At 61.3% G+C, this 56,573-nt stretch carries 53 protein-coding genes and 1 tRNA gene (2 of these 54 running past the window's edge); 28 read left to right on the top strand and 26 right to left on the bottom strand.

Annotated elements, in window-relative coordinates; genetic code table 11:
• The 4 genes in view from ACXYMO_RS16560 to paaI are tightly spaced (each overlapping or abutting the next) and all read right to left on the bottom strand, a layout consistent with a single transcriptional unit that may run on beyond the window.
• Nucleotides 1-482, bottom strand: the 5' portion of a protein-coding gene (locus ACXYMO_RS16560) for a TetR/AcrR family transcriptional regulator (RefSeq protein ID WP_458879837.1). Its footprint begins 94 nt before the window's first position; the window shows 482 of its 576 coding nt (coding positions 1-482); its start codon is at nucleotides 480-482; the stop codon falls past the left edge of the window.
• Nucleotides 482-1,792, bottom strand: coding sequence for a phenylacetate--CoA ligase PaaK (gene paaK / locus ACXYMO_RS16555; protein WP_458879836.1), 1,311 nt, complete (start codon nucleotides 1,790-1,792; stop codon nucleotides 482-484). Before paaK ends, ACXYMO_RS16560 begins: the two co-directional genes overlap by 1 nt.
• Nucleotides 1,792-2,985 (bottom strand): 3-oxoadipyl-CoA thiolase, encoded by a 1,194-nt coding sequence (pcaF, locus tag ACXYMO_RS16550; protein WP_458879835.1) that lies wholly within the window; start codon nucleotides 2,983-2,985, stop codon nucleotides 1,792-1,794. The genes paaK and pcaF overlap by 1 nt, the downstream gene beginning before the upstream one ends.
• On the bottom strand, nucleotides 2,982-3,413 hold the full coding sequence (paaI, locus tag ACXYMO_RS16545) for a hydroxyphenylacetyl-CoA thioesterase PaaI (RefSeq protein ID WP_458879834.1): 432 nt from the start codon (nucleotides 3,411-3,413) through the stop codon (nucleotides 2,982-2,984). Before paaI ends, pcaF begins: the two co-directional genes overlap by 4 nt.
• 116 nt (nucleotides 3,414-3,529) lie before the next feature.
• Between paaI and paaZ the strand changes: the two genes are divergently transcribed.
• The 3 genes from paaZ to ACXYMO_RS16530 are packed head-to-tail and all read left to right on the top strand — an operon-like array spanning nucleotide 3,530 to nucleotide 6,749.
• The gene (gene paaZ / locus ACXYMO_RS16540; RefSeq protein ID WP_458879833.1) at nucleotides 3,530-5,557 is read left to right on the top strand and encodes a phenylacetic acid degradation bifunctional protein PaaZ; all 2,028 of its coding nucleotides are present in this window, start codon (nucleotides 3,530-3,532) and stop codon (nucleotides 5,555-5,557) included.
• Nucleotides 5,558-5,566: 9 nt separating this feature from the next.
• Nucleotides 5,567-6,379 carry a hypothetical protein gene (locus ACXYMO_RS16535; RefSeq protein WP_458879832.1) on the top strand — a complete coding sequence of 271 codons (813 nt, stop codon included), beginning with the start codon at nucleotides 5,567-5,569 and terminating at the stop codon, nucleotides 6,377-6,379.
• A gap of 31 nt (nucleotides 6,380-6,410) precedes the next feature.
• On the top strand, nucleotides 6,411-6,749 hold the full coding sequence (locus tag ACXYMO_RS16530; RefSeq protein ID WP_458879831.1) for a DUF2794 domain-containing protein: 339 nt from the start codon (nucleotides 6,411-6,413) through the stop codon (nucleotides 6,747-6,749).
• Nucleotides 6,750-6,824: 75 nt separating this feature from the next.
• On the opposite strand, the gene ACXYMO_RS16525 is transcribed toward ACXYMO_RS16530, so the two are convergent.
• The 3 genes from ACXYMO_RS16525 to ACXYMO_RS16515 form a co-directional block, all read right to left on the bottom strand.
• Nucleotides 6,825-7,667 carry a C40 family peptidase gene (locus tag ACXYMO_RS16525; protein ID WP_458879830.1) on the bottom strand — a complete coding sequence of 281 codons (843 nt, stop codon included), beginning with the start codon at nucleotides 7,665-7,667 and terminating at the stop codon, nucleotides 6,825-6,827.
• A complete protein-coding gene (locus tag ACXYMO_RS16520; protein WP_458879829.1) occupies nucleotides 7,664-9,046 on the bottom strand; it encodes a leucyl aminopeptidase family protein in 1,383 nt (460 codons plus the stop codon). Before ACXYMO_RS16520 ends, ACXYMO_RS16525 begins: the two co-directional genes overlap by 4 nt.
• Nucleotides 9,047-9,113: 67 nt before the next feature.
• On the bottom strand, nucleotides 9,114-9,503 hold the full coding sequence (locus ACXYMO_RS16515; protein WP_458879846.1) for a hypothetical protein: 390 nt from the start codon (nucleotides 9,501-9,503) through the stop codon (nucleotides 9,114-9,116).
• Between the two features lie 147 nt (nucleotides 9,504-9,650).
• Here ACXYMO_RS16515 and ACXYMO_RS16510 point away from each other — a divergent pair, with 147 nt between their 5' ends.
• Nucleotides 9,651-10,301: a carbonic anhydrase gene (locus ACXYMO_RS16510; protein ID WP_458879828.1), complete on the top strand. Its 651-nt coding sequence runs from the start codon at nucleotides 9,651-9,653 to the stop codon at nucleotides 10,299-10,301.
• A 2-nt stretch (nucleotides 10,302-10,303) separates the two neighbouring features.
• On the opposite strand, the gene ACXYMO_RS16505 is transcribed toward ACXYMO_RS16510, so the two are convergent.
• From ACXYMO_RS16505 to ACXYMO_RS16495, 3 genes are all read right to left on the bottom strand, one after another.
• Entirely contained in the window at nucleotides 10,304-11,875 is a 1,572-nt protein-coding gene (locus ACXYMO_RS16505; protein WP_458879827.1) for a DUF4139 domain-containing protein, read from the bottom strand.
• A 447-nt stretch (nucleotides 11,876-12,322) separates the two neighbouring features.
• Nucleotides 12,323-13,345 (bottom strand): aspartate-semialdehyde dehydrogenase, encoded by a 1,023-nt coding sequence (locus ACXYMO_RS16500; RefSeq protein WP_458879826.1) that lies wholly within the window; start codon nucleotides 13,343-13,345, stop codon nucleotides 12,323-12,325.
• An 81-nt stretch (nucleotides 13,346-13,426) separates the two neighbouring features.
• Complete coding sequence (locus tag ACXYMO_RS16495) at nucleotides 13,427-14,608, bottom strand: MFS transporter (protein ID WP_458879825.1); 1,182 nt, start codon at nucleotides 14,606-14,608, stop codon at nucleotides 13,427-13,429.
• Between the two features lie 108 nt (nucleotides 14,609-14,716).
• Here ACXYMO_RS16495 and ACXYMO_RS16490 point away from each other — a divergent pair, with 108 nt between their 5' ends.
• Nucleotides 14,717-15,865: a DUF3095 domain-containing protein gene (locus ACXYMO_RS16490; RefSeq protein ID WP_458879824.1), complete on the top strand. Its 1,149-nt coding sequence runs from the start codon at nucleotides 14,717-14,719 to the stop codon at nucleotides 15,863-15,865.
• Here the strand turns inward: ACXYMO_RS16490 and ACXYMO_RS16485 are convergent.
• The 7 genes from ACXYMO_RS16485 to ACXYMO_RS16455 form a co-directional block, all read right to left on the bottom strand.
• On the bottom strand, nucleotides 15,862-16,629 hold the full coding sequence (locus tag ACXYMO_RS16485; protein ID WP_458879823.1) for an HpcH/HpaI aldolase family protein: 768 nt from the start codon (nucleotides 16,627-16,629) through the stop codon (nucleotides 15,862-15,864). The two genes, ACXYMO_RS16490 and ACXYMO_RS16485, sit on opposite strands and share 4 nt — an antisense overlap.
• 10 nt (nucleotides 16,630-16,639) lie before the next feature.
• Complete coding sequence (gene hpaH, locus ACXYMO_RS16480; RefSeq protein WP_458879822.1) at nucleotides 16,640-17,440, bottom strand: 2-oxo-hept-4-ene-1,7-dioate hydratase; 801 nt, start codon at nucleotides 17,438-17,440, stop codon at nucleotides 16,640-16,642.
• Entirely contained in the window at nucleotides 17,437-18,297 is an 861-nt protein-coding gene (locus ACXYMO_RS16475; RefSeq protein ID WP_458879821.1) for a fumarylacetoacetate hydrolase family protein, read from the bottom strand. Before ACXYMO_RS16475 ends, hpaH begins: the two co-directional genes overlap by 4 nt.
• Complete coding sequence (locus tag ACXYMO_RS16470) at nucleotides 18,294-19,706, bottom strand: pyridoxal phosphate-dependent decarboxylase family protein (protein WP_458879820.1); 1,413 nt, start codon at nucleotides 19,704-19,706, stop codon at nucleotides 18,294-18,296. The genes ACXYMO_RS16475 and ACXYMO_RS16470 overlap by 4 nt, the downstream gene beginning before the upstream one ends.
• A gap of 10 nt (nucleotides 19,707-19,716) precedes the next feature.
• Nucleotides 19,717-20,697, bottom strand: coding sequence for a 3,4-dihydroxyphenylacetate 2,3-dioxygenase (hpaD, locus tag ACXYMO_RS16465; RefSeq protein WP_458879819.1), 981 nt, complete (start codon nucleotides 20,695-20,697; stop codon nucleotides 19,717-19,719).
• A gap of 121 nt (nucleotides 20,698-20,818) precedes the next feature.
• Nucleotides 20,819-22,330, bottom strand: coding sequence for a 5-carboxymethyl-2-hydroxymuconate semialdehyde dehydrogenase (gene hpaE / locus ACXYMO_RS16460; protein ID WP_458879818.1), 1,512 nt, complete (start codon nucleotides 22,328-22,330; stop codon nucleotides 20,819-20,821).
• On the bottom strand, nucleotides 22,323-22,718 hold the full coding sequence (locus ACXYMO_RS16455) for a 5-carboxymethyl-2-hydroxymuconate Delta-isomerase (RefSeq protein WP_458879817.1): 396 nt from the start codon (nucleotides 22,716-22,718) through the stop codon (nucleotides 22,323-22,325). The genes hpaE and ACXYMO_RS16455 overlap by 8 nt, the downstream gene beginning before the upstream one ends.
• A gap of 127 nt (nucleotides 22,719-22,845) precedes the next feature.
• On the opposite strand from ACXYMO_RS16455, the gene hpaR reads away from it, so the two are divergent.
• The 4 genes from hpaR (at nucleotide 22,846) to leuB (ending at nucleotide 27,404) form a co-directional block, all read left to right on the top strand.
• Nucleotides 22,846-23,307 (top strand): homoprotocatechuate degradation operon regulator HpaR, encoded by a 462-nt coding sequence (gene hpaR, locus ACXYMO_RS16450; protein ID WP_458879816.1) that lies wholly within the window; start codon nucleotides 22,846-22,848, stop codon nucleotides 23,305-23,307.
• Between the two features lie 110 nt (nucleotides 23,308-23,417).
• Nucleotides 23,418-24,650 carry a lytic murein transglycosylase gene (locus ACXYMO_RS16445; protein WP_458879845.1) on the top strand — a complete coding sequence of 411 codons (1,233 nt, stop codon included), beginning with the start codon at nucleotides 23,418-23,420 and terminating at the stop codon, nucleotides 24,648-24,650.
• A gap of 70 nt (nucleotides 24,651-24,720) precedes the next feature.
• Nucleotides 24,721-26,178, top strand: coding sequence for an amidase (locus ACXYMO_RS16440; RefSeq protein ID WP_458879815.1), 1,458 nt, complete (start codon nucleotides 24,721-24,723; stop codon nucleotides 26,176-26,178).
• A gap of 119 nt (nucleotides 26,179-26,297) precedes the next feature.
• Nucleotides 26,298-27,404, top strand: coding sequence for a 3-isopropylmalate dehydrogenase (gene leuB, locus ACXYMO_RS16435; protein ID WP_458879814.1), 1,107 nt, complete (start codon nucleotides 26,298-26,300; stop codon nucleotides 27,402-27,404).
• Between the two features lie 223 nt (nucleotides 27,405-27,627).
• Here the strand turns inward: leuB and ACXYMO_RS16430 are convergent, their stop codons facing one another.
• A complete protein-coding gene (locus tag ACXYMO_RS16430; RefSeq protein ID WP_458879813.1) occupies nucleotides 27,628-29,301 on the bottom strand; it encodes an ATP-dependent nuclease in 1,674 nt (557 codons plus the stop codon).
• 288 nt (nucleotides 29,302-29,589) lie between these two features.
• On the opposite strand from ACXYMO_RS16430, the gene ACXYMO_RS16425 reads away from it, so the two are divergent.
• Nucleotides 29,590-30,543 (top strand): DMT family transporter, encoded by a 954-nt coding sequence (locus ACXYMO_RS16425; protein WP_458879812.1) that lies wholly within the window; start codon nucleotides 29,590-29,592, stop codon nucleotides 30,541-30,543.
• Nucleotides 30,544-30,598: 55 nt separating this feature from the next.
• Nucleotides 30,599-30,675, top strand: a tRNA-Pro gene (locus tag ACXYMO_RS16420).
• Between the two features lie 157 nt (nucleotides 30,676-30,832).
• On the opposite strand, the gene ACXYMO_RS16415 is transcribed toward ACXYMO_RS16420, so the two are convergent.
• On the bottom strand, nucleotides 30,833-31,468 hold the full coding sequence (locus tag ACXYMO_RS16415) for a tyrosine-type recombinase/integrase (protein WP_458879811.1): 636 nt from the start codon (nucleotides 31,466-31,468) through the stop codon (nucleotides 30,833-30,835).
• A 304-nt stretch (nucleotides 31,469-31,772) separates the two neighbouring features.
• Here ACXYMO_RS16415 and ACXYMO_RS16410 point away from each other — a divergent pair, with 304 nt between their 5' ends.
• The 8 genes from ACXYMO_RS16410 to ACXYMO_RS16375 all read left to right on the top strand — a co-directional run bounded on the left by ACXYMO_RS16410 (nucleotide 31,773) and on the right by ACXYMO_RS16375 (nucleotide 41,099).
• Nucleotides 31,773-32,867, top strand: coding sequence for a TRAP transporter substrate-binding protein (locus tag ACXYMO_RS16410; protein WP_458879810.1), 1,095 nt, complete (start codon nucleotides 31,773-31,775; stop codon nucleotides 32,865-32,867).
• An 86-nt stretch (nucleotides 32,868-32,953) separates the two neighbouring features.
• Nucleotides 32,954-33,541: a TRAP transporter small permease subunit gene (locus ACXYMO_RS16405; RefSeq protein ID WP_458879809.1), complete on the top strand. Its 588-nt coding sequence runs from the start codon at nucleotides 32,954-32,956 to the stop codon at nucleotides 33,539-33,541.
• A gap of 12 nt (nucleotides 33,542-33,553) precedes the next feature.
• On the top strand, nucleotides 33,554-34,918 hold the full coding sequence (locus tag ACXYMO_RS16400) for a TRAP transporter large permease (protein WP_458879808.1): 1,365 nt from the start codon (nucleotides 33,554-33,556) through the stop codon (nucleotides 34,916-34,918).
• On the top strand, nucleotides 34,919-36,271 hold the full coding sequence (locus ACXYMO_RS16395; protein ID WP_458879807.1) for an amidase: 1,353 nt from the start codon (nucleotides 34,919-34,921) through the stop codon (nucleotides 36,269-36,271).
• A gap of 4 nt (nucleotides 36,272-36,275) precedes the next feature.
• Nucleotides 36,276-36,470, top strand: coding sequence for a hypothetical protein (locus ACXYMO_RS16390; RefSeq protein WP_458879806.1), 195 nt, complete (start codon nucleotides 36,276-36,278; stop codon nucleotides 36,468-36,470).
• Nucleotides 36,471-36,474: 4 nt separating this feature from the next.
• A complete protein-coding gene (locus ACXYMO_RS16385; RefSeq protein WP_458879805.1) occupies nucleotides 36,475-37,437 on the top strand; it encodes a 2-hydroxyacid dehydrogenase in 963 nt (320 codons plus the stop codon).
• 16 nt (nucleotides 37,438-37,453) lie between these two features.
• Nucleotides 37,454-38,317: an NAD(P)-dependent oxidoreductase gene (locus tag ACXYMO_RS16380; protein ID WP_458879844.1), complete on the top strand. Its 864-nt coding sequence runs from the start codon at nucleotides 37,454-37,456 to the stop codon at nucleotides 38,315-38,317.
• Nucleotides 38,318-38,645: 328 nt separating this feature from the next.
• Nucleotides 38,646-41,099 carry a Hint domain-containing protein gene (locus ACXYMO_RS16375; RefSeq protein WP_458879804.1) on the top strand — a complete coding sequence of 818 codons (2,454 nt, stop codon included), beginning with the start codon at nucleotides 38,646-38,648 and terminating at the stop codon, nucleotides 41,097-41,099.
• Between the two features lie 7 nt (nucleotides 41,100-41,106).
• Here the strand turns inward: ACXYMO_RS16375 and ACXYMO_RS16370 are convergent, their stop codons facing one another.
• Nucleotides 41,107-42,003 (bottom strand): LysR family transcriptional regulator, encoded by an 897-nt coding sequence (locus ACXYMO_RS16370; RefSeq protein WP_458879803.1) that lies wholly within the window; start codon nucleotides 42,001-42,003, stop codon nucleotides 41,107-41,109.
• 98 nt (nucleotides 42,004-42,101) lie between these two features.
• Between ACXYMO_RS16370 and ACXYMO_RS16365 the strand changes: the two genes are divergently transcribed.
• Nucleotides 42,102-43,010 carry a Rossmann-fold NAD(P)-binding domain-containing protein gene (locus tag ACXYMO_RS16365; protein WP_458879802.1) on the top strand — a complete coding sequence of 303 codons (909 nt, stop codon included), beginning with the start codon at nucleotides 42,102-42,104 and terminating at the stop codon, nucleotides 43,008-43,010.
• Here the strand turns inward: ACXYMO_RS16365 and ACXYMO_RS16360 are convergent.
• From ACXYMO_RS16360 to leuC, 4 genes are all read right to left on the bottom strand, one after another.
• A complete protein-coding gene (locus ACXYMO_RS16360; protein WP_458879801.1) occupies nucleotides 42,960-44,051 on the bottom strand; it encodes an endonuclease/exonuclease/phosphatase family protein in 1,092 nt (363 codons plus the stop codon). The genes ACXYMO_RS16365 and ACXYMO_RS16360 overlap by 51 nt on opposite strands.
• A complete protein-coding gene (locus ACXYMO_RS16355; RefSeq protein WP_458879800.1) occupies nucleotides 44,048-44,881 on the bottom strand; it encodes a hypothetical protein in 834 nt (277 codons plus the stop codon). The genes ACXYMO_RS16360 and ACXYMO_RS16355 overlap by 4 nt, the downstream gene beginning before the upstream one ends.
• Nucleotides 44,882-45,217: 336 nt before the next feature.
• A complete protein-coding gene (leuD, locus tag ACXYMO_RS16350; protein ID WP_458879799.1) occupies nucleotides 45,218-45,823 on the bottom strand; it encodes a 3-isopropylmalate dehydratase small subunit in 606 nt (201 codons plus the stop codon).
• Complete coding sequence (gene leuC / locus ACXYMO_RS16345; RefSeq protein WP_458879798.1) at nucleotides 45,823-47,229, bottom strand: 3-isopropylmalate dehydratase large subunit; 1,407 nt, start codon at nucleotides 47,227-47,229, stop codon at nucleotides 45,823-45,825. Before leuC ends, leuD begins: the two co-directional genes overlap by 1 nt.
• Nucleotides 47,230-47,653: 424 nt before the next feature.
• Between leuC and ACXYMO_RS16340 the strand changes: the two genes are divergently transcribed.
• The 3 genes from ACXYMO_RS16340 to rlmH all read left to right on the top strand — a co-directional run bounded on the left by ACXYMO_RS16340 (nucleotide 47,654) and on the right by rlmH (nucleotide 50,029).
• Complete coding sequence (locus ACXYMO_RS16340) at nucleotides 47,654-48,994, top strand: mechanosensitive ion channel family protein (protein ID WP_458879797.1); 1,341 nt, start codon at nucleotides 47,654-47,656, stop codon at nucleotides 48,992-48,994.
• A gap of 165 nt (nucleotides 48,995-49,159) precedes the next feature.
• Nucleotides 49,160-49,513 (top strand): ribosome silencing factor, encoded by a 354-nt coding sequence (gene rsfS / locus ACXYMO_RS16335; RefSeq protein ID WP_458879796.1) that lies wholly within the window; start codon nucleotides 49,160-49,162, stop codon nucleotides 49,511-49,513.
• Between the two features lie 45 nt (nucleotides 49,514-49,558).
• Nucleotides 49,559-50,029, top strand: a complete 471-nt coding sequence (gene rlmH, locus ACXYMO_RS16330) for a 23S rRNA (pseudouridine(1915)-N(3))-methyltransferase RlmH (protein WP_458879795.1) — start codon at nucleotides 49,559-49,561, stop codon at nucleotides 50,027-50,029.
• Nucleotides 50,030-50,125: 96 nt separating this feature from the next.
• Here rlmH and ACXYMO_RS16325 read toward each other — a convergent pair whose 3' ends face one another.
• Both ACXYMO_RS16325 and ACXYMO_RS16320 read right to left on the bottom strand, forming a co-directional pair.
• Nucleotides 50,126-50,479 (bottom strand): hypothetical protein, encoded by a 354-nt coding sequence (locus ACXYMO_RS16325; RefSeq protein ID WP_458879794.1) that lies wholly within the window; start codon nucleotides 50,477-50,479, stop codon nucleotides 50,126-50,128.
• Nucleotides 50,480-50,514: 35 nt separating this feature from the next.
• Nucleotides 50,515-51,225 carry a DUF599 domain-containing protein gene (locus tag ACXYMO_RS16320; RefSeq protein ID WP_458879793.1) on the bottom strand — a complete coding sequence of 237 codons (711 nt, stop codon included), beginning with the start codon at nucleotides 51,223-51,225 and terminating at the stop codon, nucleotides 50,515-50,517.
• Nucleotides 51,226-51,317: 92 nt separating this feature from the next.
• Here ACXYMO_RS16320 and ACXYMO_RS16315 point away from each other — a divergent pair, with 92 nt between their 5' ends.
• From ACXYMO_RS16315 to ACXYMO_RS16295, 5 genes are all read left to right on the top strand, one after another.
• Complete coding sequence (locus tag ACXYMO_RS16315) at nucleotides 51,318-52,766, top strand: FAD-linked oxidase C-terminal domain-containing protein (RefSeq protein ID WP_458879792.1); 1,449 nt, start codon at nucleotides 51,318-51,320, stop codon at nucleotides 52,764-52,766.
• Between the two features lie 50 nt (nucleotides 52,767-52,816).
• Nucleotides 52,817-53,941, top strand: coding sequence for an FAD-binding protein (locus tag ACXYMO_RS16310; protein ID WP_458879843.1), 1,125 nt, complete (start codon nucleotides 52,817-52,819; stop codon nucleotides 53,939-53,941).
• Nucleotides 53,942-54,055: 114 nt separating this feature from the next.
• Nucleotides 54,056-55,378 carry a glycolate oxidase subunit GlcF gene (gene glcF, locus ACXYMO_RS16305; RefSeq protein WP_458879791.1) on the top strand — a complete coding sequence of 441 codons (1,323 nt, stop codon included), beginning with the start codon at nucleotides 54,056-54,058 and terminating at the stop codon, nucleotides 55,376-55,378.
• A 50-nt stretch (nucleotides 55,379-55,428) separates the two neighbouring features.
• On the top strand, nucleotides 55,429-56,262 hold the full coding sequence (locus ACXYMO_RS16300) for a trypsin-like serine peptidase (protein WP_458879790.1): 834 nt from the start codon (nucleotides 55,429-55,431) through the stop codon (nucleotides 56,260-56,262).
• Nucleotides 56,259-56,573 carry the 5' end (the start) of a trypsin-like serine peptidase gene (locus ACXYMO_RS16295; RefSeq protein WP_458879789.1) on the top strand. Its footprint extends 519 nt past the window's final position, so only the first 315 of its 834 coding nucleotides appear in the window; its start codon is at nucleotides 56,259-56,261; its stop codon lies beyond the right edge, outside the window. The genes ACXYMO_RS16300 and ACXYMO_RS16295 overlap by 4 nt, the downstream gene beginning before the upstream one ends.

Genomic DNA, 56,573 nt, shown 5'->3' with positions numbered 1-56,573 from the left:
ATGTAAAACCAGTTGAGAATGCTGAACACCGTCATGGTCATCGCCCGCAACCGGTCTGCATCCAGATCCGGGCGTTCGCTCCGCACGGCTTCGAACATCGATGCGACCAGGCGGCGTTGCTGCGCAATCAGCGGTTCCCGCATCTCATCCGGGAGCGTGCCCAACGCATCCAGCTGCAATTTGTGCTCCGCATCCGCGTCGGCATAGGTTTCAAGGATTGCGGCAATCAGGCCTGGAATGCCCTGATCGCGCGCCGCGTCGACCGTTTCGACCAGATCGGAAAAATGCGCATGCAGGATGTCGAACAGCAGGGCCTCCTTGCTGGGATAATAGTGATAGATCAGCGCCTTTGACACGCCGCATTCCCGCGCCGCGCCGACCATCGAGGCCCGGTCATAGCTGTGGCGCGCGAAATACCGCGCCGCGCCCTTGCGCAGGGCGGTGCGTTTTTCGTCGTGATCCCGGGCAATCCCGCGGGGCATCAGGTTTTGGGGCGGTTGTCGATGATGCGAACGGCTTTGCCTTGGCTGCGGGCGACACCGCCAGGGTCGGCCACCTGCACCACCACGGTCACGCCGATTGCGGCCTTGATCTTGTGACGCAGTTCACCCGCCGCTTGGCCGCGTGCGTCCCCGGCGGCGAAGTCTTCGACGGCTTCGGCGAGAACGGTTAGCTGATCCATGCGGTCCGGACGGCTGAGTTCGATCTGGAAATGCGGCGCCAGCCCCTGCACCGTCATCAGTTGTTCCTCGATCTGCGTCGGGAACACGTTCACTCCGCGCAGGATGATCATGTCGTCACTGCGTCCGGTCACTTTTTCCATCCGCCGCATGCTGCGCGCCGTGCCCGGCAGCAACCGGGTCAGATCGCGGGTGCGATAGCGGATGATGGGAAAGGCCTCTTTGCTGAGCGAGGTAAAGACCAGTTCCCCCTGTTCGCCGTCGGCGACGACTTCGCCTGTCTCCGGGTTGATCACCTCGGGATAGAAATGGTCCTCCCAGATATGCAGGCCATCCTTGGTTTCCACGCATTCATTGGCCACGCCCGGCCCCATCACTTCGGAAAGGCCATAGATATCCACCGCATGCATATCAAAGGCCTGTTCGATCTCGACCCGCATGGCGTTGGTCCAGGGTTCGGCGCCAAAGATTCCCACGTCGAGCGAACTTTGACGCGGGTCCAAGCCCTGTGCCGCGTATTCATCCAGGATCGACAACGCGTAAGACGGCGTCACCGTTATCCCCTTTGGGCGGAAATCCTCGATCAGGCGCACCTGCCGCTGGGTCATTCCGCCGGAAATCGGAACCGTGCTCAGCCCCAGCGCGTCCGCCCCCAGATGGATGCCCAACCCGCCGGTGAACAGCCCATAGCCGTAGGCGTTATGCAGCATGTCGCCCGGTCGCAGGCCCGAGGCCCGCAAGGACCGCGCCACCACCGATCCCCAGACCTTGAGATCGTTCTCGGAATAGCCGACAACCGTTGGCTGGCCCGTGGTCCCTGACGAGGCATGGATACGCCTGACATCGCCCTGCGGAATGGCGAACATGCCAAAGGGGTAATTGTCGCGCAGGTCCTGTTTCACCGTGAAAGGGAACCGGGCCAAATCCGACAGTGTCTTCAGATCGTCGGGATGCACCCCCACCCCATCAAACGAAGCCTTGTAAAACGGCACGTTGTCATAGGCATGGCGCAGAGACCATTTCAGCCGGTCCAGTTGCAGCGCGCTGATTTCATCGCGGCTGGCAATTTCAATTGGATCAAGGTCTTCCCGGCGGGGTGTCAGGTCTTTCATCAGGCCCTCTCAAGTAGCAATGCAATGCCCTGACCGACGCCGATACACATGGTGCAGATCGCGCGGTCCAGTCCTTCGTTCATCATCGTGTGCGATGCGGTCAGCGCCAGACGCGTGCCCGACATGCCCAAGGGGTGGCCAAGCGCGATGGCGCCGCCATTCGGATTCACGTGATCGGCGTCATCCGGCAGGCCCAGTTGGCGGGTCACGGCCAGCCCCTGTGCGGCAAAGGCTTCGTTCAGTTCGATGGTGCCGATGTCGCCAATGCTCAGACCGTGCTGCGCCATCAGCTTTTCGGTGGCTGGCGCCGGGCCGATGCCCATCACGCGAGGCGCAACGCCCACGGTGGCCATGCCCGTGATGCGCGCGCGCGGCGTCAGGCCGTATTTTTCAACTGCAGCGGCCGAGGCGACAATCACCGCCGCAGCCCCGTCATTCACGCCCGATGCGTTGCCAGCCGTCACTGACCCGCCCTGCCTGAAGGGGGTCGGCAAACTGGCCAGCTTTTCCAGCGTCGTGGCGCGCGGGTGTTCGTCGCGGTCAAAGATGATCGGATCGCCCCGGCGCTGCGGAATGGTCACCGGGGTGATTTCCTGCGCCAGCCGCCCGTTTTCGATGGCGCGTGCGGCCCGTTCCTGCGAGCGCAGGGCGAATGCGTCCTGTGCGGCGCGTTCGATCTGGTAATCCTCGGCCACGTTCTCGGCGGTTTCGGGCATGGAATCGGTCCCATAGGCCTTGTGCATGGCGCGATTGATGAACCGCCAGCCAATGGTGGTGTCATAAATCTCGGCCTTACGGGAAAAGGCGCTGTCGGCCTTGGGCATCACCAGCGGCGCGCGGCTCATGCTCTCGACGCCGCAGGCCAGAACCACCTCGGCCTCGCCGGTGCGCACGGCGCGGGCGGCCGACCCCATCGCATCCAGACCGGACCCGCACAGCCGGTTGATCGTGGCACCGGGCACCGTTTCCGGCATCCCCGCCAAAAGCGAGGACATGCGCGCGACATTCCGGTTGTCTTCGCCCGCCTGATTGGCGCATCCGGCCAGAACCTCGTCCACCTCCAGACCGGGGTGGCGCGCCATCAGCGCCTTGATGACACCGGCCAGCATGTCGTCGGGCCGGACCAAGGACAAGGCGCCGCCATAGCGGCCGATGGGCGTACGCAGTCCGTCGCAAAGATAAGCGTGGGTCATGATGTCTCCTGAAATAACTGGCCTTGGATCGTTCGCGAGAGGCCGCGAAACACGGCCACCTTGCGACCATCTTCGCCCGATACCGTCACATCGTAAACGCCTGAACGGCCGGTGCGCGCGGTTTCCGAGGCCTGGGCGGTCAGGCGTTCGCCCGGCTGTCCGGGGCTGAGGTAGGTGATGGTGTTTTCCTGCGCCACGGTCACCTGGTTATAGGTGTTGCAGGCGAAGGCGAACGCACTGTCGGCCAGTGTGAAGATGTATCCGCCGTGGCAAATCTTGTGTCCGTTCAGGTGGTGATCCTGAACCGCGAACGACAGGGTCGCCATGCCCGGCGCGACTGCGTCCAGCGACATTCCCAGCCATTTGGATGCCGCATCGTCCGCCCACATGGCGGCCGCACTGCGTTCGGCGCGTTCCTGCGGTGTCATGGCCAAGTCCTCCCCTGCCGTGCAACCTGCACAAAACCGACCGAACGGTCAATAGTGTTGATTTCGCCGCCCACCCGGGTCATGCTGCCCGTGATCAATTCGGGAAGGGAACCCACATGTTGCGACCAGCAAGCTATGCCCAAGGGCAATGGATTTCACCGGGGGCCGATGCGCGTGCCATCCTTGGTCCGGTCACCGGTACGGCGATCGCACAGGCCGGGGGCGCACCGCTGGACGTAAAGGGCATGCTGACCTTTGCGCGCGATACCGGCGGGCCCGCCCTACGTGCAATGACCTTCCACGACCGCGCCCGTATGATCAAGGCCGTTGCGACCTATCTGACCGAGCGCAAGGACCAGCTTTATGCGCTGAACCCGCTTACCGGGGCGACCCGCCGCGACGGCGCGGTCGATATCGAGGGCGGCATCGGCACCATGATGGTGATCGCCGGCAAGGGCCGCCGCGAAATGCCCGACGGGCATGTCTATGTCGATGGTGAGATCGAACACCTGTCCCGTGGCGGCAGTTTTCTGGGCCAGCATATCGCCGTGCCGATGCAGGGCGTTGCGGTTCATATCAACGCGTTCAACTTCCCGGTCTGGGGGATGCTGGAAAAACTGGCGCCCACCCTGCTGGCCGGGATGCCCGCCATCGTCAAACCCGCCACGCAGACCTGTTACCTGACCGAGGCCTGTTTCCGCATGATCATCGAAAGCGGTCTGTTGCCAGAGGGCGCGGTGCAACTGGTTGTCGGCGGGGTCGGCGATATGCTTGACCACCTTGGCCCGCAGGATGTGGTCAGCTTCACAGGTTCGGCCGACACCGCACTGAAACTGCGCGCGACCCCGGCATTGATGCGCAACTCGGTCCGGTTCCATTCCGAACAGGACAGCCTGAACGCCACCATCCTTGGCCCCGATGCCGTCGCGGGAACTCCCGAATTTGATGCCTTCATCAAGGAGGTGGCCAACGAGATCACCACCAAGGCGGGGCAGAAATGCACCGCGATCCGCCGGATCATCGTGCCGCAATCGGCCATGGGCGATGTCGCCGATGCGCTGATGGCACGCCTGTCCGGCACCACGATCGGTGACCCGGCGGACGATTCGGTGCGCATGGGCGCCCTGGCCTCGGGCGATCAGAAATCCGACGTTCTGGCGAAACTCGCCGCACTGGCGGGCGAAACCACCCGGCTGACCGGCGACCCCGAAGCGCCCGACCTGATCGGCGCGGATCAAAACGGCGCGTTCCTGTGCCCCACCCTGCTGCGCTGTGACGATCCCGACGCGGCCACGGCGGTGCACGAACTCGAAGCGTTTGGCCCAATCTCAACCCTGATGCCCTATCGCGATCTGTCCCACGCCACGGCCCTTGCCAATCGCGGCGGCGGTTCGCTGGTTGCATCGCTTGTCACCCATGACCCGGACATTGCCCGGCAGGTCACGCTTGACTGTGCCGCGTGGCACGGGCGGCTTTACATCACCGACCGCAACAGCGCGAAAGAGGCCACCGGCCACGGCGCGCCCATGCCGCACATGGTGCACGGCGGCCCCGGCCGCGCCGGCGGCGGCGAGGAACTGGGCGGTGTGCGTGGCGTGCTGCATTACATGCAGCGCACCGCCATTCAGGGCGGCCCGGATGTGATCGCGGCCATCACCGGCCAATGGGTGCCCGGCGCGCCCGAGATCAAAGGCCCGGATCACCCGTTCCAGCGCACCTTCGAGGAAATCTGCATCGGGGAAACCCTGCATACCGATCCGCGTACCGTGACGCTGGAGGATATCGAACATTTCGCCCATTTCACCGGCGATACCTTCTATGCGCATATGGACGAAGACGCCGCCAAGGCGAACCCGTTCTTCCCGGGGCGCGTCGCGCATGGATACCTTCTGCTGTCCTTTGCCGCTGGTCTGTTCGTACAGCCCGATCCCGGCCCGGTGCTGGCCAATACCGGTCTCAACGGGCTCAGCTTTCAGAAACCGGTCAGCCCGGGCGACGCAATCCGTGTCCGCCTGACCTGTGCGCGCAAGACACGCCGCACCGCCACCTATGGCGAGGTCGCCTGGAACGTGACGCTTACCAATCAGGACAACGATCAGGTCGCCCAATATGAGCTTTTGACGATGGTCTCATATACGCGCTAAACGCGGGGGATGAGCGATCCATTAGCCCCTCTGATCACAGCCCTGCACGGTCAGGGCCGCCTGCGTGTCTGGTCGCTGGTCATCACCGTGTTCGGCGATCTGATCCAGCATCGCGGGGGCAGGGTTTCGACCGCGCGTCTGGGCCAGCTTCTCGGCCGCGTCGGGGTCGAGCAGGGAACGCTGCGCACCGCGCTGTCCCGGCTGGGTCGGGATGGGTGGGTCACCAGCGAACGGCAGGGCCGGACCAGCCTGTACCGGCTGAGCAAACAGGGCATCGAACGGTTCGCCCCGGCCACGACGCTGATCTACGCCCCGCCTCGGACCGCGCCGGTGACCGAATGGGCGATGTCGGTGCACCTGGGCGCCAACGGCGCGCAAACCGTTGACCTGCGTCCGGCCGGGGACACAGCGCAGGTAAGCGATGCCTGTGTGACCGGTACGCTGTCGACCCTGTCGGACGCGTTCCGCGATGCGCAGTTTGCCCCCGCCCACCGCGATGCGCTGTCCGCGCTGCGCGATGATCTGGCCATTCTGAACGGGCTGAACCTGGACGCCGACATGCCGCCGCTCGATATCGCGGCGGCGCGGTTATTGCTGATCCACCGGTGGCGGCGGATCGTGTTGCGGTTTCCCGATGTGCTGCCGGACCTGATGCCCGCCACGTCCCCGCTGACCAATCCGCGTCTTGCGGTGGCGCGGTGCTATGCCCGTCTGATCGACGGAACCGAGGCCTGGCTTGACAGTGACGCGGGCGACCTTGGCGCGCTGCCGCGCAACGACGCCGTGATCGCGCGGCGCTTTGCCCCTGACCATCAGACTTGATTTGCATGCCGTTTGGCGCGAACCTGAAGATATGACAATCCAACCGCCCAACCCTTTTGCGTCAATCCCGGCCCAGGTCGCGTTTGACCGGCGCGAGTTGCAGACGATCCTGTCACTTTATGGCCGTATGGTCGCCGCAGGCGAATGGCGCGACTATGGCATTTCCTGCCTGCGCGATATGGCCGTGTTTTCCGTGTTTCGCCGCACGGCCGAAAACCCGCTCTACCGGATTGAAAAGCGCCCCAAACTGCGCAGCCGTCAGGGGATGTATTCGGTTGTGGGCATGGATGGTCAGATACTCAAACGCGGTGGCGATTTGAAAAACGTGCTGCGCGTGTTGGAGCGCAAATTGATCCGTTCGGTAGATTAAGCTATTACTATCAATATCTTATAGAAAATGCGGAATGTTTCGCGCGCGAAACAATTTTGCGGTAAGCCATTGATTTTACGTACCTGCCAACGGGCGCAGATGTGCGGTCACCGGCCCGTCCCCTTGCTCTCGGATCCGGTCGATGGCCGCGCCAAGCGGCTCGAACGCAACCGCCATGTGAAACGCATTTGCATGCAACAGCGTCTCTGCCTCCGCCACCCAGGCCACGTGCCCTTTCCAGAACAGCAAATCCCCCCGCTGCGGCACCATGTTCTCGGGCAGTGGCGCCCCCAGCATCTGTTGCTGCTGATCGCTGTCGCCGGGGCAGGGGACGCCACAGGCCAGCAAACCGGCCTGCACCAGCCCGGAACAATCGACCCCAAAGGCAGAATTGCCGCCCCACAGGTAGGGCGTGCCCAGCAACCGCTCGGCCACCGCAACCGGGTCGTTTTCGGGGCTCTCCAGCGGCTGCAGGTGGTTGGCCGGGATGTAGTACCCGTCCGCACTGCGCAGGAACCGCCCGTCGGATCCGGCGACACGGACCCGGCTGCCGAGGCCGAGCGTTACCGGATCGGGCGTCTTGATGTCGGGCGCGGAAAACCCAAGCGTCGCGCGCACGGCGATGCGATGGGTCGGATCGGTCCAGAGCCCCAGATCGGCGGCAGCGACATACCCGACATACCCGCTCAGCCCGGCCCGGCCAAAGCAATGCGCATCGACGGTTTCCAGAACGTGAAACGGCTCTCCGAATACCAATTGCCGCTCCAGCGCGGTCTGCCCCGGCGCGCGGTGCAGGTCGGCCACGGGGCGGGTGATCCGCATCAACGTGCCCTCGACGAAGCGGGGCGCCTCAACCTGCCCGCGCAGGGACAGATGCGCCACGTTCGCGTTGGCGAATGTGCTGCGCGGATCGCTCACAGTTTCAGCAGATCGGGCATGGCCTCGAGCAGCGCGCGGATGCCCTGACCGCAGCCGCCCTTGGGGCGGGCCGGGCCGGGAACCGACGTCCAGCCATAAATGTCGAAATGCATATAGCGCGATTGCCCGGCAAAACGGCGGAGGAACATCGCCGCCGTGATCGCACCGGCGAACCCGCCCGAGGGCGCATTGTCCAGATCGGCGATTTTCGGGTCGAGCTTGGATTCATAGGGCGCATGGAAAGGTAGGCGCCAGACCGGGTCGTCAATCCGGCCACCTGCGGCCGACAGGGCGGTGGCGGCGCCATCGTCATCGGTAAAGAACGGCGCGATGTCCGACCCGACTGCAACACGGGCCGCGCCGGTCAGCGTTGCCATCGAGATCAGCAGATCGGGCTTGCTCTCATCCGCCAGCGCCAGCGCATCGGCCAGCACCAACCGCCCCTCGGCATCGGTGTTGTTCACCTCGACCGTCAGCCCCTTGCGTGAGGTCAGGATGTCGCCGGGGCGAAACGCATTGCCCGCGACCGAGTTTTCGACCGCCGGCACCAAGACCCTGAGCTGCAACGGCAGTTTCAGCGCCATGATCATATGCGCCAGACCCAGAACATTGGCCGCGCCGCCCATATCCTTTTTCATCAGCGCCATGCCCGCACGTGGTTTCAGGTCCAGACCGCCGGTGTCGAAACACACGCCCTTGCCCACCAGGGTCAGGCGCGGGCCCTCCGACCCCCAGTTCATTTCGATCAGGCGCGGCGGCGTGGCCGAGGCGCGCCCGACCGCGTGGATCATCGGGAAATTCTGTTTCAACAGCTCCTCACCCACAACGGAGGAAAATTTTGCGCCATGCAGCTTGGCCAGTTCCGCGGCAGCCGACTCCAGATCGTCCGGCCCCATGTCGGCAGTGGGCGTGTTGATCAGGTCGCGCAAGAGAACCTCGCCCGCGGCGATGGTCTCGACCTTGCCCGCATCAATGCCATCAGGCGCGACCAGGCGCACCTTTTTCGCCGTTTTCCTACGATAGCGGTCAAACCGGTATTCCGACAGCAACCATCCCAGGCATTCGGTTTCCAGCAAGCTGTCCGGCAGGCCTGAGTCGATGCGATAGACCCCTTCGGGCAGTTTCGCTGCCGCCGCCGCCAGCGCATACCGCCCGCGCGCCCGCGCCTCGGCGGTTTCGTATCCGACCAGTGCCATGCGCACCTGCCCGTCCGGCCCCGGCACCAGAAGCGCCTGCCCCAGCTTGCCTGAGAACCCGTTGGCCGTGACCCAGGTCGACACCGCATCGTCCTGACCGGAAAGCCAGTCCTCCAATGCGACGGATTCGATGATGTGAATCGGGGTTGCGGTCTTGGACGGCGCGGCAAATTTCAGGGTCATGGACTGGCTCTTGTGTGAAAATATCTGGTCCACAGCCTAGCCGCGCAATCCGGGGCCGCAAGGGGGATCAGACCGAAAGGTCCTGCAGATCCCACACGGCCGTCAGCGACCGTTCGCCGATCCGCACCAGCCGGAACAGGGTCGCCCCCAGCGCAACAGGGTCCCCCGCATCGATGGTCCGGGTCACATCGCCCGCAACCTGGGCCAGCGCGGTCATCCCGATCTGTTCGGAAATGGCGATCAGGGACCGCGCGCTTTTTCGCAGTTCGTCCAGATTGCGATCGCGCCACAAGCGTTCGCAATGGGCCAGTCGCACGGCCAGTTCCTCGATCGCGCGACACACGACATCCTCGGCCCCCGCATCGCCCAACTGGCGGTACAGACCGCCCACCCGGTCAGGATCCAACCGTACGGTTTCGAGTTGAATCAAGTCGTAAATTTCAGCCACCACAGTCACCCCTGTTGATATCATGCCCCCAACGCGGGGACACCATGATGTCACTCCGGTTTGCAAAAGGTTGAGCCGGGGTACTTTAATCACTTAAATTTTGTGAGAATCCGGGTTATCTGAGCGCGAACAACCCTAAACAGCGTGGAGCACAAAGTGAAATTTGCCAAACCTCTGCCCTCCTACCTAGTTCAGCGGTATCACGGCTGGAAAGCGACGACCTATGAGGAAAACAAGGTATGGTACCGCCGCCTTGCGTCCGAGGGTCAGCATCCGCGCGCCATGGTGATTTCCTGCTGTGACAGCCGGGTGCATGTGACGTCGATCTTTGGCGCGGATCAGGGCGAATTCTTCATCCACCGCAACATCGCGAACCTTGTTCCGCCGTACGAGCCGGACGGCGACCATCACGGCACCAGCGCCGCGGTGGAATACGCGGTCACTGTTCTGAAAGTGGCGCATCTGATCGTGCTGGGCCATTCCCAATGCGGCGGCGTGCAGGGCTGCATGGACATGTGCAAAGGCCACGCCCCTGAACTTGAGGTCAAGGAGAGCTTTGTTGGACGCTGGATGGATATCCTGCGGCCGAAATATGAGCTCGTCTCTGACATTAAGGATACCGGCGAACAAATCCGCGCTCTGGAGCATCAAGCCGTGGTTGCGTCGCTGGAAAACCTGATGACCTTTCCGTTCATCAAATCCGCCGTCGAAGATGGCTCGCTCAGCGTGCATGGATTGTGGACCGAAATCGGCGAAGGCGGTCTGGAATCTTACGACCCGAAAACCCAGAAATTCAAGCGCGTTTAGGGTTAGCGGAGTTCCTTGCCCTCAGGCCATGACAGGGTCTGTTTCAACTCGATTGTGCGGGTTTCTCCCGGTTTCAGGGTCATGTCCCACGCCAGGATTCCGCGGCGGTCCTCGTAATTCGTGAACTTGGGCGCGGGGTCGGCGCTCCAGGTGATTTCCAGATCTTCCTGATTGGAATAGGGCACCCTGTCCAACACGGTGACTGGCCAGGTGTCGTTGCCAAGGTTGCTCACGTCGATCCGAACAAGCTGGCTCCGTTCGTTCGATTTGCTGATGATCCCGCGGCCGCCTTCGTTCTGGTTCAGAACCGTGCGTTTCAGACGAAGCCCGTTGATCGGACCAAACGGAATGTCGGCCTCGTCCCCGGCGGGGATGCCGCCGAAATCGTCAAGGTTTCCGACAAAAACACCATCCACGTAAAGCGTTGCGATATACGCGGGCAAAATCAGTTCCTGGCTGGTGTTTTTCACATGCGCCATGACGAACGCGGTGTCATCCCGACTCGGAACGGCGCGGGCGGCGACGTCGGCGGCCATGGTCAGTTCGTCCAGCCTGAGACGCACCGCATCGGCATCCGTGGTGATCGTGACGGGATTTGGATACTCATAAACAACCGCATACCCATCAAGGTTCACGCGCGCACTTGCCTCTTCAACAACGACGGGGGTCTCCATAATGGGTTCAGCAAGCGAGCCGTAGTTTCCGGGTGGAAGTGGGTCCACGATCCGGCGCCGTTCCGAATAAATCCGGGACGGTTGGATCTGGTTTGCAGGACGCACCGTCGAGAGGGTCAAATTCACGTCGGTCCAGTTTTCGCCGGTCTCTTGCCGAACGAACGCGCCCCGCTCCATCGCCAGGGATGCGGTTTCACCGCGCGTCAGATGCAGGTCATAGACCGGTTGCCATTGCGCCTCGTAGGTCAAATAGGTGACGGTAACGGTGCCGTCCGTGGCGGCGTCGGCCTCGACCTCCACGGCGATCATCGCACGTTCGTCGCTTTCCGGGGTCAGAGCGGTCAGGGCCTGCCTGGCGGCGTCCAGATCGTCGTTCAGATCTTTCAGGTCCCGCTCAATACGTTTTGCCGACACTTCGCCGTTATGGGCGGTCTGGCTGGCGGCAAGGGCCTCTTCGCCGACCAGCTGTGACAGGGCGCGCAGGGTGCTCAGGTCGGCATCGGCCATGCCTTCGCTTTTGCCCAAATCCCCCAGAAACCGTTTGCTTGTTTTCGCGGCCTCGCCAGCCAGACGTGCCTGTGCGGCCCGATCCTGGACCGACTGGATTTGCCGCTCGATCTGTTCAACGCGGTTCTCGGCGGCCTGAACCTCGGGGGATTTGTCGGCATCGCGGGGCGGGACAAAGTCACTGCGCAATGTGATGGGGCCCGCGCGGACCCCTTCGACGGTGACCCGGACCAGACTCAGGTCGGTGGTGGCCGGGATGTCATAAAGGATGAGATCGTGTTTGCCTTGCGGGACGCTGAAGGGCGCGCGCCGGATGATCGTCGCCCCTTGTGTATAGACCGTCACATGCGTCACCGGGCTTGCCACGGGAATCGTGTCTGCCCAAACAGCCACGGGAAAAACCGAAATCAGAAAAGCAATAAATCGCATGAAAACACCACAGTTTGACTTTGGTGAACGATGCGTGACGGGCCGGGATAAAGCAAGGGGCGCCCCCCAGGACGCCCCTGACCGGTGGTGTGTTGAGCACCGGGGAGAACCATAATCGGCAGGCCCGATCTGGGGCAAAACCGGGGTCATGAACGGCGGTGCGAGACGGCGCGCCGGACCCTGTGAAATCCTGGGGGTCGGTATCCGCGCGCAGCCGTGGCCACAAGGACCAACAGGCTGGCGCGGATGTTTAAGAACCTTTCGATCCCCGAAAACATGTAACTCTGTACCTGAGCGCAGGAAACAAACCCTACGCTTGGTGCATGGATACGGGGTTCCGGGAATGGTCTGCAGGTGAAAAGCTGCGGTTTTTTCCCCCTCGTCCGGTGCGCGAGGGGGAAGGGGCTGTCTTCAGCCTTTTTTCAGGATGCGCTGGCCCAGCACTTCGGCGATCTGCACCGCGTTCAGGGCGGCACCCTTGCGCAGGTTGTCGCTGACGCACCACAGGTTCAGACCGTTGTCGATCGTGCTGTCCTGACGGATGCGGCTGATAAAGGTCGCGTAATCGCCGACGCATTCGACCGGCGTGACGTAACCGCCATCTTCGCGTTTATCGATGACCATGACGCCCGGCGCCTCGCGCAGGATGTCGCGGGCCTCGTCCTCGTCCAGGTGATCCTCGAATTCGATGTTCACCGCCTCGGAGTGGCCGACGAACACCGGCACGCGCACGCAGGTTGCCGTGACCTTGATCGACGGATCGACGATCTTCTTGGTTTCGGCGACCATCTTCCATTCTTCCTTGGTCGACCCGTCTTCCATGAAGACGTCGATGTGGGGAATGACGTTGAACGCGATCTGCTTGGTGAATTGTTTGGCCGGCTTGTCGTCGGTGGGGTTATAGATCGACTTGGTCTGATCCCACAGCTCGTCAATGCCGCCTTTGCCTGCGCCCGACACCGACTGATAGGTGCTGACGACAACCCGCTTGATCCGCGCACGGTCATGCAGCGGTTTCAGCGCGACAACCATCTGCGCGGTCGAGCAGTTGGGGTTGGCGATGATGTTCTTCTTGGAATAGCCCTCGATCGCATCGGCATTCACCTCGGGCACGATCAGCGGCACGTCAGGGTCATAACGATAGAGCGAGCTGTTATCGATCACGACACAGCCAGCCTTGGCCGCCTTGGGCGCATAGATCTTGGTCGCTTCGGAGCCGACGGCAAACAGTGCCATGTCCCAGCCGGTGAAATCGAACGTGTCCAGATCCTTTGTCGTGAGTGTCTTGTCGCCAAACGAAACTTCGGTGCCCAGCGATTTGCGGCTCGCCAGAACGGCGATCTCGTCAACCGGGAACTGGCGCTCGGCCAGGATGTTCAGCATTTCGCGGCCCACATTGCCTGTGGCGCCGACAACTACGACGCGGTAACCCATTTTCTTTCTCCAGATATGCGCCGGGATGGTGACCGGCTGCGGTCTCATATCCGCAAAGCCGCGGAGGGGAAAGGGGGCAGGTCAGTCCATGCTGTCGCGGCTGAACAGATAGATTGCCAGACCCAATGCCAGCGATACGGCGAAAAAGCCGAATATCGCCGTGTAGGGCGCGGTCACGTTTGCGCCCGCCGATCCGGAAATTTGTTCGTGGATGCGGCCCGACACGAATTGCATCACCCCGACGCCGCCGATCCCGAACAGGTTCATCAGGGTGACGCCACGCCCCAGCAGATGAGGCGGGAAAAAGCTGCGCCCATGGGCGATCATCACCGGAAAGGAACTGGCGAAAAAGCCGACGATGGCGATCAGTGCAACGGTCAGAACCACGTTCCGGTCGATCAGAAGGATCAGGGCGGTCAGCCCCAGTGCGGCGCCCAGATTGCCGGCAAAGACCACCCATTTGCGGGTTCTGAATATCCGATCCATCGGGCCATAGGCCAGCGTGCCCGCGATCATCGCCGCGCCCATGATCAGGGTGGCGGTGCCGACCTGGACGGTGCTTTGATCGAACACATCCGACAGATACGGCCCGATCCAAAGCCCCCGCACCGCGCCCGAGGGGGCATAGTTGACGAACATCAGCGGCAGGATCGTCCACATCACCGGCAGTTTCAGCAGATCGAAAAGCGAGCCCTTTGCGCCCCCGTCTGTCGGGGCCGGGTCGCGGACGGCAAAGAACAGCCCCACGGCAACCAGCAGCGACAGGCCCGACAGGCCAAACAGCGCCCCGCGCCAGCCGATCAGTTCATTGGCCAGCGCCATCGGATAGGATGCCACGAGGTTCCCGGCGGATCCGACACCCAGCATCAGCGCGGCCAGCGTGGCAAAACGGGCGGGCGGGTATTCGCGCGCGAAGATGTAATAAGACGCCATCAGCACGGGGGAGCAGCCGATCCCGATCAGCAGCATGGCGATGTTGATCTGCATGGGTGTGACCGCCAGGCCGAACAGGGCGGCGCCTCCGCCCCCGCCCAGCAGCAACAGAACCGCCGAGGTGCGGCGCGGCCCGATCCGGTCGAGCGCCCAGCCGACCGGAAGCTGCATCAGCGCAAAGGACAGGAACCACAGGCCCGACGCCAGCGCCAAATCCTCGGGGCCCGCCCCGATATCCTGTTTCAGCGGGGTGCTGAGAACGGCCAGAAAAGCGCGAAAGAACTGGCTGAGCACATAGGCCAGGCACAGCAGGATCAACCCGGCATGCATCATGAATTCCTTTTCATTTTCCGATGGGTGGCACGGGGCGCTGCACAAGGCAAGTATCCGGGCAAAGGTTCTGATCGCATCGCCCCGGATCCGGTGCTAGCGTGAGACATGGATCACCGAACCGACACCACCGGATTTTATGACGATCTGCCCAGGCAGTCCTCGTTCGACGCGCTGAGCGATCCGGACAACTATGTGCCCCTGCCAGACGACTGGGTGATCGGGACGGCGGATATCGTCGGATCCACGCAGGCCATTGCCCAAGGGCGGTATAAGACCGTGAACATGGTGGGCGCCGCGGTGATTTCGGCGCAGATCAACGGCAGCGGCGGGCGCGCCTTTCCCTATGTGTTCGGCGGCGACGGCGCGGCCTTTGCCTGCCCGCCGGACCGGGCCGCGGGCGCGGCCGATGCGCTGGCCGTCGTCAGGCGCTGGGCGAACGACGAATTCGACCTGAGCCTGCGCGTGGCGCAGGTGCCTGTTTCGGCCATCCGCGCCGCCGGTCTGGATGTGACGGTGGCGCGTTACGCGGCCTCGAACGACGTGGATTACGCGATGTTTGCCGGGGGCGGTGTGTCCTGGGCCGAGGCGCGGATGAAGGCGGGCGATTTCACCCTTCCCCCGGCCCCTCCGGGCACCCGGCCCGACCTGACCGGGCTGTCATGCCGGTGGTCCCATATCAAGGCCCAGCACGGGACTATCTTGTCGTTGGTGATCGCCCCAAGCGACGATGTGCCGGGCCCGGAATTTTCCAAACTTGCCGAAACCGTTCTGGGCATCGCCCAGCGGCTGGAGCGGGCAGGGCATCCCGTCCCTCTCAACGGGGCTGACGTGCGCTGGCCCCCCACCGGTGTCGATCTCGAGGCGAAGGCCTCGCACGGGGACGTGCCGGTGAAAAAGCGCAAGCGGCAATTGTTTCTGGAAACCCTGTTTGCCTGGGTGATCCTGCGCAGCGGTATCCCGCTGGGCAAGTTTCGCCCTCGCCATTACAAACGACAGGTGACGCGCAATGCCGATTATCGCAAGTTCGACGACGGTCTGAAAATGACGCTGGATTGCGACGGTGACACGGTGGCGCGTCTGCGCGAAGTTCTGGACAGGGCACAGAGCGACGGGATCATCAGATACGGCATGTTTCAGCAGGACGAGGCGATGATGACCTGCATCGTGCCCTCGGTCATGCAGGACGATCACGTGCATTTCATTGACGGCGCCGCGGGTGGCTATGCCCAGGCTGCGGCGCAGATCAAGGGTTAGGACATCCAGCGTTTGGCCAGGGTCCGCGCCCCGGCGGCCAGCAGCAGCACATCCGCCCCCACGGCCAGGAACTGAGCACCCGCATCCAGATAGCGTTGCGTCGCCTCTTCGACGGTGCCCAGGATGCCCGGGGCCTTGCCTGCGGCCCGGATACGGGCCAGCGCGTCGTTGATGGCCGCGACCACCTCGGGCGCGTCGGCATTACCCTGGAACCCCATGTCGGTGGACAGGTCCGCCGGGCCGATGAACACGCCATCCACACCATCGACCGCCAGAATGTCGTTCAGCGCCGCCAGACCCGCCGCGCTTTCGACCTGCACCAGCAGGCAGATTTGCGCGTCTGCTGTCGGCACATAATCGGGAATACCGGCAAAGCGCGAGGCACGTGCAACCGCCGCGCCAACCCCGCGTGTGCCATGGGGCGGATAGGTGCAGGCGCGCACCAGGTCACGGGCCTGATCGCCGCTGTCGACCATCGGCACCAGCACCGTCTGTGCCCCGGCGTCCAGCACCTGCTTGATCACCCATGTTTCGCCAATCGGCACCCGCACCACCGGGTGCGAGGGGCTGGACTCCAGCGCCATTAGCTGATCACGGATCGACCGGATGTCATTGGGCCCGTGTTCGCCATCGATCACCAGCCAGTCGAACCCGGCGGTGCCGACGAGTTCGGCGGTGCAGGCCTCTCCCAGGCTGAGCCAGCAGCCAATCAGGGTTTCGCCCGCCTTGAGGCGGGTTTTGAACGTGTTCTCGGGTGCTGGCATTGGGAATCCTTTAGTCGAATGAAATCTGGACCGACCCGAACGGGCCGAAATCGGCGTCGAAGGTCGCCCCGTGCGGCGCCTCGATCGGTCGGATGAACGAGCCGGACAGGATGATATCGCCGGCCTCGATGGTCTGGCCGTATTCGGCCATGCGCCGGGCCAGCCACAGGACCGAGGTCACCGGATCGTTCAGGACGCCAGCGCCAAGGCCGGTTTCCTCGACCGTACCATCGCGCGTCACGATGGCCCCGACCCAGCGCAGGTCATGGGCGTTGGGGGCATGTTTCCGGTCCCCCAGAACGACGCCTGCATTGGCCGCATTGTCCGAAATAGTGTCTGTTATGATCCGCGCCTTGCCTGTTTCCGGATCGGCGCGCAGGATGCGGGTATCGAGAATTTCAAGCGACGGCACCACATGGTCGGTCGCGGCGATCACATCGTCGCGGCTGCAACTTGCCCCGGCAAGGGGCGCTTTCATGACAAAGGCGATCTCGGCCTCGATCCGGGGCTGGATGAACCGGTCGCGCGGGATCGAACCGCCGTTTTCAAATAGCATATCGTCCAGCAAGACGCCGCTGTCGGGCGTGTCGATCCCAAGCGCGTCCCGCATGGCGCGGCTGGTGAGCCCGATTTTCCAGCCGATCTTTGTGTGCCCGGCGTCGATCTTGGCGGCGACAAGCGCCTTTTGCACCGCATAGGCGTCATGGATGGTCATGCCCGGATATCGCAGGGACAAAAGGCCGGTCTGCCGGTTCAAAAGCTCGGCGGCGAACAGGGCCTCGGCGGCCTCTTTGATCTGCGATGGTGTCATGTTTCGTTCCGGACGGAGTTGCGCAAAATACCGATGCCTTCGGCCTCGACCTCGATCACGTCGCCGGGTTTCAGGAATTGCGGCGGATCGAGCCGCGCGCCTGCCCCCGTTGGCGTGCCCGTGACGATGATGTCACCCGGAACAAGGGTGGTAAAGGTCGAGATATAGGCGATCTGGCGCGCCACCGGGAAAAGCATGCGCCCGGTGCGATCATCCTGCCGGGTTTCCCCGTTCACGCGGGTCTGCAGGCGGATATCGGTGATCTGTGCAGGGTGGGTATAGGGCACAAGCCAGGGCCCCATCGCGCCCGACTGGTCAAAGTTCTTGCCTTGCGTGACGTTGAATTTCGCATGCCGCACCCAGTCGCGCAGCGTGCCTTCGTTGCACAGGGTCAGCGCAGCGATATGGGACAGCGCCTGATCCTCGGGGATGTGGCGGCCACCCTTGCCGATCACGATGGCGACCTCGCCTTCGTAATCCAGCTGCTCCGAGGCTTTTGGCCTTATCAGAGCCTGATCATGGCCCGTGAAGGACCGCGCAAAGCGCACGAACAGCGACATGTTGGGCGGGGCATCCTGGCCGTCCTTGTACTCTTCGTTGCGGGCCGGGAAATTGACGCCGACGCAGATGATCTTTTCCGGGGCCGGAATGGGAATGGCGTAGGTATATGTTCCATCGGGATGGGTGACATCGCGACCGGTCGCGGCAATCGCCAGTTCGTGCAAGGCATCGGCCTCGATCACCTCGCGCAGGGAGGGCCAGTGCGGAAAATCGGGCGACAGGGCGATCATGCCGTCGTCGGTCACGGCCCCGTAAAACGTCTCACCTTCGGCAGTGTAGGTGGCAAAGCGGCTCATGTCAGGGTTCCTGATATTTCGGTGATGACGTCAAAGGCCATCATCACATCTTCTTCGGTGGTTTCGAACTGGCCCGCCTGAAAGCGGATCACCAGATCGCCGTCCACGCGGGTCTGGGTCAGGTAAATGCGCCCATCGTCATTGATCGCGTTGATCAGGGTCTGATTCAGCGCGTCCAGATCGGCGGCTCCGTCGGGCGCATAGCGGAAGGTGAACAGCGACCACATGGGACGGGTGACGATCTGGAAATCGGGCTGCTCGGCCAGCCGGTCATGCAGTTCCTGCGACCATTTCACGTGGTTGCGCAGGCGCGTGCGCAGCCCTTCCAGCCCATAGGCGCGCAGCACGAACCAGATTTTCAGTGCCCGGAACCGGCGGCCCAGAGGTACGGACCACTCGGAATAATTGATGATCCCGTCCGCGCCATGGGTTTTCAGGTATTCGGGCTGAATGGCCAGCGTGCGCACCAGATCGTCCGGATCGCGCAGGAAATGGGCAGAACAATCGAATTGCACGCCCAGCCATTTGTGCGGGTTGAACACGATGCTGTCGGCGCGCTCGATCCCTGGCCAGTAGGCGCGGAATTCCGGGCAGATCATGGCCGAACCGGACCAGGCCGCATCGACATGGGTGTAAAGCCCGTATTTTTCGGCCACATCCATACACTCGGCGATCGGGTCGGTCGCCCCCGTGCCGGTGCCGCCGACACACAGGATGATGCCCGCCGGGGTCAGGCCGGCGTCGATGTCGGCCTGGATCGCGGCGTCCAGTGCAGCGGGGTCCATGCCGCGCCAATCGCCTTTGATCGGCACGCGCACCAGGTTGTCCTGCCCGATGCCCGACACCCAGATGGCCCTGTCGATCGAGGTGTGGACCTCGGATGAAGAATAGACCCTGAGTTGGGGGTTTGCGGCCAGTCCGGCGGTGTTGCCGGTCCAGTTCAGCGCTTTTTCCCGCATGGTCAGCACTGCGGCCAGCGTGGCCGACGAGGCGCTGTCCTGAATGACGCCCTGAAACGGATCGGGCAGGTCGAGCGACTGGCGCAGCCAGTCCATCATGCGCGTTTCCATCTCGGTCGCGGCGGGCGATGTCTGCCAGAGCATGCATTGCGGTGCGATGGCGGCGGTCAGGAATTCGGCCAGAACCGAAGCAGGGGCGGCGTTGGAGTTGAAATAGGCAAAGAACCGGGGGTGTTGCCAATGGGTGATCCCCGGCATGACGATGGTTTCGAAATCGGAAAATACCTGTTCCATATTCTCGCCCGATTCAGGCGGAGACGCGGGCAGGGCGTTCAGAATGTCACCCGGTTTGGTCTGGGCGCGCACGGGGCGGTCGCCGACCGTCTTGTGATAGTCCTGCGCCCAGTCGGCCACGCGGCGGCCCCATGCGCCGAAGTCATCCCATTTCATGTCATTCTCCTTACGGCGCGATGATCGGTTGGGCCGTCAGTTGGGATGCAACAGGCTCTGTTCCGGCGAAAAGCGATCCTTCCTCGAACCAGCTGCGCGGAGCCGGCGCGCCCCACAGGGTCTGGCGTTGCGGATCGGTCAGGTCCCAGCGGATCGGTTCAAGATCGGGATCGACGGTCTGATAATCCGAGCAGTAAATTTCGATCCGGTGGCCGTCGGGGTCGCGGACATAGAGGAAAAAGGCGTTGGAAATGCCGTGCCGTCCGGGGCCCCGTTCGATATTGGCGACATAGCCGGTGGTGGACATCAGGTCGAGCAGGTCGATGATGTTGAGCGGGGTCGGCACCCAAAAGGCGGTGTGATGCAGGCGCGGCCCCAGGCCGTTGGTAAAGGCCACGTCATGCACGCCGCCCTTGCGGTGCATCCACGCGGCCCAGACCTTACCGCTTTCGTCATCTTCGGTGTATTCGGTGACGCGGAACCCGATGTCGTTGTAAAAGGCAACCGAGGCATCCACATCGCTGCTGAACATGTTGAAATGATCGATACGCAGGGGTTTCACGCCTTTATAGAGCCTGTATTGCTGGTGGATCGTCGGCAGGCGATCCATCTTGACGTAGAATTCGAGCGGAATGCCCCAGGGGTCACGTGTGCGCAGGGTGCGGCCCATGTGGGGGCGGTCGACCCATTCGGTCGGCAGGCCGCGGGCCTTGAAGAACGCCTCGGCCTTGTCGAGATCAGGGTCGTCAAACAGTTTGAAGCCCAGAATGCCCACCTCGGCCCTGTCCGATTTCACCAGGGCAATGCAATGATGGCCGCGTTCTTCCATCGCGCGCAGGTAGATGCGGCTGTCATCCTCATGCGTGACCTGAAGCCCGAGCGTGTCGACATAGAACGCCCGGCTGGCGGCCAGATCGCTCACGCCGTATTCCACGTGGCTGAGGCGCAGGATGTTGAAGGGCGGATAGAGGTTTGGGGCAGGTACGGGCATGGTCCAGGTCTTTCACGGCAATCGTTTCGACAATGTGCGCGTTCCGCGCGCGGGTCTTGGTTTTGTGATTGGGGGCTGTCTGCCCCCAAACCCCCGAGAGTTTATTCGGCAAGATGAAGCATCATGCGCCGAGACGGGGGATCTTGTGGTGTCCGGTGGCAAAACCGATGTGTTTCGTCTCCATATAGAAATCGAAGGACCAGTCGCCGCCGTCACGGCCGATGCCGGATGCCTTGACCCCGCCGAAGGGGGTGGGCAGGTGGCGGACGTTTTCGGAATTCACCCAGATCATACCGGCCTCGAGCCCGTTGGTGAAGCGCATGGCGCGGGTGAGGTCGTTGGTCCAGACATATCCGGTGAGACCATAGGGCGTGTCATTGGCCATGGACAGAGCCTGATCTTCGTCCGTGAAGGTCATGGCAGTCAGGACGGGGCCGAAGATTTCCTCTTGCGCGATGGTCATGTCGTTGGTCGCGTTGGTGAACAGGGTCGGGGCGACGAACCAGCCCTGATCGCCCACGCGGGTGCCGCCGGCGGCGATGGTGGCGCCGTCCTTGCGGGCGGTGTCGAAATACCCGGTGACCTTGTCGAAATGGGTCTTGTGGATCAGGGGGCCGACCTCGGTTTCCGGAGCGAGCGGGTGGCCGACCCTGATGCGGGTGACCCGGTCGGCAAGTTTGGTCAGAAAATCTTCGGCGATGCTGTCCTGCACCAGAAGGCGCGAAGACGACGTGCAGCGTTCGCCGTTCAGCGAGTAGATCATGAAGATCGCCGCATCGAGCGCGCGGTCGAGATCGGCATCGTCGAACACCACCACGGGGTTCTTCCCGCCCAGTTCGAAATGCACGCGTTTCAGGGTATCTGCCCCCTGTTTCATGATCATCGAGCCGGTCTTGGATTCGCCGACAAAAGCGATGGCCTTGATGTCGGGGTGTTCGGTCAGGGCCTTTCCGGCCTCTTCCCCGAGACCGTTCACGAGGTTCCAGACCCCCGGAGGCAACCCGGCCTCTTCCGCGATTTCCACAAGGAGGCGCGCGGTGAGGGGCGAGAATTCGGCCGGTTTGTGCACTACGGTACAGCCCGCCGCCAGTGCGGGGGCGATTTTCCAGGTGCTGAGCATGAAAGGCGTGTTCCAAGGGGTGATGATGCCGACCGGGCCGATGGGTGTGCGGGTGGTCACGTTCATCAGCGTGGAGGAGGGCAGCATTTGGCCATCGCGGGCCGCGGGCGCGCGGTCGGCAAAGAAGCGGAAGTTGGCGGCGCTGCGCAGAGCGGCCTTGGACATGAAGCGTAGGGCCTGCCCGGTATCCCAGCATTCGCAAAGCGCGATTTCCTCGGCGCGGCTTTCGATCAGGTCGGCAATGCGGTGCAGGATCTTCTTGCGTTCGACCGGGTCCATGTCGCGCCATGCGGGAAACGCTGCCTTGGCCGCTTTGGCCGCGGCGTCGATATCGGCGCTATCCCCGCGGGCGACGGTGCAGATATGGCTTTCGTCCACGGGCGAGGCATTGTCGAACGTCACCCCCGAGGCAGCAGCGCAGGGCGCGCCGTTGATGTGGTTCAGAACGCCGTCGCGGCGGAAACGGCCAAGATAGCCATCGAGTTTTTGAAGATTGCGGGAGAGGTCAGTCATGTGGGCCTTCTTGCAGGTGATCGCGGATTGTGCCGGTTTTCGGGGAAAGGTCTGGATCGATATCGCGCATTTCGAAGGACAGCGAGATGGAGTGCTGTGCCATGGCCGGGGCAAGAAATGCCTCTGCAGCATTAAAGATCAGTTTGGTTGCGGCCTTGCGCGTCGCCAGATCGCGCCCTCCACGCAGGCGCAGCGAGATGTCGATATAGCCATGGGTGTCGCGGCCATCGGCAATGGACACGTGATTGGCGCGATGGGCGCGTACGCGGATGCCCGCCAGCGGCAGCACACCGGTTTGAATGGCTGTACGGCGCAGCAGGTCGCAGAACGCGGGCATGTCGACGCGCTCATCCATGTTGGGTGAGTAATCCACGATGATATGCGGCACCCGATCCCCCCTTTTTCACTGGTCGAAGCGCTGAAATATTTAACTTGTGTAGCAAATAATGCTACAGTGTCAATATGCGGCTTCGGACAAGCATTGCACACAACCTGACGATCGGCAAAACTGTAGTATGACCAAGCCTTTGCCTTCCACATCCCGATCCCTGCCCATTGCCCTGCTGCGCGCGCGTGAGGCGGTGATGGGACCGATTCGGGCGATGCTGTCGGATGTTGGAATTACCGAACAGCAATGGCGGGTGTTGCGGGTGTTGCAGGAAACCGGCCCGATGGATCCGACCCGGATTTCGGAACAGGCCTGTCTGTTGTTGCCCAGCCTGACGCGCATTCTGCAAAAGCTGGATGAGAAAAAGCTGATCCGGCGCAAGCAGGACAAATCGGACCGGCGGCGACAGATCATCCAGATCACGCCCAGGGGCGCGGCGCTGATCGAGGCCAACCTGGCGACAAGCATGGCCCTTTTGGATGATGTGCGCGCGCAGATGGGCGAAGATCGCTATAACCTGCTTCTGGACCTGCTCAATGAGCTGAACAATCATGGTGGCGTGCCCGGCGATGGCCGGCATTCGGGCTGAACGGCGCCAGTTTGCCCAGCTTTGTGACCTGCGTTGCGGATGCCCGGTGAACGGGTAGACTGTGCAAAAGTCATAGCAGGCAGGCAGGTATCATGAACGGTTTTCGACGTATGTTTCTTATGGGGGTTGCGGCCTCGGCGCTGACGGCCTGCGCCGGGGGCGGTGGTGCCATCGGTTCAGGAGGCGCCGCACGGCCGGCCGCACCGGCCATGCGCGCCGTGCCCAATGCGCGGTTCGACGCCTGGGTGGCGGGGTTTCGTGCGCGGGCGGCGGCGCAGGGTATCTCCCAGGCGACACTGGCCAGGGGATTCCGCAACGTCGGATACCTGCCCGACGTGGTCGAACGTGACCGGAACCAGACGGAGTTTACCCGCACGCTTGAGGATTATCTGGCGATTGCAGCCTCGGACGAACGGATTTCCAAGGGCCGCGCGGCCCTGTCGCGCCACCGTGCGACCCTGAACGCGATCGAGGCGCGGTACGGCGTGCCGCCCGAGGTGGTCACGGCGGTCTGGGGATTGGAGAGCTTTTACGGGGAGCGGCGCGGAGACGTGCCGGTGATTTCGGCGGTTTCCACCTTGGCCTTTGACGGGCGGCGCGGCGCGTTTTTCGAAAAACAGCTGATCGCGGCACTGCGCATTCTGCAAAACGGGGATATCACCCCAGAGCGCATGACAGGCAGCTGGGCCGGGGCCATGGGGCACACGCAGTTCATTCCGACCTCGTATCAGGCATATGCGGTTGATTTCCGGGGGGACGGGCGGCGCGATATCTGGTCGGACGATCCGACCGATGCGCTTGCCTCGACGGCGGCCTATCTGGCGAAATCCGGCTGGCGCAAGGGGCAGCCCTGGGGCGTCGAGGTGAAATTGCCCGGCGGGTTCAACACCGGGCAGACCGGGCGCGGCACCAGCAAGAGCACCGCCGCCTGGGCGGCGCTGGGCGTGCGTGACATGAACGGGCGGGCGGTGCCCGATCACGGCGCGGCCTCGATCCTGATTCCGTCGGGCAAGTCCGGCCCGGCCTTCATGATCTTTCGCAATTTCACGGTGATCTCACGCTATAACAACGCGGAAAGCTATGTCATCGGGATCGGGCATCTGTCCGACCGGTTGCGGGGCGGGCCGCCCATTCGCGGGGCGTTTCCGCCCGATGCGCGGGGGATGACGATTGACGATCGAAAGGCCTTGCAGCGCCGGCTGACGGCCAAAGGGTTCGACACCCAGGGCAGTGATGGTGTGATCGGGCCCAATACCCAAAATGCAATCCGGTCCTATCAACGCTCGGTCGGGTTGCCCGTAACGGGCGAGCCGTCGCTGCAATTGCTCAAACGTCTGGAATAGGCCACTGTTACGGGCAGGGCTGGCGGGCGTATTTTTCCGCCCGCCCGTCTATTTTGCAGGGACGATTTTTATGGATGATTTCACAGGGTATGATGCGACCGCCCTTGCGGGGTTGGTTGCAGAGGGCGAAACAACCCCCGGTGAATTGCTGGACGCGGCCCTGGCGCAGGCCGAGCGGCTGAACCCCCAGTTGAATGCCGTGGTCGATATACGCGAGTCCACGGCGCGCGCGATGATCGATGCGGGGTTGCCCGATGGGCCGTTTCGCGGGGTTCCGTTCCTGCTCAAGGATTTGGGCGCCGAGGCGCGGGATTTTCCAACCTCCAATGGATCGCGGCTGACGACAGGAACGGTATGGTCCTATGACAGTGAACTGTATCTTCGCCTGAAAAAGGCTGGCCTCGTGACCTTCGGGCGCACGGCCTCGCCCGAATTTGGCGTCGGGCCGGTGACCGAGGCGCAGGTCTATGGCGGGCCAACCCGCAACCCGTGGAGCACGGCCCATACCTCGGGCGGGTCGTCTGGTGGGGCGGGGGCGGCGGTGGCCGCGGGGATCGTTCCGGTCGCACACGGATCGGACGGGGGCGGTTCGGTGCGCATTCCGGCGTCGTCCTGCGGGCTGGTCGGGTTCAAACCGACGCGCGCCCGCCTGCCGGATGGGCCGATGTCGGGCGAGGGCTGGGGCGGGATGGCGATTGACGGCTATCTGACCCGCAGCCTGCGTGACACGGCGGCGTTGCTGGATGCGACCGTCGGCCCGGACCTGGGCGCGCCGTATTTCTCGCCGCCGATGTCCGGCACCTTTGCCCAGGCGATGGCGCGCACGCCCGGGCGGCTGAAGGTCAAGGTTTGCACCAGCAGCTTGTCCGGCAAACAGATACATCCCGAGTGTGTTGCGGCTGTGACTGAAACCGCGCGGTTGCTGGACACGCTTGGCCATCACGTCGAGGAGTTCAGCCCCGACCCGGCCTTGGGTGTCGAGGCCATGATGCTGGCCTGGACGCGTATCGTGGCCTGCGGCACCGCCCTGTCGGTGCGCGAGATTCTGAAAGGCGCGCCATTGGACCCTAGACAGGTCGAGGGCGCCACGCGCGGCGCGCTGGCGCTGGCGGACACCCTGTCCGGGGCGGATTACCTTGCGGCCATCGAAGAGGTGCACGCCTTTGGCCGGCGCATGGCGCATGTGTTTCTGGACTGCGATGTCCTGATGACCCCGACGCTGGCCGCCCCCCCGGCCGAGGTTGGCCGGTTGAAACCCGACAACGAGGATTTCATCGACTATCGAACCGGACCCGGTGGCGTGTTCGACTATTCCCCTTATACGGCCGTGTTCAACGCCAGCGGCCAGCCCGCCGTGTCGCTACCCCTGCATTGGAGCGCCGATGGCCTGCCCGTGGGCGTGCATCTGGCGGCGGCCTTCGGCAATGATGAAATGCTGATGTCCCTGTCGGCGCAGATCGAACAGGCGGCCCCCTGGAAGGAAAAGCAGCTTGAACTGATCCGGGCGGGCGGCGTGATCAGCGGCTGAATGGTCCGGAACCGCCCACCGGGCGCGCCGCGCGACCATTGGGCCCATGCCTGCATCCATTGACCCTTGGGCAATCCCACGCTAGGCCCCGGACAAGCAATTTTTCGGGAGAATCCGCAATGTCCAACCCTTCCCTTCTGATCCTGCCCGGCGATGGCATCGGCCCCGAGGTCATGGCACAGGTCACCCGCATCATCGACTGGTATGGTGCCAAGCGCGGGCTAAAGTTCGACGTGTCCGAGGACCTGGTCGGCGGCTGCGCCTATGACGCGCACGGCACGCCCCTGACCGATGAAACGATGGCCAAGGCCCAGGAGGTCGATGCCGTTCTGCTGGGCGCCGTGGGCGGGCCGAAATACGACAATCTCGATTTCAGCGTGAAACCGGAACGCGGCCTGCTGCGCCTGCGCAAGGAAATGGACCTTTATTCCAACCTGCGCCCGGCCCAGTGCTTTGACGCGCTGGCCGATTTCTCGTCGTTGAAAAAGGACGTGGTCGCCGGGCTCGACATCATGATCGTGCGCGAACTGACCTCGGGCGTCTATTTCGGCGAACCGCGCGGCATCTTCAAGGAAGGCAACGAACGCGTCGGCATCAACACCCAGCGCTATACCGAAAGCGAAATCGCCCGCGTTGCGCGCAGCGCCTTTGAACTGGCCCGCCGCCGCAATAACAAGCTTTGCTCGATGGAGAAGGCCAACGTGATGGAAAGCGGTATCCTGTGGCGCGATGTCGTGACCGAGGTGCACCAGGCCGAATACCCCGATGTGGAACTCTCGCACATGTATGCCGACGCCGGCGCCATGCAGCTGACCCGCTGGCCCAAGCAGTTCGACGTGATCGTGACCGACAACCTGTTCGGCGACCTGCTGTCCGATCTGGCCGCGATGCTGACCGGCAGCTTGGGCATGCTGCCCTCGGCCAGCCTGGGCGCGCCGATGGCCAATGGCCGTCCCAAGGCGCTGTACGAGCCGGTCCACGGATCGGCCCCGGACATCGCCGGTCAGGGCAAGGCCAACCCGATCGCCTGTATCCTCAGCTTTGCCATGGCGCTGCGCTATTCCTTTGACAAAGGGGACGAGGCCGAGCGCCTGGAAAAAGCGGTCGAGCGGGTGCTGGCCGATGGCAAACGCACTGCCGACCTGCTGGGCGAAGAGGGCGTCACGCCGGTCTCGACCACGGAAATGGGCGACGCCATCCTGGCCGCCCTTGACGCCAGCCTGTAAATCGTCTGACAACACCCCTGACCATCTGAGCAGCCGCCGGGAAACCGGCGGCTTTTTTGGTTGGGAGAGGGGTGAAGGGGGCTTTGGGGGGGAGGTTTGCGGGTTGGGGTTATGGGATGATTTGGGCTCGGCGGATGGAAGCGGTCGTTCGAAAGTTTTCAACAGTCTTTTGATAGTGGCTACTAAGCCCGAAGTCCTCCCAAGAAAGTCTAGGAGCCACTTTCTAGAATGCCCTCGCTATCTTCTTAATGAGTTTTGCCATCTCAGGAATTTCGGCGCTCGTCAGGGAACAGTTCTTAAACTTTTCCAGAGCGGCTTTCTTCAATTTGCTTTTGGCTGAATTTCTTGCGGCGCTGTTAGTCGAATTGAGAGCCATTACATCGTCAACTTGCTCCGCATAAACCGCAGCCAAGATGCTTTCTGGCAGCAATCCTTCGATACATTCTCGTCCTGGCTTATCAATGCCTATAGAGCAAAAATCTCTGTCCGCATTTAGCTCAATCGATTCAAGCTTTCGAGTAACATCTTTTTCTGCATCCAGATCAAAAGTGATAAAAACTCTGTCCAGGCGAGATATCATAAATTGCAAAACTTGCGTATTCTTCAATGCATCTTTTCCGCCATATCCGACGACCTCGATATCGTCTGGTAAACTGTAAATTTCAGGAAACTTACTTTGAAGAGTTTTGAAATAATCAACATCAATCGCACCTTCAACCAAAACTATCCTTGAATTTGCAGAACCAACAATCTTCTTCCATGGTATAAATTCATCCGAAATAACTCCGAGGTTAGCCGCGAATGGCAGCATCCAGTCGTCACCAGATGTGTCTACTCTCTCCGTTTCCTTCAATTTCTTGCGTAACACCTTTCGCTCTAATAGTAGGTTCGCTTCCGGGTTCTTTTGGTTGAGCATATAGGGGCTATGGGTGGTTGCGAGTATCTGAATTCCGAAGTCCTCCGCTAAGTTGTTAAGAACTTTTCCAAATTCTGCTTGCGCTGAAGGATGCAAAAAACTTTCCGGCTCTTCTACAATTACAACTGGTGTCGACCTGTTTTCCGACGCTTGAGATTTTCTAATTCGATCTGCTTCCAAAACAGAAATGAGTACTCGCGTCCTGTTCTGAGTGCCCGAACCCCATCCGCCCAAATTGGCGTCGACGCTCTTATCATTGAGCTTCACATTTAACGGGAAGCGAGATGAGCCACTTCTGTCTAAGGTTGTCAATTCAACGTCATAATTTTCACCAAGCCGCCCTAGAAGCTGCCCTAGCTCTTCTTTGTGTTGCTTCGCTGCATTTTTTACTTTGTTTGAGAGATTGCGCTCGGCGTCAGATATTTTCTTTCGATCCTCTTGAGAAAAGTGGGATTCTAAAACCTCTGTCATCTCACCGGAAAAGTAATAAAGGCGTCGATTGGGAGCCGTGGAATTATGAACCACCAAATTTGCGGCAGACTTAAGTTTCTTTGCAATTTCGCTTGAATTTTGGCTGTCTAGGTCATTGCCGTTAACGCGACATATCAGTTGACTTCCCTCAGCGTCAGGGAACTTTTCAGTGAGCCTGACACGCGCAACATCCCCCTTGATAGGCTCTGCCGCAAATCTTTCTACAACAAAGAAGACCTCCGCATCATCATGGCGATGAAGTTCTAACCTAACAGAAATCTCCATCTCTTTTGTTGAAGACCACTGCGTATGATCACGGGCAAAGGAGAGTGAGTTTTCACCATGCAAATAGGGCCGATCCTCATCGTCAAGGAAGTGACGGATAATGGTGACAACAGCTGTTTTTCCAGCGTTGTTCCGGCCGCTTAAAGTGCAAAAGTCATCTTTAAATTCAACCGTCAAATCTTCAAGGGTGCGGAAACTCTTCGCACCAACTTCACGCAATTTCATCTATCGTTCCGCTTTCCCTACGATTATGTTTATCCACCCTAGCTTGTACCTCTTTATCTGAATAGAAGACTCTCGACTATTTCTGCAACAAACTCCCACTTCCCACCCAAACTTCCCAACGCCACACTTGGTCCCGACCTCTCCCCCAGGCTCACACCCGACCGTTGGTCTTCACCGGAGGCAAGGAGGCAGCAGGGCGTGAACCCTTTGGGCTCTACCGGACCTGCGTCTTGCAATTCTCTGGCCTGGATCCCAAGAAGGCGCACATCTTGCTAACAGGAGCCGGATATGAACGGCCAGACCCAAGGCATTCTGCTCGCCCTGACGGCATTTGCCATCTATGCGGCGCATGACACGCTGATCAAGCTGCTGGGCGGGGCCTATTCCCCGTTTCAGATCGTGTTCTTTTCGGTGCTGTTCTCGTTCCCGCTGACCAGTGTGATGCTGATGCGCGACCGCGCGCCCGGGACGCTGCGCCCGGTGCATCCGTGGTGGATGGCGGTCAGGACCGTGTCGATCGTGATCGCCTCGGGGGCCGCGTTTTACGCGTTTTCCGCGCTGCCGCTGGCCGATACCTATGCGATCCTGTTTGCCATGCCGATCCTTGTGACGGTGCTGGCCATTCCCATTCTGGGTGAGCGGGTGCGCCTGCGCCGCGGTATTGCCATTGTGACCGGCCTGATCGGGGTCGGGATCGTCTTGCAGCCGGGTCAGTCGGAGCTGACCCTTGGCCACGGCGCAGCCCTTGTTGCGGCGTTTGGGTCGGCCCTTGCCTCGACCATCGTGCGGCGGATCGGGCCGGATGAACGCAGCGTCGTCATGCTGCTTTACCCCTCGGTCGCCACCTTTGTGGTCATGGGGGCGATTTTGCCGGCCACCTACCGGCCTATGGCAGGGATCGATTTCGCCCTGTCGGCGATGATCGCGATCCTGGCCTTTGCCGCGATGCTTTTCATGATCGAGGCCTATAAACGCGCCGAGGCCGCGATTGTCGCGCCGATGCAATATTCCCAGATCCTGTGGGCCATCTTTTACGGCTGGTTGCTGTTTGACGAATGGCCCGGCTGGACGACCTTTGCCGGGGTCGGCCTGATCATTGCCTCGGGGCTTTATATCGTCTTTCGCGAGGCGCGCGGCGGCGCGTCGGAACACACTCCCGTTCTGCGCACCCGCAGCCGCGTGGGTACCCCCGCAGCCCCGCGGATCAGCACCGCCCTGCGCCATTTCGGGCTGCTCAAATGAGCGCGCAGAGACCCTTGCCAAAGCGTGCCAATGGATGTACTGCCCCCGTCACGGTCGGAGTGTAGCTCAGCCTGGTAGAGCACTGTCTTCGGGAGGCAGGGGTCGGAGGTTCGAATCCTCTCACTCCGACCAATAAAACAAGGCCCCTGACGGGGCCTTTTGTTTTTTCCGAGAATTGTCCGCAACGATACCCGCAACGTTTCAGGGGGTAATTTGTACGATCTTCGTTCTCACCGGACACCGTCGAGATACATAATCTTCGCCGCTGGAGACCTGCTAACTTCGGTTTTCAGAGCACCCTGTCCATAATCGCAGCCGCTTCCTTTTGTGCCTGCGGGCTGTAAGAACGGTAGACGTCTTCGAGCGTCTCCCGCGAGGTCGCGAAATAGTCAGTCGCCTGCTCGAGTGTCATGCCCGCCATGAAGGCCCATGTCACAGAGGTGTGCTTAAGGGTGTGGGGAGTGACATCAGCCACACCTGCACGCTTAGCAGCGGCTCCGAATGCCTTCTTAACGTCACAAACTGGATTGCCTTCATAGCTGATCACATGGGGGCTTTCCTGATCCCATGTCTTCATTTCCTCAAGCAGCTTGTTGGGGATGCGCACGACACCCTTCTTCTTCTTTGTTTCTTCTTCAGCCTTACCCAAGAAATGGATCACACCACGTTCGAGGTCGACCCAACCACTAGTAAGGGAAGGTACCCATTTCAGACCTAAGATCGCGCCTTTGCGGCGACCTGTCGCCACTGCAATGCGGATAAAACGCCGAACGTGTGGAGCAGAATGGGACAGAAGATCATCGACTTCGCGTTCGGTCAGCCAACGATCCTTGGCCACACCCTTAGGTGGCAACTTCACGGGAGGCGCGTAAGGAATACGCTTGCGCTCTGCTGCCAGCTTCAAGGCTGCATTCAGAGTCCCCATTTCGCGACGCCTAGTCCAAGCGGATTTCTTGCGCCAGCGGACATAGCCTTGTCTGACGTCAGACACATCGAAAACGTCCGGTATGTGAGAGGCCTAAACTCAAAAGTGGGCAGTCAATTGAAAAGAAATGATTTTTTCTGATTTTGGATTTGTCTGATTAAATCAGGTCAACAAAAAAACCAATGCATACTTTAGAATGTTTGAAATCCTCGGGAACTGTACTAAGGTTCCCGTCGTCGCAAGGCGACAACTCTGCGCCAAATCGCTTGTGAAAAGCTGAAGGCGCATACCAACGGGAGGAAACATGTCTAAATCAATCAACCGCAGAAATTTTCTGCGCGGCTCAGCCGTGGTCGGTGCCGGTGCGCTGGCCACTCCGGCCATCGCGGCCAATCACGGCGTCACCCTGAAGATGCAGGCTGCCTGGGGCGGCGGTATCTTTCTTGAGAACGCTCAGTCCTATGTGAAACGCGTCAATGAAATGTCGGGCGGTGCCCTGACAATTGAATTGCTGCCTGTGAACTCGGTCGTGAAAACCAGCCAGATGCAGGATGCTGTGCATCGCGGCGTTCTGGATGCGGCTCACTATGTGCCGGCGTACTGGTATTCAAAATCCAAGGCGGCCTCGCTGTTTGGCACCGGTCCGTGTTTTGGCTGGTCCAGCCAGGAAGTTCTGGGCTGGATCCACTATGGTGGCGGACAGCAACTGTTTGATGAACTGATGGCTTCGCTGGGTTTGAACGTTGTTTCGTTCTTTAACTCGCCAATGCCTGCACAGCCGCTGGGCTGGTTCAAAGAAGAGATCAAAGACGCCAGCCAGATGAAGGGCCTGAAGTACCGGACCGTTGGTCTGGCGGCTGATGTTCTTTTGGAAATGGGTATGTCGGTTGTTCAGTTGCCGGGCGGCGAAATCCAGCCCGCGATGAAATCGGGCCTGATCGATGCGGCCGAATTCAACAACCCGACGTCGGACCGCGACTTTGGTATGCAGGATGTTTCCAAGCATTACCATCTTGCGTCGTTCCACCAGTCTCAGGAATTCTTCGAGTGCACGTTCAACAAGAAGAAGTATGAGTCACTCGCACCTGAACTGCAGGCCATCCTGAAGTACGCGTCGGAGGCTGAAAACTCCAACTTCTACTGGAACAACACCAAGCGGTATGCCGAAGACCTGAAAACCCTGAAAGAAGAGCAGGGTGTCAACGTTTATCGCACCCCGGATTCGGTGATGGCGGAACAGCTGAAAGCGTGGGACATCGTGGTTGACCGCATTTCGGGCGAAGACGAATTCTTTGCCAAGGTCGTTGAATCGCAAAAGGCCTATGCGCAGGAAGTCATGAACTACCTGAACCTGAACCAGCCTGACTATAAGCTGGCCTATGGTCATTACTTCAGCTGAGCTCTGAAAACAGAGACCGTGACGGAGGCCGCCCTTGGGCGCGGCCTCCGTTCAATAATTCATAAAGGGCGCAGGGGGACAAAGCCTTGGTCAAGATAATTCATGCCATCGAAGGGCTAAGCCAATGGGTTGGCAAGGCGTTCGGGTGGTGCATTCTCATCCTGACACTGTCGGTGTCTTACGAAGTGTTCGTTCGCTATGTGCTGAACAGCCCCACGGTGTGGGCGTTCGACATGATGGTGCAGATGTATGGTGCCCTGTTCCTGATGGCGGGCGCCTATGCTCTGGCACAGGATGCGCATGTGCGCGGCGATGTTTTGTACCGCCTGTTTTCCGTCCGGTGGCAGGCGCGGATCGATTTCGTCCTCTATATCCTGTTCTTCTTTCCCGGCATGTTCGCCCTGTTCTGGTATGGCTGGGAAATCGCCGCCGACAGCTGGCGCTACAAGGAAGTCAGCTGGAATAGCCCGGCCCGTATCCAGATTTATTTCTTCAAGACGTTGATCCCCGTAGCCGGCATTCTGCTGATGCTGCAGGGCGTGGCCGAGATGATGCGCTGCTGGCTGGCGATGCGCACCGGCGAATGGCTCCCCCGGATCGATGACGTCCGCGAAACCGAGGACATGCTGATGCATGTCGAAGAAGACCATCCCGAACTTTTCGGCAAGCAGTAGAGATAGACACAGATGACTGATCCTCAAGTTGCCATCGTAATGCTGTGCCTGTTCATCGTACTGGTGCTGCTGGGCTTTCCGATCGCATTCACACTTCTCGCCATGGGCGTCGGGTTTGGATATTACGCTTATTATCAGGGACCGCCTGAAACCCTTTCAGGTATCTTTGACAACAACATCTTCTACCTTCTGAACCAGAACACCTATTCGGTGATGGAGAACGACACGCTGGTCGCCATCCCGCTATTCCTGTTCATGGGATACGTGGTGGAACGGGCCAATATCGTCGACCGGCTGTTCTTTTCGCTCTACATGGCCGCGCGAAACCTGCCGGGGTCGCTGGCTATCGCGGCACTGCTGACCTGTGCGGTGTTCTCGACCGCGTCGGGCATCGTGGGTGCGGTTGTGACCCTGATGGGCCTGCTGGCCTATCCGGCCATGGCCAACGCCGGATATAACCGAAGCTTTGCATCCGGTGTGATCTGCGCGGGCGGAACGCTTGGCATCCTGATCCCGCCGTCGATCATGCTGATCGTTTATGCGGCGATTGCCGAACTGTCCCCCCTGCGTCTCTACGCGGCGGCGGTGTTCCCGGGGCTTTTGCTGGCCGGGCTGTACATCGTCTATGTCATGGTGCGCGTCTGGTTTAACCCGTCACTGGCGCCCAAACCGCTGGATGAGGACGTGCCACCGCCCAAGCAGATCTACAAGGATCTGCTGGTGTCTTTCGTTCCGCTGACCGTTCTGATCATGCTTGTGCTCGGCTCGATCCTGGGGGGGCTTGCCACCCCGGCCGAGGCGGCCGCCATGGGCGCGCTGGGCGGTCTAGTCCTGGCGTTGCTGTACCGGTCACTGACCTGGACCAAGGTCAAGGAAAGCGTTTTCCTGACGGCCAAGGCCACGGCGATGGTGTGTTGGCTGTTCGTGGGCTCATGGACCTTTGCGTCGATCTTTTCCTACCTCGGTGGGCACGATGTGATCGAACACTGGGTCGTTGGCATGAACCTTGAACCCTGGCAGTTCCTGGTTCTGGCGCAGCTGATCATCTTCCTGTTGGGCTGGCCGCTGGAGTGGTCTGAAATCCTGATCATCTTTGTTCCGATCTTCCTGCCGATGCTGGATACGTTTGGCGTGAACCCGTATTTCTTTGCGATGCTGGTGGCGCTGAACCTCCAGACCTCGTTCCTGACACCGCCCATGGCCATGTCGGCCTATTACCTAAAGGGCGTTCTCAAGAACCAGATCGAGCTGATGGAGATCTTCCGTGGCTTGATGCCCTATCTGGGCATCGTGATCCTGTGCATGGTGCTGATGTACCAGTTCCCGGGCATTGCCCTGTGGCTGCCGGATTACCTGTTCGGGGTTTGGGTGCCCTAAGTGAAGCAGGACCTGACACTACTTTCGGCCGCTGCGGCGGCCGAAGCCATCCGTGACGGGCGGCTGACTTCCGAGGCGTTGACCAAGGCCTGCCTTGCCAGGATCGAAGAAACCGAGCCTACGGTTCAGGCTTGGGCCTATCTGGATCCCGAAACCGCGCTGGATCAGGCGCGCGAGATGGACCGAATTCGCCGCGCCGGGCATGCCACGGGGACCCTGCATGGGGTGCCGGTCGGGCTCAAGGATATCGTGGACACGCGCGATATGCCGACCCAGCGCGGATCGACCATCTTTGAGGGCCGCCAGCCTGAGGCTGACGCCTGTATCGTCGAACGCCTGCGCGAGGCAGGTGCCGTCATCATGGGCAAGACGCGCACAACCGAATTGGCCTTTGTGCATCCCACGGTCACCACCAACCCGCATGATCCCACCCGCACGCCGGGCGGGTCGTCCAGCGGGTCGGCGGCGGCGGTGGCGGCCTGTCACGTGCCGCTGGCCGTGGGCACGCAGACCAACGGGTCGGTCATTCGTCCGGCGTCATTTTGTGGGGTCTACGGGTTCAAACCGACGCGCGGCGTGATCTCGCGGCGCGGCGTGTTGCAGACCTCGGTTTCGCTGGACCAGATCGGCGGCTTTGCCCGCACGCTTGAGGACGTCGCGCTTTTGACCGACGCCATCGGCAGTTATGACCCCAACGACCCGCTCAGCTTTGCCCGTCCGCGCCCGCACATGGTGCAGGGCGCGCAGGCCGAGGTGCTGGTCGAACCGGATATCGCGTGGTTTGACCTGCCGTTCAACGACCGTCTGGATGACGATGCGCGCGATGGTCTGATCGCCGTGATGGAAGGGTTGGGCGCACGGGTGGAACGGTTCGATCCCGCCCCGCAAATGGCCGGCCTCGTCGATGTGCAGCGGATCATCCACGAATACGAGATCAACCAGCACCTGAACCAGATGTTCACCGAACACTGGGAACAGATCAGCGAAACGCTGAAACCCGTCATCACCCGCGCCCGGCAGATCAGCCAGGCTGAGTATGAGGACGCGCTGGCGGTCAAAGCCACGGCCGAAGCGTACTTTGTCGAGCATTTCAATGATTTTGACGGTATCCTGGCCCCGTCGGCCACCGGTGAGGCCCCTTTGCTGTCCGCCGGCGGCACAGGGGATCCGGTGTTTTGCACATTGTGGACGCTTGCCGGACTGCCATCATTGACCCTGCCCATACTGGTGGGGGAACACGACCTGCCGATCGGCGTACAGCTGATCGGAGCACAGGAAGAGGACGACCGCCTGTTGCGCACCGCCGCATGGGTGCAATCCACACTGGCCGCATACGGCCAAGAAACGGAGTAATCACATGTCCCGTCCAGTCAATATCATCATGGGGATCATCGGTACCGCGCTCATGGCCATTTTCGTGCTCGGCCTGTCGCAGAGCATCGCAACAGGGTTTGCCGGATTCTGGGGTGGTCTGCCCTTCGCGGTCATCGCCGTCGTGGTCATCGCCATGGCGCTCTATAACTTCTGGGAAGACACGATCAAAAAGGACTGATCAGATGGGTGAAAAACCTGTCCTTTGGATGCCGCGCCGCCTGTCGGAGGCGACCATCGCCCGTGCACGGCGCGATTATGACCTGATCCTGAACGAGGCGGATACGCCCGGAACGGCGGATGAGATCATCGCGATGAGCGCACGTGCCGATGCCATGATCCCCTGTCATTCCGAACATTTCACCGCCGACGTTGTCGACAAGCTGGACCCGCGGCTGAAAATCATCGCCAACCATTCGGTCGGGGTCGATCACTGCGATCTGTCCGCACTGGCCGAACGCGGGATCGTTGTGACCAACACGCCTGATGTTCTGTCCGATGCAACGGCGGAAATCGCCATGCTGCTTATGCTGGGCGCGGCCCGGCACGCCGTGGCGGGTGACCGGCTGGTACGGACCGGGCAGTGGGACAATTGGAGCCCATCCTTCATGGTGGGCAAACAGGTCACCGGTGCCCGCGTGGGAATCGTCGGCATGGGGCGCGTCGGGCGGGCCTTTGCCGCCAAGGCGCGCGGGTTCGACATGAAGGTTCATTACTTCAACCGCAGCCGCCTGAGAACGGAACTGGAGCGCGGCGCCGTGTATCACAGCTCTGTCGAAAGCCTGTTGGAAGTATCGGATTTCCTGTCGCTGCATTGCCCTGCGACGCCCGAAACAACCGATTTGATGAACGCCGAACGGTTTGCCATGCTGCCCGAGGGGGCGGTTCTTGTGAACACGGCGCGCGGCGCGCTGGTGGACGAAGACGCGCTGCTCAACGCGCTCGGGACCGGACGGCTGGCAGCGGCGGGGCTGGATTGCTTCAAGGTTGAACCGGGCGGAAACCCGGCCTTTGCGGCGCATGACAATATCTTCATGTTGCCGCATATAGGCAGTGCAACGGTCAAGACGCGCGATGCCATGGGATTTCGCGCGCTGGATAATCTGGATACGTTTTTCTCGGGCGGGGCGCCGCGCGACAAACTTTAATTGACGGGGAAGAATGATGGCGAAACTTGCGTTTTTTGGGCTGGGTGTCATGGGTTATCCGATGGCGGGGCACCTACAAAAGGCCGGTCACGACGTGACGGTGTACAACCGAACCGCCGCCAAGGCCGAAAAATGGGTCGGTGAACATGGTGGCGCCATGGCCGCCACCCCGCGTGAGGCGGCGCAGGGCGCCGACTTTGTGATGGCCTGTGTTGGCAATGACGATGATCTGCGCTCGGTCGTAGTGGGCGATGATGGCGCCCTTGCCGGGATGTCGGAGGGGACCTGTTTCGTCGATCACACGACCGTTTCGGCCGCCGTCACAAGCGAATTGTTCGACGCCGCCAAGGCAAAAGGCGTGGATTTCGTCGACGCCCCCGTTTCGGGGGGGCAGGCCGGGGCGGAAAACGGCGTTTTGTCGATCATGTGTGGCGGAACGCAGGCGGCATACGACCGGGCCGAACCAATCATGCAGGTCTATTCTCGCATTTGTCGCCGCATTGGCGAAAGCGGCGCAGGGCAGATGACCAAGATGTGTAACCAGATCGCGATCGCCGGCCTGGTGCAGGGCCTGTCCGAGGCGCTGCATTTTGCCGAGCAGGCCGGGCTGGACGGGCGAGCGGTGGTCGAGGTGATCAGCCAGGGCGCAGCAGGCAGCTGGCAGATGTCCAACCGGTACGAAACCATGCTGGATGATCATTTCGACCATGGGTTCGCCGTGGACTGGATGCGCAAGGATCTGGGCATTTGCCTCAGCACCGGAAACGATATCGGCGCCAGCCTGCCGGTCACCGCTTTGGTCGATCAGTTCTACAAGGACGTCCAGAAAATGGGCGGCGGTCGTTGGGACACCTCCAGCCTGATCAAGAGATTGAAATAAGACCGGTTTCAGCGCTGCACCTTGGCAGCAATTGCATCATGAACCCCGCTTCCGAATGTTTCGGAAGCGGGTTTTTCTTTCTCCTGTGCCGGTTGAGTGAACAAGTCAAAACCGGCAGTTACAGGTCCGGCCAACGCGCGTGCGCGAACCCGGAAACCTTCAAAATTTCCCCTGTTGCGGGCGCTCGGATTCACCCATTCGCGCCATGCGGGAATAACCCTGCGTTATATTCTGTTTTCCTAATTTGTGACCGCGCTTTGTCACAAACCCGCCTCAATCGAACGGAAAAGGCAGGACCAGAAAAACGCGCGTTTGAGGCAGGCAGAAGATGGCAACGTATCAAGTTCAGTTTTACAATTTCGACCCGGCAACGGTTTTTGGCACCACGGTCGGGTCGACCTACCTCTATGCGCAAGAGGCGCTTCCCTCGGGCACCGCGACCATAACCGACAACCAGTTCGGCATCGACGGGGCGACGCTCGATGATGACAACGCGGGCGAAACCGCGACCATTACCGCCACGATCAACGGCAACACGTCCTTCGGCGTGCCGACGGATGCGGAAATTGTCTGGACCATTCTGGATCAGACGACCGGCGAAACCTTCGAGATCGTGCAACTGGACATCGAAGGCGGGGGCGCAGGCGGATTTTATACCCTGTCCGAACAGCCGCTTATCCAGGGCCACACGTACGAGGTTCTCGCCTATGACACCTTTCCCGATGCCGGCGCGGGGGACACGACATTTCAATGGACCGACTACGTAGGCGTGGTGGACGGAACCGGCGGCGATGACACGATCACGCCGGGATACACCGACACCCAGGGGGACGTGGTCGAGGGTGAAACAGTTGAGTCCGTCTTCAGCTGGGAAGCGCTGGGCGACGGGGCAACCGGGACCAGTTTCAATCAGACGGTCAATGATGTTCAGGTTGCCGTCACAATTGCGGATGACGGCGCATTCGAAACTGCCACGGTCGTCAACGACCCGGTCTATAACGGACCAGGTGAAACTTTTGATACCGACAGTTCGCTGCTGATCACCGGTGACAACGACCTGAATGACGATGGTATCGTCGATCAGGGCAACAACACAGCGACCATCACGATCGATTTCTCAGCCGCAACGACGTCGGTCGAGGATGAAGTGCAGAATGTCATCTTCCGTATCAATGACTTTGACGTGGCGGCCTTTGTCGATATCGCGACGATCACGGCATATGATGCAGACGGGAATCCAGTTCCAGTTACGATCACCGGCGGTGGGTTTCAGACTGTCAATGGAAACACGGTCACCGGCACGGGTACGGCCGGATCGGACTGGGCCGAAGGGTCTGTCCTGGTGGAAATTCCCGGACCGGTCAGCCAGATCGTCTTCGACTATGACAACGGCGGCGTGAACACCCAGGGTATCTGGCTGTCAGACATCCAGTTCGATGCGGTCAGCACCTTTTACGACGATGTGATCGATGCGGGCGATGGCGCCGACGTCATCGACGCGGGCCTTGGTGATGATGTGGTCTATGCCGGGACCGGCGATGATGTGATCACCGGCGGCGCGGGTGACGACACGCTTTATGGCGGGGCCGGGAGCGACACGTTCATCGGCGGCGAAGGGGCGGACGTCAACGACGGCTCGACCGGGCAGGATACTGTCGATTACACGGGGTCCGATGCAGCGGTGAACGTCGACCTGTCGACGGGCACGTTCTCGGGCGGCTATGCCGAGGGCGACACTGGTCCGGGGATCGATGGCATCATCGGGTCTGATTTTGACGACACCCTGATCGGGTTTGACGGTCAGGGCTTTGGCCCGGATGCCTATACCAACATTCTGGACGGCGGCGCGGGCGACGACTTTATCGATGGTCGGGCGGGCGACGACATTTTGTTCGGCGGCGACGGTACTGACACCATCATCGGCGGTGCGGGGGCCGACACTCTGGACGGTGGCGCCGGCGACGACATTCTGAGCATCGGTGGCGGCGATACCGCCGACGGCGGTGCGGGCGATGACACGTTCAACATGGACGCAAGCCTGCTGGACGGGAGCGACATTTATGTCGACGGCCTGGAAACGGCCGAAGACGGAACCGGCGACGCCTTGTTCCTGAACGGGTCGATCGTCGAAGGATCGATCGTCAAGGATCCGAACAATCCCGAAAACGGATACGCCACGCTGATCGGCGGCGGCACGATCTTTTTCAGCAATATCGAGCGGATCATCTGCTTTGCACGCGGGACGTTCATTGAAACGGAGCAGGGACCCCGTGCCATCGAAACCCTGCGCGCCGGCGATTTGATCGTGACCCGCGATCACGGTCTGCAACCATTGCGCTGGACCGGATCGCGCACCGTGGCTGCAACCGGAGATTTCGCGCCCATTCGCCTGCGCAAAGACGCATTGGACAACAAGCGGGACCTGATCGTTTCGCCCCAGCACCGTATGTTGATCACAGGCTGGCGCGCTGAAATCCTGTTTGGTGAAACCGAGGTTCTGGCTGCGGCCAAGCATCTGGTGAATGACCGTGACATCAGCTGTCAGGAAGGCGGCATGGTGGAATATTTCCACCTGATGTTCGACCGGCACGAGGTCATTTTTGCCGAGGACGCGCCGACCGAAAGCTTTCATCCCACCGAAGAATCTTTGGAAGCGCTGGATGAACCTGCCCGGGACGAGCTTTTGACCCTGTTCCCCGAACTGCGCGTTTCACCTGCCAATCACGGTGACACGGCCCGCCGCTGCCTGCGCAGTTTCGAGGCCCGTTTGCTGGCGGCGTAAGCCCGGATTACAATTCCGACTGATCGAGGCCGTCGGCCAGCAGGTCCCACACCCTGCGGATGCGGGGCGTTTGGCGCATCGCCTGATGGGCGGCGAGCCAGACTTCGAGTGGCGGAATTGACAGGCCAAAATCCAATTCCTCAAGCAAGGGATCAGCGCGCCCGACGTTGCGTTGGGAAAAACCGATGCCGCACCCGGCGCGCACCAGCTCCCAATAGGCGGATTGGTTGTCACAGCGCACGACAAAATCCTCGCGGGTTGCGGGCCAGCCCATGTCGCGCATGGTGCGCATGATCAAATCACTGTTGTCATAGCCGATCAGGTCGAAATCCATCAACTCTTCCACACTCTGCGGGCGCCCTGCCCGCTGAAGATAGGACTTGGCGGCAAAGATCCCCAATTCAAGCGTGGTGATATGACGGGTCACGATATCCATCTGCGTCGGGCGGTACATCCGCACGGCGATATCTGCCTCGCGGAACAGCAGGTTTTCGGGCCGGTCGGTCGGGATCAGAACCAGATTGATGCTGGGTTCCTGCGCCCGGATATGGGCCAGAACCGGCGGCAAAACGTAATGCGAGGCAAAGACGCTGGCCGTGATTCGCACCGTCCCTGCGAGGGTCTGGGACTGTCCTGCGGCGGTCAATGACAGGGCGTTCATCGCCGCATGCATCTGGCGTGCCATCGGCAACAGGTCGGCCCCTGCATCGCTCAGGCGGAGACCACGTGCGTGACGCTCGAACAGGTCAGTCCCCAGACTGGTTTCCAAGGCGTGAATCTGACGTCCCAGGGTCGGCTGGCTGCGCCCCAACTGGCGCGCTGCCGCAGACAGCGAACCGTGGTCCGCAACGGCAAGAAAGCTTTGGATCAGGGACCAATCCGTATCGTGGTCAGAGTCATCCATTCATTAATGAATAGCATATCGTCGGATTTCGGCAATATCCCCAGGGAATATGAATGGCTAGCTTTATTCATACACCGTCAGACCGAAAGGACGAAACCATGCAACAGACTGTACTTATCCTTGGCGCATCGGGCCGGTTTGGCCGCAATGCTGCGCTTGCCTTTGAAGCCGCCGGTTGGACCGTGCGCCGGTTCGACCGCGCACGTGATGACCTGAGCCGCGCCGCCTGGGGGGCGGATGTCATCGTGAACGGGTGGAACCCGCTCTATCCCGATTGGCAGCGTCAGGTGCCCATGATGACCCAACAGGTGATCCGCGTGGCCAGACAGACCGGCGCCACGGTTGTCATCCCCGGAAATGTTTATGTTTTCGGCGAGGGTTCGCCGGACCTGTGGTCGCAAACTACCCCGCATGGGGCGCGCAACTCGCTGGGCAAGCTGAGGATCGACATGGAGCGGGCCTATGCCGCGTCCGGGGTAAAGACCATCGTGCTGCGCGCAGGCGATTACATTGATACCGGAGCGACCGGGAACTGGTTCGACAAGGTGCTGATCAGATCGCTGAACCGGGGAGTATTCACCTATCCCGGTGATCCGGACGTGCCGCATGCCTGGGCCTATCTGCCCGACGTGGCCCGCGCGGTCGTTGACCTGGCCGAAATGCGCGATAGCCTGCCTGTTTTTTCCGATATCCCCTTTCCGGGCTACACGCTCAGCGGCCGTCAGTTGGCGGCGGTCGTTGACCGGATCACTCCCCAGACTGTACGGCTGAAACATATGTCCTGGCTTCCCGTGATTCTGCTGCGCCCGGTCTGGGGCATGGCCCGGTATTTTCTGGAAATGCGCTATCTCTGGTCCAAGCCGCACGCCTTGGACGAGACGAAGTTTCGCGCACTTCTTCCCGACTTTCGCGATACGCCGGTCGAAACGGCAGTGGCTTCGGCCCTGCCCGAGGGGTCAGTCGATCGCCAGGTCCACCCAGACGAGGCGGTGTCGGCTGGCCGCTGAAACGATGTCATGATGATCAGACCCGGGGGCGGGCCAGTCTACGCCAGCCCCCGCAACATGCCAGTCTGCCGAAGGCAGGACGTAATCCACGCGCAACCGCCCGGGCCCCTGCCAATCCACGGTGTCCAGTGCATTGTCGCCGCTGTGGCCCTGATCGGGGGCCAGTTTGGCCCCATCGCTGCGCGGGGCAGGGTCCCGGAGGCGTGGATCGTCCAGCAGCGCCCGGATTGCCGCCTGCCGCCCGTCACTGTCGAACGGATCAAGGTTTGCGCCGCCGGCCAGAACGAACCGCCCGGCGGGGGCAGGGCCAAGGGCGCCGTCCAGAATGGAGCGCCACAGCAAAATCTCATCATGGTTGCGCCGCCCGTTGCGGTCTTCGGGGCCGTCGAACACGGGTGGTCCGGCCTGAAACGTCATCAGCGTCAGGGTCTGCCCGTTGGGCAGGCTGATCGGAACCAGCCAATGGCCGGTACTGGAGAGCCGTTGAACCGATTGGACTGCTGCACTGGGAAAGGGGCTGCCGTCGGGGTGCACCGGCAAATTGGCGCCGGGCGCATCCCGCCACAGCAGCGTGCCAAAGTCGCGCGCCTGGCCGGCAAGGATGGGAAAGTGCGACAAGACAGCAATCCCACCCTGGCCGGAGAACGCCCCGAACCCCTGCGCATCACCCGGGCCGCCCAGCTTGCCATCCCCGTCAAGGTCCAGATCGGTGGCAAGGCCGCTGTTTGGCCGCAAGGCAAACCTGTGGCGATAGTCGATCCCGGCGCCCTTGAGAGCGCGGGCAAAGGCGGAAAGCGCTGTGCCGTCGTGATCCCAGTCAAACCCCTGCACCGCAAGGACGTCCGGCCGGTTGCGGGCGATGACCGCGACCACGGCGGCGATCTGCGGGTCACTTCCGCGCTGAAGGTCGCGCAGCAAAAGGCCCGGCCCCTTGCGGGACAATTCGGTGTTGTAGGTGGCAATCCGCAGCGTTTCTGCCCATGCGGTTTGGGCACAGATCAGACTGAGCGCGGCAAAAAGACCGGCGCGCCACAGCATCATGCGGTTTGGATGGCCTCGGCGTTGGCGTAAACGCGGCGGCGTTTTTCCTCGATCAGTTCGGCAATGCGCGACATGGCCACGCCGCGCATGATCATGCTGGCGGGCAGGAAAGCCCAGGCACTGATCGTCCAGATCATGGTTTGCGGATCGCTCATCGAGATCGGATCAATCAGGTCCGAGGCCAGTTTGATCACGGCCGGAATGATGAACGGCAACAGGAATCCGACGATGATGTTGATCCGCGCGTCCCGCTGCAGGCGATGTACGACATCGCCGCCGGTGGTCGGATCAAACAAGGGCAGGTTTACCCAGACGTTGAAGGCGCCGCTGCTGATCGGCCAACCCAGAATGCGCACGGCAAAGAGGAACGCGAGCACTGTGCTGAGCGCGATGACATACGAGACACCCGCCGCGGCGCGCACACTATCGACCGTGTGGCTGAGCGAATCCGCCGGCAGCATCAGGATGACCAAGCGCACGGGCGAATAGGGGAAATCGGTCAGCTTGCCCACCAACCCGCTGAGCCCGGCAAAGATCCCGGTCATGGTGGTCGGAGAATAGCTGTGTTTCGCGGCGATGGTCAGGATGAAGAACATCAGGAACAACGCAATGAAACGCATGCGGTTCATCGGCGGGGCATCGCGGAATTCGATAAAGCTGGGAAAGTCTGTGTTGTATTCGGCAAAGGTCAGAGTACCGGCCAAAATGGCAAGCAAGGCAACCATCTCGGTCGCGTCAGATGTATATCCCGGAAGCAACAACGAAGGAGTTGCCACCAGCAATGCCACCAATATGCCGCGCATTCCTGCGCCAGTAATCCGTCCGAACACTGTCCGATCCCTTCAAACTGGATAGACTCGATACTTTGTCGTGCCCTTGTCCAACTTGATCCCACCCATTCGGGGGGTGCCCTTTTGTTATAGGCGTATTACTGCCGACAACAGGGTCACCACTCAAGCCGTGCCCTTAAATGACACGGAATTTGGGGCAAAATCATGGAGAAACTGGTGCCATCTTGCATCAATTTTGATGCACGCTTGGTGTCGAATCAGTTCAGCACACAAGATATAGGGCAAATCATTGTTTACGTAGGGGAAACAAAAGAGGCCGGGCATTAACCCGGCCTCAATTCACTCAGAATCGTATCGATTGTTCAGGATCGGGCCTTAAACCCAAGGACGTTCCTGCCGTGCTTTCGCCTCAAATGTGTCGATCGACGCTTCTTTCGCCATGGTCAGTCCGATGTCGTCCAGACCCTCAAGCAGGCAGTGTTTCTTGAACGAGTCGACCTCGAACGGGAACTCTTCGCCATCGGATGTCGTGATGATCTGGTTCTCCAGATCCACGGTCATCCGGGCGTTGGCGCCCTTTTCGGCGTCCTTCATCAGAACATCGACCTGGTCCTGGGGCAGGGCGATGGGCAGAATGCCGTTCTTGAAGCAGTTGTTATAGAAGATGTCGGCAAAGCTGGGTGCGATGACGCAGCGGATGCCGAAATCCTTGATCGCCCAGGGCGCGTGTTCGCGCGAGGACCCGCAACCGAAATTGTCGCCCGCCACCAGGATCTCGGCTTTGCGATACTGCGGTTTGTTCAGGACGAAATCGGGGATTTCGTTGCCCTGACGGTCAAAGCGCATCTCGTCGAACAGGTTCACACCCAGGCCCGAACGTTTGATCGTCTTCAGGAACACCTTGGGGATGATCATATCCGTGTCGATATTCACAAGCGGCATGGGTGCCGCGACACCGGTGATCTTTTCGAACTTGTCCATTACATCATCTCCCGAACGTCGGTCAGGTGACCGGTGATGGCAGCGGCTGCGGCCATTGCCGGCGAAACAAGGTGCGTGCGGCCCTTATAGCCCTGACGCCCCTCGAAGTTGCGATTCGAGGTCGAGGCACAGCGCTCGCCCTCGGACAGTTGGTCGGGGTTCATGGCCAGACACATGGAGCATCCCGCCAGACGCCATTCGAAACCGGCCTCCTTGAAGATGTCGGCAAGGCCTTCTTCCTCGGCCTGCGCCCGGACAAGACCGGACCCCGGAACGATCATGGCGCGCAGACCGTCCTTGATCTTCTTGCCCTTCAGGATTTCGGCCGCGGCGCGCAAATCCTCGATCCGGCCGTTGGTGCAGGATCCGATGAACACGGTGTCGATTTCGATGTCGGTCAGCTTCTGACCGGGGGTCAGGCCCATGTATTCAATCGCGCGCTTGGCCGCTTCGACCTTGCCGCCCTTAAAATCCTCGGGGCTGGGAACCACGCCGGAAATCGGCAGCACGTCCTCGGGCGAGGTGCCCCATGTCACGACCGGTTCGATCTCTTCGCCTTTCAGCGTCACCACCTTGTCCCAATGTGCGTCGTCATCGGAGTACAGCGTCTTCCACCATGCCAGTGCGGCCTCCCACTGGGCGCCCTTGGGGGCGTGGGGGCGGCCCTTGACGTATTCGAACGTCTTGTCGTCCGGCGCGATCAGGCCTGCGCGGGCACCGCCTTCGATGGCCATGTTACACACGGTCATGCGCCCTTCCATCGACAGATCACGGATCGCTTCGCCGCAATATTCGATGACGTAACCGGTCCCGCCGGCGGTGCCGGTTTCGCCGATCACGGCAAGGGTGATGTCCTTGGCGGTCACACCCGGGCGCAGTTTGCCGGTGATTTCGACCTTCATGTTCTTCGACTTTTTCTGGATCAGCGTCTGGGTGGCCAGAACATGTTCCACTTCGGACGTGCCGATGCCGTGTGCCAGCGCGCCGAAGGCACCATGGGTTGCCGTGTGGCTGTCCCCACAGACGACGGTCATGCCCGGCAGGGTCCAGCCCTGTTCGGGGCCGACAATGTGCACGATGCCCTGACGGATGTCGGACACCGGGTAATAGTGAATGCCGAAATCCTTGGCGTTCTTGTCGAGGGCTTCGACCTGAATGCGGCTGTCCTCGGTCATGGTTTCGGCGTTGGCGCGGTCCAGCGTGGTGGGGACGTTGTGGTCCGGCACGGCGATGGTCTTGTCCGGGGCGCGCACGTCGCGGCCCGCCATGCGCAGACCTTCAAAGGCCTGCGGGCTTGTCACCTCGTGCACGAGGTGGCGGTCGATATAGAGCAGGCATGTGCCATCCTCGGCCTCGTCAGCGACGTGGGCATCCCAGATTTTATCATAGAGTGTCTTGGGGGACATTGGTCCTCTCCCGTTCGTTAGATCATTCAAATGGTCGAAATAGAGGGGGTGCGCGCCTTATAGGCACGCTAGAATGGTGTGCGTCGCACCAAAGAAACGCCAAGGCAGGCGCGCGCGGTCATCCATATCAAAAATCCGTGTCATACCCGCCCACATAATGTGGATTGAGGATTCCATCAAGCGCACTTGAAGCCTTGTTCGCCTGTGAACTTGAAAGATCTCATTGAACTTGCCGGTTTCACGGCCCGATCCCCTGTTTCGGGACCTGTACGCGTCACGCAGGGACACGGCGCCGCGACGGCCCATACCGCCAAAAGGGGCTGCGGTGGGCCGCGTGTGCCGAAACCGCTGCCCTTTTGCAATTATGTGCAACCATTTCCGCCCCTTGCGTGTTATCCAGACAAGGAACACGTAGGGAGCAGGCATGGAGCCACAGTCCGAGACCGCCGAGGTCGCCCAGGAAATCGCGCTGGACCTATGGGCCGCCGCGCAAGCATTTTTGGAAGGGTTGCTGCGCCCGTGGAACGCCTATCAGGTCGGCATCGCGCTGGCCTTGTTTCTCGTGGTGCGCCTGCTTGGGGGTATCCTGGGCCCCCGGCTGCATGAGTGGATGCGCGCGCGGTCAGGCTGGCCGAAATGGCGGTTGCGCAGTCTCGTGGTCATTCACAAGCAACTGAGGCTCATTCTGTTCGTCATGCTGATCTGGCCTGCGGTCTGGATCATGCGCGAAATGACCTGGCCGTCGCGATCCTATCTGCTGGGCATCATTGCCCAATTGGCGCTGGGCTGGTTGTTGATCGCCATTCTGACACGTCTGATCAGCAATTCGTTCATGCGCAGTGTCGTGCGTTTCACGGGCTGGGCCTGGGTCACGTTGTCGATCCTGAACCTGACCGATGATACGCAGCGCCTGTTGGACAGTGTGGCCGTATCACTGGGTGAAACACGGCTGTCGCTGTGGCTTTTGCTTCAGGCCGCAGCACTGTTGACGGTTTTGTTCCTGATCGCACGTTTCGTATCAACGACCAGCGCCTCGCGTATCCGCACGAATGATTCGATTTCGCCGTCCATGCAGGTGCTGGCGGTGAAGTTCCTTCAGGTCGTCCTTTATGGCGCGGCCTTTTTCATCGGGTTGCGCGTTGTCGGGGTGGACCTGACGGGTCTTGCGGTCCTGTCCGGTGCCATCGGCGTGGGCATCGGTTTTGGCCTGCAAAAGGTGGTGTCCAACCTGGTGTCGGGGGTGATCATCCTGCTCGACAAGTCGATCAAGCCCGGCGACGTGATTTCCCTGGGCGATACCTTTGGCTGGATCGACAGCCTTGGCGCGCGCTACGTGTCGGTCGTCACCCGCGACGGCAAGGAATACCTGATCCCGAATGAGGACCTGATCACCAGCCAGGTGGTGAACTGGTCGCATTCGGACAAGTTCGTGCGCCTCGATATCCATTTTGGCACCTCTTACGGGGACGATCCGCACAAGGTGCGGGATGTGGCCATCAAGGCGATGGACGGGGTCAGCCGGGTACTAACCAGACCCAACAAGCCGGTGTGCCATGTGACGGGCTTTGGCGACAGCAGCGTCGATTACATCCTGCGGTTCTGGATAAGCGACCCGTCGGACGGGCTGACCAACATCAAGGGGCAGGTGTATCTGGCGCTCTGGGATGCCTTCAAGGCGAACGATATTGCCTTTCCCTTTCCGCAGCGTGAGGTGCGATTGCTGGGTGACGCGCCTGAAAATGATGATAAACCGACCTTTTCCTAGGCGTGTGCCTGCCAATGACCCAAGGTTTCGTTGAAATTTCATGCCCGGATTGCTAACTTTGCATCATCCCCAGCGCCGGGGGATCGGCCGGCGCGTCAAAAGGAGGACACTGTCCTGTCAACCCATGCTGAGGCGGCACTGCCCGCTGACGATCGGGCCACTGCTATGAAGGCCCAACCCCAGCCAACCAGCGAAGAGCTGTTGGCACGTATTCTGACATCACTGGATGACGACAAGGCCGAAGATGTCGTGCAGATCGATCTGCGCGGCAAAACAGCCATTGGCGACTACATGGTCATCGCAACCGGCCGGTCGACGCGGCAGGTCTCGGCCATGGCGGAAAAGCTGGTGGATCGGCTGAAGCAGGACTTTGGCCGCTTGTCCAAAGTCGAAGGCAAGGATACCGGCGACTGGGTGCTGATCGATACGGGCGATGTGATCGTCCATATTTTCCGCCCCGAAGTGCGGGAATTCTATCAGCTTGAAAAGATGTGGCTTCCGGGCGCATCGGCCAGCTGAGCACCTGTTTGACTGGCCGCGCCCCGCGGCCCGAGGTCTGATGTCATGCGAATACATGTCTGTGCGGTCGGCCGCCTGCGCGCCGGACCCGAGAAAACCCTTATTGACGACTACCTGACCCGGTTTGACAAAACCGGCCGCGCGCTGGGCCTTGGGCCTGCGCGGATTGTCGAGGTGGATGACCGCAAGGGCGGTGGCATGGCGGGGGAGGCCGAGGTGTTGCGCCGGTCCATTCCCAAAGGGGCGCTGATCTTGACCCTGGATGAGCGGGGCCGCACGCTGACCTCGCCCGAATTCGCCGATCACCTGGGCCGCTGGCGCGATGCCGGACGCGGCGATCTGGCCGTGATCATCGGCGGCGCGGATGGCATCGACCCGGCGCTGCGCGCGGAGGCCGATTTTTCCCTGTCGCTGGGGGCGATGGTCTGGCCACACATGATGGTGCGGGTAATGATTGCCGAACAGCTCTATCGTGCCGCGACGATATTGGCCGGGGGGCCCTATCACCGCGTGTGACCGGAGCGCCTGCGGCGCATTCCATTATTGGCTGCACTGCGTGCAGGTTGGGGCTCTGCCCCAAACCCCGGAGTTTTTCCAGCAAGATGAAGGATGTTACTTCAGCGGAACCTCGATCATCTCGCCAGCCCATCCATCGACCAGGCACCGGGCCTGAACCTGCACCATCGCGGTGCCATCGGGAATGGAAACGCCCCCGAGGGAGCGAGTGAAAGGTTGCTCCTGAACATGGGGGTGGGCCAGAACGCGCAGCCCCAGTTCCTTGCCATCCATGTCCAGCACCCGCCAGCCATCGGCATAATGATCCCAGCCGGTATCGGGGTGGGACAGCGTCACATCAAAGCGCCAGGTGTCAACGGTCCGCGCAGCGGTCACTTTTTCGATTTCAGGGTCATCGGCCAGCAGGGGCGTGGCGATCAGGCAGAGCAGGGCAGAGGCAATCAGTTTCATGATGCCAGTTTAGCGGCGAAGCGGGTCCAGTGCGATCACGAGTCCGTGTCGGGCGGGGTCTGCAGCAGGATCGTGCGGGATTGGGACGCGAATTCGCGCCGCCACAGGACCGCAACTGTGATCAGCGCCGCGCCCATCAGGGGCAGCGCCCCCAGCAGCCAGGCGGTTGCGGCCAGCGAGAAATACGTGGAGCGCATGCCGCGGTTGAAACTGCGCGCTGCGGTGATGTTGAGTTCGGCCGACTGTGCCGCGCGCGGGTATGTCAGGGGTGCGTCCACCGCGTTCGGCACCGCAGCCATCAGCACCGAGCAATAGCCGAACAGCCGGTTCGCCCAGACGTATTTCAGAAATGCGTTTGTCAGGAACAGCAGCACCAGCAGCAGTTTGATTTCCCAGTACATCGCCGGCGCATCCGCCAGCATGAGATCCTGGGCCAGCCCTGCCAGTTGATCGGTATTGCCGATCAGGGCCAGCCCGCCGCCGATTGCGATCATCGAAGCCGATGCGAAGAACGCCGTGCTTTGCCGCAGGTTGCCCACAAGCTGTGCGTCGAAAATTCGCGGTTCGCGGGTGACCATGTTCTTCATCCAGTCGCGACGGAAGGATTCCATGAGAATGGAAACCGACGGGCGGCGGGCTGAGGGATGCTCGATTCGCCATCCGATCCACAGCCAGCCGAAGACCAGAACGGCAACTGCGGCGACGTCCCATGTTGAAAAAATGCTGAAAGGTGGCAGCAAGGTCATGAAGTGGAGTCCGGCGTCATGGGTTTCACCTTGCTCTTTCGTTTAATTGGTAATATTAATTTACCAAAATTACATCAGATCGGAGGCCTTACATGGAAATGCCAGCTCCTAACCCGGCTATTCTGGCGCGAAAGGCCCGACTGGTCGAGCGTCTGATGCAGGTTTTGCCCCGTGACGCGGTGATTTTCGACGAGGCTGAAACCCGCGCCTATGAGTGCGATGCGCTGACGGCCTACAAGTGTCCGCCTCTTTTGGCCGTTCTGCCCGACAGCACGCAGCAGGTGTCGGACGTTCTGCGCATCTGTCACGAAATGGGGGTGCCAGTGGTGCCGCGCGGGTCAGGCACGTCGTTGGCCGGGGGGGCCTTGCCGACCGCAGACAGCGTCATCCTGGGTGTGGCCCGGATGAACGACGTTTTGGAAACCGATTACGAGAACCGGATCATCCGGGTGCAGACCGGACGTACAAACCTGTCGGTGACCGGGGCGGTCGAGGAAGAGGATTTCTTTTATGCCCCGGACCCCTCGAGCCAATTGGCCTGTGCCATCGCGGGTAATATCGCGATGAATTCGGGCGGGGCGCACTGCCTGAAATACGGGGTGACGACCAATAACCTGCTGGGCGTGACCATGGTGATGATGGACGGCAGCGTCGTGGAGATCGGCGGGGCCCATCTGGATTCCGGCGGTCTGGACCTGTTGGGGGTCATCTGTGGCTCCGAAGGGCAGTTGGGCGTGGTGACCGAGGCCACACTGCGCATCCTGCGCAAACCCGAGGGCGCGCGCCCGGTGCTGATGGGATTTGACAGCAACGAAGTGGCGGGCGCCTGTGTGTCCGATATCATCAAGGCGGGTGTTCTGCCCGTAGCGATCGAATTTATGGACCGCCCCTGTATCGAGGCGTGCGAGGCTTTTGCCCATGCGGGGTACCCGATGTGTGAGGCGTTGCTGATTGTCGAGGTCGAGGGATCGGAGGCCGAAATCGACGCACAACTGAGCGTCATCAAGGAGATCGCCACCCGTCACAATCCGGTCGAACTACGCGAAGCGCAGGATGCGGATGAGGCCGGGCGGATCTGGCTGGGCCGCAAGAGTGCCTTTGGCGCGATGGGGCAAATCAACGATTACATGTGCCTGGACGGAACGATTCCGGTCACGTCGCTGCCCTATGTTTTGCGCCGGATCGGCGAGATGAGCAAGGAATTCGGGCTGGATGTGGCCAATGTGTTTCATGCCGGGGACGGCAATATGCACCCGCTGATCCTGTTTGATGCAAACAAGCCTGGAGACCTGGAGATCTGCGAGGCCTTTGGGGCCGAGATCCTGAAGCTGTGTGTCGAGGCGGGCGGATGCCTGACCGGGGAGCATGGGGTGGGGATCGAAAAGCGCGATCTGATGCTGCATCAGTATACGCCAGAGGACCTGGAAGCGCAGATGGCGGTCAAGGATGTGTTTGATCCGGCCTGGTTGCTGAACCCGGCCAAGGTGTTTCCCCTGTCAATCACGCAAGAGCGGTGGCAGGCGTTGATGGCAGCCGAGTAAGTGGGGGCCAGCCCCCACACCCCCGGAGTTTATTGAGCAAGATGAAGATGATGATACCTCAGAACGAGGCCGAACTGGCCGCTGCGATTTTGGATGCGCACGGGCCGCTGGCGATCCGGGGGGGCGCAACGCGTGGCGTCGAGCCGGCGGGCGCGCCCCTTTCGGTTGCGGGGATCCGCGGTGTGGATCTGTATGAGCCGGGCGCGCTGACGCTGGTGGCGTGGGCTGGCACGCCGCTGGCCGAGATCGAGGCAGTACTGGCGGCCGAAAACCAGCGGTTGGCGTTTGAGCCGATGGATCACCGCGGTCTGTTGGGGACGCAGGGCGAGCCGACCATCGGGGGCGTGGTGGCGGCCAATGTGTCGGGGCCGCGTCGGGTGCAGGTGGGAGCCTGCCGCGATCACCTTTTGGGTGTGCGGTTCATCGACGGGCAGGGCACCGTGGTCAAGAACGGCGGGCGGGTGATGAAGAATGTGACCGGCTATGATCTGGTCAAGCTGTTAGCCGGAAGCTGGGGCACCCTGGGGGTGTTGAGCCAGGTGTCGCTCAAGGTTTTGCCGCAGGCGGAAACGCAAAACACGTTGCTGGTAAATGTGCCGGGTGCGGCGGATGCGGTGCGCGCCATGTCGGCGGCGTTGGGATCGCCGTTCGAAGTGTCCGGTGCGGCCTTTGGTGCCGGGCTGAGCGAGGATAGCCCAAGGGTGGCGATCCGGATCGAAGGATTTGACGAGTCAGTCGGGTATCGCGCCGGTCGTCTGACGGATCTGCTGGCCCCATTCGGGGAGGTGACATTGATCGATGATGCCGACAAGTCTGCCCGATTGTGGCATGCGGTGTGTGATGTGGCGCCGTTCCACGGCAAGGACGGGGATGTCTGGCGGGTGTCGGTGAAACCGTCGGATGCGCCGGACCTGGCAGCGCGGTTTGAGGCCGAAGGGCTGTTGTTCGATTGGGGCGGCGGGCTGATCTGGGCACGCGTGCCCGAGGGGACAGATTTGCGCGCCCGCGCGGGTGGGTTTCAGGGCCATGCGACCATTGTGCGGGCCAGCGCGGACACGCGAACGCGCCTTGGCATGTTCCAGCCCGAACCGGCGCCATTGGCTGCGATCAGCAGCGGCCTACGCCAGAGGTTTGATCCCAAGGGGATTTTGAATCCCGGGCTTATGGGGGTTTAAGCGTTGATGGGACTCCTGACCGCGCTGCCGGTTTCGCATTTGGCTGTTCCAGGGATGCAGGCGCGTTCAGGCGGCCCTTCGATCTTCTTTCCACGGTTTTCGGAATTCTGAGCAATGCAAACGACATTTACCCCCGACCAGCTGAAAGATCCCGCCATCGAGCGGTCGAACGAGATTTTGCGCGCCTGTGTCCACTGCGGGTTCTGTACCGCGACCTGCCCCACCTACAAGGTACTGGGCGATGAGTTGGACAGCCCGCGGGGACGCATCTATCTGATCAAGGACATGCTGGAAAACGACCGGGTGCCGGATGCGCGCACGGTCAAGCATGTGGATCGCTGCCTGTCCTGTCTTGCCTGCATGACGACCTGCCCGTCCGGGGTGCATTACATGCATCTGGTGGACCATGCGCGCGATTATATCGAACGGCGGTACAAACGGCCCCTGTCGGACCGGGCGCTGCGCTGGGTGCTGGCGCGCATTCTGCCCTATCCGGGGCGGTTCCGCCTGGCCCTTTTGGGGGCGAAAATTGCGCGGCCTTTCAAAGGGTTGTTGCCGGATGCACGGCTGCGGGCGATGATCGAAATGGCTCCGCGCCGCGTTCCGCCGGTCAGCCGCAATGACGACCCGCAGAGTTTTGCGCCCGAGGGGCCCGGAAAGATGCGCGTCGCGCTGATGACTGGCTGCGCGCAGAAAGCGCTGAACACCGATATCAACGATGCGACCATCCGGCTTCTGACGCGGTTGGGCTGTGAGGTTGTTGTTGCCCAGGGCGCCGGCTGCTGTGGGGCGCTGACGCATCACATGGGCAAAACCGCTGAAAGCCACGCCACCGCAGCGCGCAATATCCGGGCCTGGGCCGGGGAAATGGATGGCGCCGGGTTGGATGCCATCGTGATCAACACCTCGGGCTGTGGCACCACGGTCAAAGATTACGGGCATATGTTCCGCAATGATCCGCTGGCCGGTGACGCGGCGCGGGTGTCGGGCATCGCCATGGATATCAGCGAGCTGTTGATGAAACTGGACCTGCCCCAGGGAACCGACCAGGGGATGACCGTTGCCTATCACGCCGCCTGTTCGCTCCAGCATGGCCAAAAGATCAAGACGTTTCCCAAGGATTTGCTGAAACGGGCCGGGTTCAAGGTCGTCGAGCCCGCCGATAGCCATCTGTGCTGTGGGTCGGCAGGGACGTATAACCTGATGCAGCCTGACATCTCGGCTCAGCTCAAGACACGCAAGATACGCACGCTTGAGGCCAAAAACCCCGATGTGATCGCGGCCGGTAACATCGGCTGTATGATGCAGATCGGATCGGGCACCGGTATTCCCATCGTGCACACGGTTGAATTGCTCGACTGGGCCACCGGCGGACCTGTTCCCCCGGCCATGTCAGGTGAGACCGCGCCGACCCAAAATGTGCCAATTTTGCGCTAAATAGCCTCAATTGCCCTATTTTCGCCGCAACGGGTGTATAGCTCTTTTCGATGATCGGAGAGGAGTCACCCGTGCGGCGCTGGATAGTATTGTTTTTGGCGGTTTTTCTGCCGACGGTTGCTGCGGCGCAGGACGCCAGGTTGCGCAGTCTCGACACGACCGATTCGGGCCGTGAATGGGAGGCGGTCGGCCGTCTCGACATAAATGGTGTCGGGTTTTGTACCGGTGCGCTCATCTCTCCCAATCTGGTCCTGACGGCGGCGCATTGCCTTTTTGACAAGCACACGAACGAACGTATCGATGCCGAAACGATCGAGTTTCTGGCCGGCTGGCGCAACGGGCGCGCCTCGGCCTATCGTTATGTACGGCGGGCGGTGATCCATCCTGATTATGTGTTCGAGGGTGATCTGTCGCCGGAGCGCGTGCGCAATGACGTGGCGCTGCTTGAACTTCAGCATCCGATCCGCAACACCACCGTGACACCCTTCAAAACGGCGACCCGCCCGCGCAAGGGCGAAGAGATCGGGATCGTATCCTATGCGCGCGACCGGTCCGAGGCCCCGTCCCTGCAAGAGGTTTGTCGCGTCATGGCGCGCCAGCAAGGCGTGCTGGTGATGTCCTGCAGCGTCGATTTCGGATCTTCCGGCGCACCGGTGTTTTCCTTTGCTGACGGAACACCCCGGATCGTGTCCGTCATCTCGGCCAAGGCCGAAGTGCGCGGCGACCGTGTCGCGCTGGGCACATCGCTGGAAGAACCCCTGGCCCTGCTTTTGGCCGACCTGGCCGCCGGGGGCGGCTTCGACACCGGGCCCGCGCCCCGTGCCAACCGTGTAATTGTCGGCAATGGCCGACGCGATACAGGGGCAAAATTCGTTAAACCATGAGTTTTCGTATTCTCGTATTAGCTTTGATCAGCTTTATTTTTCCGCTGATCTCATATGCGCAGTCCTTTGGCCATTCTTCGGGCCAGACATCGGGACTGGCGCGGCTGACCGACCGCGACGACCTGTTGGGATGGGAGGCCATTGGTCGGATCGACGTCAAGGGCAACGGGTTCTGCACTGGTACGCTGATCGCGCCCGATCTGGTTCTGACGGCGGCACATTGCGTATTTCACAACCGGACCAAGGCCCTGATGGCCGCATCCGATCTGGTGTTTCGTGCCGGGCTCAGCGATGGGCAGTCGATCGCCGAA

The sequence above is a fragment of the Arenibacterium sp. CAU 1754 genome, from assembly GCF_054482635.1.
Note: the sequence above shows the minus strand (reverse complement) of the source record. Positions and strands in the feature narration are given on the sequence as shown.

Bases quoted from the DNA above. Each gene is read 5' to 3' on its own strand.
- paaK (WP_458879836.1), bottom strand. From the start codon at position 1,792: ATGAAAGACCTGACACCCCGCCGGGAAGACCTTGATCCAATTGAAATT.
- pcaF (WP_458879835.1), bottom strand. From the start codon at position 2,985: ATGACCCACGCTTATCTTTGCGACGGACTGCGTACGCCCATCGGCCGC.
- paaI (WP_458879834.1), bottom strand. From the start codon at position 3,413: ATGACACCGCAGGAACGCGCCGAACGCAGTGCGGCCGCCATGTGGGCG.
- paaZ (WP_458879833.1), top strand. From the start codon at position 3,530: ATGTTGCGACCAGCAAGCTATGCCCAAGGGCAATGGATTTCACCGGGG.
- ACXYMO_RS16535 (WP_458879832.1), top strand. From the start codon at position 5,567: ATGAGCGATCCATTAGCCCCTCTGATCACAGCCCTGCACGGTCAGGGC.
- ACXYMO_RS16530 (WP_458879831.1), top strand. From the start codon at position 6,411: ATGACAATCCAACCGCCCAACCCTTTTGCGTCAATCCCGGCCCAGGTC.
- ACXYMO_RS16520 (WP_458879829.1), bottom strand. From the start codon at position 9,046: ATGACCCTGAAATTTGCCGCGCCGTCCAAGACCGCAACCCCGATTCAC.
- ACXYMO_RS16500 (WP_458879826.1), bottom strand. From the start codon at position 13,345: ATGGGTTACCGCGTCGTAGTTGTCGGCGCCACAGGCAATGTGGGCCGC.
- ACXYMO_RS16495 (WP_458879825.1), bottom strand. From the start codon at position 14,608: ATGCATGCCGGGTTGATCCTGCTGTGCCTGGCCTATGTGCTCAGCCAG.
- ACXYMO_RS16490 (WP_458879824.1), top strand. From the start codon at position 14,717: ATGGATCACCGAACCGACACCACCGGATTTTATGACGATCTGCCCAGG.
- ACXYMO_RS16485 (WP_458879823.1), bottom strand. From the start codon at position 16,629: ATGCCAGCACCCGAGAACACGTTCAAAACCCGCCTCAAGGCGGGCGAA.
- hpaH (WP_458879822.1), bottom strand. From the start codon at position 17,440: ATGACACCATCGCAGATCAAAGAGGCCGCCGAGGCCCTGTTCGCCGCC.
- ACXYMO_RS16475 (WP_458879821.1), bottom strand. From the start codon at position 18,297: ATGAGCCGCTTTGCCACCTACACTGCCGAAGGTGAGACGTTTTACGGG.
- ACXYMO_RS16470 (WP_458879820.1), bottom strand. From the start codon at position 19,706: ATGAAATGGGATGACTTCGGCGCATGGGGCCGCCGCGTGGCCGACTGG.
- hpaD (WP_458879819.1), bottom strand. From the start codon at position 20,697: ATGCCCGTACCTGCCCCAAACCTCTATCCGCCCTTCAACATCCTGCGC.
- hpaE (WP_458879818.1), bottom strand. From the start codon at position 22,330: ATGACTGACCTCTCCCGCAATCTTCAAAAACTCGATGGCTATCTTGGC.
- hpaR (WP_458879816.1), top strand. From the start codon at position 22,846: ATGACCAAGCCTTTGCCTTCCACATCCCGATCCCTGCCCATTGCCCTG.
- ACXYMO_RS16445 (WP_458879845.1), top strand. From the start codon at position 23,418: ATGTTTCTTATGGGGGTTGCGGCCTCGGCGCTGACGGCCTGCGCCGGG.
- ACXYMO_RS16440 (WP_458879815.1), top strand. From the start codon at position 24,721: ATGGATGATTTCACAGGGTATGATGCGACCGCCCTTGCGGGGTTGGTT.
- leuB (WP_458879814.1), top strand. From the start codon at position 26,298: ATGTCCAACCCTTCCCTTCTGATCCTGCCCGGCGATGGCATCGGCCCC.
- ACXYMO_RS16430 (WP_458879813.1), bottom strand. From the start codon at position 29,301: ATGAAATTGCGTGAAGTTGGTGCGAAGAGTTTCCGCACCCTTGAAGAT.
- ACXYMO_RS16425 (WP_458879812.1), top strand. From the start codon at position 29,590: ATGAACGGCCAGACCCAAGGCATTCTGCTCGCCCTGACGGCATTTGCC.
- ACXYMO_RS16415 (WP_458879811.1), bottom strand. From the start codon at position 31,468: ATGGGGACTCTGAATGCAGCCTTGAAGCTGGCAGCAGAGCGCAAGCGT.
- ACXYMO_RS16410 (WP_458879810.1), top strand. From the start codon at position 31,773: ATGTCTAAATCAATCAACCGCAGAAATTTTCTGCGCGGCTCAGCCGTG.
- ACXYMO_RS16400 (WP_458879808.1), top strand. From the start codon at position 33,554: ATGACTGATCCTCAAGTTGCCATCGTAATGCTGTGCCTGTTCATCGTA.
- ACXYMO_RS16390 (WP_458879806.1), top strand. From the start codon at position 36,276: ATGTCCCGTCCAGTCAATATCATCATGGGGATCATCGGTACCGCGCTC.
- ACXYMO_RS16385 (WP_458879805.1), top strand. From the start codon at position 36,475: ATGGGTGAAAAACCTGTCCTTTGGATGCCGCGCCGCCTGTCGGAGGCG.
- ACXYMO_RS16380 (WP_458879844.1), top strand. From the start codon at position 37,454: ATGGCGAAACTTGCGTTTTTTGGGCTGGGTGTCATGGGTTATCCGATG.
- ACXYMO_RS16375 (WP_458879804.1), top strand. From the start codon at position 38,646: ATGGCAACGTATCAAGTTCAGTTTTACAATTTCGACCCGGCAACGGTT.
- ACXYMO_RS16370 (WP_458879803.1), bottom strand. From the start codon at position 42,003: ATGGATGACTCTGACCACGATACGGATTGGTCCCTGATCCAAAGCTTT.
- ACXYMO_RS16365 (WP_458879802.1), top strand. From the start codon at position 42,102: ATGCAACAGACTGTACTTATCCTTGGCGCATCGGGCCGGTTTGGCCGC.
- ACXYMO_RS16360 (WP_458879801.1), bottom strand. From the start codon at position 44,051: ATGATGCTGTGGCGCGCCGGTCTTTTTGCCGCGCTCAGTCTGATCTGT.
- leuD (WP_458879799.1), bottom strand. From the start codon at position 45,823: ATGGACAAGTTCGAAAAGATCACCGGTGTCGCGGCACCCATGCCGCTT.
- leuC (WP_458879798.1), bottom strand. From the start codon at position 47,229: ATGTCCCCCAAGACACTCTATGATAAAATCTGGGATGCCCACGTCGCT.
- ACXYMO_RS16340 (WP_458879797.1), top strand. From the start codon at position 47,654: ATGGAGCCACAGTCCGAGACCGCCGAGGTCGCCCAGGAAATCGCGCTG.
- rsfS (WP_458879796.1), top strand. From the start codon at position 49,160: ATGAAGGCCCAACCCCAGCCAACCAGCGAAGAGCTGTTGGCACGTATT.
- rlmH (WP_458879795.1), top strand. From the start codon at position 49,559: ATGCGAATACATGTCTGTGCGGTCGGCCGCCTGCGCGCCGGACCCGAG.
- ACXYMO_RS16325 (WP_458879794.1), bottom strand. From the start codon at position 50,479: ATGAAACTGATTGCCTCTGCCCTGCTCTGCCTGATCGCCACGCCCCTG.
- ACXYMO_RS16320 (WP_458879793.1), bottom strand. From the start codon at position 51,225: ATGACCTTGCTGCCACCTTTCAGCATTTTTTCAACATGGGACGTCGCC.
- ACXYMO_RS16315 (WP_458879792.1), top strand. From the start codon at position 51,318: ATGGAAATGCCAGCTCCTAACCCGGCTATTCTGGCGCGAAAGGCCCGA.
- ACXYMO_RS16310 (WP_458879843.1), top strand. From the start codon at position 52,817: ATGATACCTCAGAACGAGGCCGAACTGGCCGCTGCGATTTTGGATGCG.
- glcF (WP_458879791.1), top strand. From the start codon at position 54,056: ATGCAAACGACATTTACCCCCGACCAGCTGAAAGATCCCGCCATCGAG.
- ACXYMO_RS16300 (WP_458879790.1), top strand. From the start codon at position 55,429: ATGATCGGAGAGGAGTCACCCGTGCGGCGCTGGATAGTATTGTTTTTG.